General features: G+C 62.4%; 53 protein-coding genes and 1 pseudogene (2 of these 54 only partly in view). 19 read left to right on the top strand and 35 right to left on the bottom strand.

Annotated features, from left to right (window positions below; translation table 11 throughout):
• Positions 1-486, bottom strand: the 5' portion of a protein-coding gene (locus AYK65_RS26555; protein WP_081162114.1) for a DUF4142 domain-containing protein. 24 nt of this gene lie to the left of the window's left edge; only the first 486 of its 510 coding nucleotides appear in the window; the start codon lies at positions 484-486; its stop codon lies off the left edge, out of view.
• Positions 487-800: 314 nt separating this feature from the next.
• On the opposite strand from AYK65_RS26555, the gene AYK65_RS26550 reads away from it, so the two are divergent.
• The gene (locus AYK65_RS26550) at positions 801-1,586 is read left to right on the top strand and encodes a DUF1614 domain-containing protein (RefSeq protein WP_046119206.1); all 786 of its coding nucleotides are present in this window, start codon (positions 801-803) and stop codon (positions 1,584-1,586) included.
• Between the two features lie 48 nt (positions 1,587-1,634).
• Here AYK65_RS26550 and AYK65_RS26545 read toward each other — a convergent pair whose 3' ends face one another.
• Positions 1,635-3,158 carry an FAD-dependent oxidoreductase gene (locus AYK65_RS26545; protein WP_081162111.1) on the bottom strand — a complete coding sequence of 508 codons (1,524 nt, stop codon included), beginning with the start codon at positions 3,156-3,158 and terminating at the stop codon, positions 1,635-1,637.
• A 238-nt stretch (positions 3,159-3,396) separates the two neighbouring features.
• Between AYK65_RS26545 and AYK65_RS26540 the strand changes: the two genes are divergently transcribed.
• Entirely contained in the window at positions 3,397-5,298 is a 1,902-nt protein-coding gene (locus AYK65_RS26540) for a potassium transporter Kup (RefSeq protein ID WP_081162107.1), read from the top strand.
• A gap of 37 nt (positions 5,299-5,335) precedes the next feature.
• Here AYK65_RS26540 and AYK65_RS26535 read toward each other — a convergent pair whose 3' ends face one another.
• Entirely contained in the window at positions 5,336-5,947 is a 612-nt protein-coding gene (locus AYK65_RS26535; RefSeq protein WP_081162104.1) for a TetR/AcrR family transcriptional regulator, read from the bottom strand.
• A gap of 138 nt (positions 5,948-6,085) precedes the next feature.
• Between AYK65_RS26535 and AYK65_RS26530 the strand changes: the two genes are divergently transcribed.
• Complete coding sequence (locus AYK65_RS26530; RefSeq protein WP_081162101.1) at positions 6,086-7,312, top strand: MFS transporter; 1,227 nt, start codon at positions 6,086-6,088, stop codon at positions 7,310-7,312.
• A gap of 165 nt (positions 7,313-7,477) precedes the next feature.
• On the opposite strand, the pseudogene AYK65_RS26525 reads toward AYK65_RS26530, so the two are convergent.
• Positions 7,478-7,871 (bottom strand): annotated as a pseudogene (locus AYK65_RS26525) (DUF427 domain-containing protein); the annotation flags it as partial.
• 163 nt (positions 7,872-8,034) lie between these two features.
• Here AYK65_RS26525 and AYK65_RS26520 point away from each other — a divergent pair.
• Positions 8,035-8,427 (top strand): GFA family protein, encoded by a 393-nt coding sequence (locus tag AYK65_RS26520; protein WP_026614859.1) that lies wholly within the window; start codon positions 8,035-8,037, stop codon positions 8,425-8,427.
• Here the strand turns inward: AYK65_RS26520 and AYK65_RS26515 are convergent.
• The gene (locus AYK65_RS26515; protein ID WP_081162098.1) at positions 8,424-9,722 is read right to left on the bottom strand and encodes a cation:proton antiporter; all 1,299 of its coding nucleotides are present in this window, start codon (positions 9,720-9,722) and stop codon (positions 8,424-8,426) included. The two genes, AYK65_RS26520 and AYK65_RS26515, sit on opposite strands and share 4 nt — an antisense overlap.
• A 139-nt stretch (positions 9,723-9,861) precedes the next feature.
• Positions 9,862-10,761, bottom strand: coding sequence for a LysR family transcriptional regulator ArgP (locus AYK65_RS26510; protein WP_081162094.1), 900 nt, complete (start codon positions 10,759-10,761; stop codon positions 9,862-9,864).
• A 102-nt stretch (positions 10,762-10,863) separates the two neighbouring features.
• Here AYK65_RS26510 and AYK65_RS26505 point away from each other — a divergent pair, with 102 nt between their 5' ends.
• The 4 genes from AYK65_RS26505 (at position 10,864) to AYK65_RS26490 (ending at position 13,781) form a co-directional block, all read left to right on the top strand.
• Positions 10,864-11,472 (top strand): LysE/ArgO family amino acid transporter, encoded by a 609-nt coding sequence (locus AYK65_RS26505; RefSeq protein ID WP_026614857.1) that lies wholly within the window; start codon positions 10,864-10,866, stop codon positions 11,470-11,472.
• A 68-nt stretch (positions 11,473-11,540) separates the two neighbouring features.
• Complete coding sequence (locus AYK65_RS26500; RefSeq protein ID WP_081162091.1) at positions 11,541-12,179, top strand: LysE family translocator; 639 nt, start codon at positions 11,541-11,543, stop codon at positions 12,177-12,179.
• Between the two features lie 17 nt (positions 12,180-12,196).
• Entirely contained in the window at positions 12,197-13,096 is a 900-nt protein-coding gene (locus tag AYK65_RS26495) for a dihydrodipicolinate synthase family protein (RefSeq protein ID WP_081162088.1), read from the top strand.
• Positions 13,097-13,193: 97 nt separating this feature from the next.
• A complete protein-coding gene (locus AYK65_RS26490) occupies positions 13,194-13,781 on the top strand; it encodes a hypothetical protein (RefSeq protein WP_081162085.1) in 588 nt (195 codons plus the stop codon).
• A 49-nt stretch (positions 13,782-13,830) separates the two neighbouring features.
• Here the strand turns inward: AYK65_RS26490 and AYK65_RS26485 are convergent, their stop codons facing one another.
• A complete protein-coding gene (locus AYK65_RS26485; protein WP_081162082.1) occupies positions 13,831-14,223 on the bottom strand; it encodes a VOC family protein in 393 nt (130 codons plus the stop codon).
• Positions 14,224-14,561: 338 nt separating this feature from the next.
• On the opposite strand from AYK65_RS26485, the gene AYK65_RS26480 reads away from it, so the two are divergent.
• Genes AYK65_RS26480 through AYK65_RS26465 form a run of 4 tightly spaced genes read left to right on the top strand, consistent with a single transcriptional unit; the run spans position 14,562 to position 20,052 of the window.
• The gene (locus AYK65_RS26480) at positions 14,562-15,320 is read left to right on the top strand and encodes a Tll0287-like domain-containing protein (protein ID WP_081162079.1); all 759 of its coding nucleotides are present in this window, start codon (positions 14,562-14,564) and stop codon (positions 15,318-15,320) included.
• The gene (locus AYK65_RS26475) at positions 15,317-18,073 is read left to right on the top strand and encodes a response regulator (protein WP_081162076.1); all 2,757 of its coding nucleotides are present in this window, start codon (positions 15,317-15,319) and stop codon (positions 18,071-18,073) included. Before AYK65_RS26480 ends, AYK65_RS26475 begins: the two co-directional genes overlap by 4 nt.
• 31 nt (positions 18,074-18,104) lie before the next feature.
• The gene (locus AYK65_RS26470; protein ID WP_046119197.1) at positions 18,105-18,476 is read left to right on the top strand and encodes a response regulator; all 372 of its coding nucleotides are present in this window, start codon (positions 18,105-18,107) and stop codon (positions 18,474-18,476) included.
• A gap of 16 nt (positions 18,477-18,492) precedes the next feature.
• The gene (locus tag AYK65_RS26465) at positions 18,493-20,052 is read left to right on the top strand and encodes an adenylate/guanylate cyclase domain-containing protein (protein WP_081162072.1); all 1,560 of its coding nucleotides are present in this window, start codon (positions 18,493-18,495) and stop codon (positions 20,050-20,052) included.
• A 31-nt stretch (positions 20,053-20,083) separates the two neighbouring features.
• Here AYK65_RS26465 and AYK65_RS26460 read toward each other — a convergent pair whose 3' ends face one another.
• The 16 genes from AYK65_RS26460 to ehuR all read right to left on the bottom strand — a co-directional run bounded on the left by AYK65_RS26460 (position 20,084) and on the right by ehuR (position 36,580).
• Positions 20,084-21,037 carry a C45 family autoproteolytic acyltransferase/hydrolase gene (locus AYK65_RS26460; protein WP_081162069.1) on the bottom strand — a complete coding sequence of 318 codons (954 nt, stop codon included), beginning with the start codon at positions 21,035-21,037 and terminating at the stop codon, positions 20,084-20,086.
• 138 nt (positions 21,038-21,175) lie between these two features.
• The gene (locus tag AYK65_RS26455; RefSeq protein WP_081162067.1) at positions 21,176-22,609 is read right to left on the bottom strand and encodes an ABC transporter ATP-binding protein; all 1,434 of its coding nucleotides are present in this window, start codon (positions 22,607-22,609) and stop codon (positions 21,176-21,178) included.
• Positions 22,606-23,430 (bottom strand): ABC transporter permease, encoded by an 825-nt coding sequence (locus AYK65_RS26450; RefSeq protein WP_026614846.1) that lies wholly within the window; start codon positions 23,428-23,430, stop codon positions 22,606-22,608. Before AYK65_RS26450 ends, AYK65_RS26455 begins: the two co-directional genes overlap by 4 nt.
• The gene (locus AYK65_RS26445; protein ID WP_026614845.1) at positions 23,427-24,365 is read right to left on the bottom strand and encodes an ABC transporter permease; all 939 of its coding nucleotides are present in this window, start codon (positions 24,363-24,365) and stop codon (positions 23,427-23,429) included. Before AYK65_RS26445 ends, AYK65_RS26450 begins: the two co-directional genes overlap by 4 nt.
• Before the next feature lie 13 nt (positions 24,366-24,378).
• On the bottom strand, positions 24,379-25,893 hold the full coding sequence (locus AYK65_RS26440) for an ABC transporter substrate-binding protein (RefSeq protein ID WP_244560123.1): 1,515 nt from the start codon (positions 25,891-25,893) through the stop codon (positions 24,379-24,381).
• Positions 25,894-26,333: 440 nt separating this feature from the next.
• Positions 26,334-26,828 (bottom strand): BON domain-containing protein, encoded by a 495-nt coding sequence (locus AYK65_RS26435; protein WP_026614843.1) that lies wholly within the window; start codon positions 26,826-26,828, stop codon positions 26,334-26,336.
• A 116-nt stretch (positions 26,829-26,944) separates the two neighbouring features.
• Positions 26,945-27,949: a N(2)-acetyl-L-2,4-diaminobutanoate deacetylase DoeB gene (doeB, locus tag AYK65_RS26430; protein ID WP_046119193.1), complete on the bottom strand. Its 1,005-nt coding sequence runs from the start codon at positions 27,947-27,949 to the stop codon at positions 26,945-26,947.
• 3 nt (positions 27,950-27,952) lie between these two features.
• Positions 27,953-29,134 (bottom strand): ectoine hydrolase DoeA, encoded by a 1,182-nt coding sequence (gene doeA, locus AYK65_RS26425; RefSeq protein ID WP_081162064.1) that lies wholly within the window; start codon positions 29,132-29,134, stop codon positions 27,953-27,955.
• Between the two features lie 34 nt (positions 29,135-29,168).
• Positions 29,169-30,158 carry an ectoine utilization protein EutC gene (gene eutC / locus AYK65_RS26420; RefSeq protein ID WP_081162061.1) on the bottom strand — a complete coding sequence of 330 codons (990 nt, stop codon included), beginning with the start codon at positions 30,156-30,158 and terminating at the stop codon, positions 29,169-29,171.
• Positions 30,155-31,159, bottom strand: coding sequence for a hydroxyectoine utilization dehydratase EutB (gene eutB / locus AYK65_RS26415; RefSeq protein WP_081162058.1), 1,005 nt, complete (start codon positions 31,157-31,159; stop codon positions 30,155-30,157). Before eutB ends, eutC begins: the two co-directional genes overlap by 4 nt.
• Positions 31,156-31,941 carry an ectoine utilization protein EutA gene (gene eutA, locus AYK65_RS26410; RefSeq protein WP_081162055.1) on the bottom strand — a complete coding sequence of 262 codons (786 nt, stop codon included), beginning with the start codon at positions 31,939-31,941 and terminating at the stop codon, positions 31,156-31,158. The genes eutB and eutA overlap by 4 nt, the downstream gene beginning before the upstream one ends.
• Entirely contained in the window at positions 31,941-32,603 is a 663-nt protein-coding gene (gene ehuD / locus AYK65_RS26405) for an ectoine/hydroxyectoine ABC transporter permease subunit EhuD (RefSeq protein WP_026614837.1), read from the bottom strand. The genes eutA and ehuD overlap by 1 nt, the downstream gene beginning before the upstream one ends.
• 2 nt (positions 32,604-32,605) lie before the next feature.
• Entirely contained in the window at positions 32,606-33,265 is a 660-nt protein-coding gene (ehuC, locus tag AYK65_RS26400) for an ectoine/hydroxyectoine ABC transporter permease subunit EhuC (protein ID WP_026614836.1), read from the bottom strand.
• A gap of 108 nt (positions 33,266-33,373) precedes the next feature.
• Entirely contained in the window at positions 33,374-34,225 is an 852-nt protein-coding gene (gene ehuB / locus AYK65_RS26395) for an ectoine/hydroxyectoine ABC transporter substrate-binding protein EhuB (RefSeq protein ID WP_026614835.1), read from the bottom strand.
• 62 nt (positions 34,226-34,287) lie between these two features.
• Positions 34,288-35,073 (bottom strand): ectoine/hydroxyectoine ABC transporter ATP-binding protein EhuA, encoded by a 786-nt coding sequence (gene ehuA / locus AYK65_RS26390; RefSeq protein ID WP_026614834.1) that lies wholly within the window; start codon positions 35,071-35,073, stop codon positions 34,288-34,290.
• A 121-nt stretch (positions 35,074-35,194) separates the two neighbouring features.
• Positions 35,195-36,580 carry a MocR-like ectoine utilization transcription factor EhuR gene (gene ehuR, locus AYK65_RS26385; RefSeq protein WP_081162343.1) on the bottom strand — a complete coding sequence of 462 codons (1,386 nt, stop codon included), beginning with the start codon at positions 36,578-36,580 and terminating at the stop codon, positions 35,195-35,197.
• 102 nt (positions 36,581-36,682) lie between these two features.
• Here ehuR and AYK65_RS26380 point away from each other — a divergent pair, with 102 nt between their 5' ends.
• Positions 36,683-37,165 (top strand): Lrp/AsnC family transcriptional regulator, encoded by a 483-nt coding sequence (locus AYK65_RS26380; protein WP_026614832.1) that lies wholly within the window; start codon positions 36,683-36,685, stop codon positions 37,163-37,165.
• A gap of 114 nt (positions 37,166-37,279) precedes the next feature.
• Here AYK65_RS26380 and AYK65_RS26375 read toward each other — a convergent pair whose 3' ends face one another.
• Entirely contained in the window at positions 37,280-37,501 is a 222-nt protein-coding gene (locus AYK65_RS26375) for a hypothetical protein (RefSeq protein WP_081162051.1), read from the bottom strand.
• Between the two features lie 266 nt (positions 37,502-37,767).
• Here AYK65_RS26375 and AYK65_RS26370 point away from each other — a divergent pair, with 266 nt between their 5' ends.
• The 3 genes from AYK65_RS26370 to AYK65_RS26360 are packed head-to-tail and all read left to right on the top strand — an operon-like array spanning position 37,768 to position 41,752.
• Positions 37,768-39,264 carry an NAD-dependent succinate-semialdehyde dehydrogenase gene (locus AYK65_RS26370; RefSeq protein WP_081162048.1) on the top strand — a complete coding sequence of 499 codons (1,497 nt, stop codon included), beginning with the start codon at positions 37,768-37,770 and terminating at the stop codon, positions 39,262-39,264.
• Positions 39,265-39,289: 25 nt separating this feature from the next.
• Positions 39,290-40,666, top strand: coding sequence for an aspartate aminotransferase family protein (locus tag AYK65_RS26365; RefSeq protein WP_081162044.1), 1,377 nt, complete (start codon positions 39,290-39,292; stop codon positions 40,664-40,666).
• Positions 40,667-40,678: 12 nt separating this feature from the next.
• Entirely contained in the window at positions 40,679-41,752 is a 1,074-nt protein-coding gene (locus AYK65_RS26360; RefSeq protein ID WP_081162041.1) for an alcohol dehydrogenase family protein, read from the top strand.
• 19 nt (positions 41,753-41,771) lie between these two features.
• Here the strand turns inward: AYK65_RS26360 and AYK65_RS26355 are convergent, their stop codons facing one another.
• Positions 41,772-43,685, bottom strand: coding sequence for an adenylate/guanylate cyclase domain-containing protein (locus AYK65_RS26355; RefSeq protein WP_026614827.1), 1,914 nt, complete (start codon positions 43,683-43,685; stop codon positions 41,772-41,774).
• Between the two features lie 285 nt (positions 43,686-43,970).
• Here AYK65_RS26355 and AYK65_RS26350 point away from each other — a divergent pair, with 285 nt between their 5' ends.
• Positions 43,971-44,438 (top strand): carboxymuconolactone decarboxylase family protein, encoded by a 468-nt coding sequence (locus AYK65_RS26350; RefSeq protein ID WP_081162039.1) that lies wholly within the window; start codon positions 43,971-43,973, stop codon positions 44,436-44,438.
• Entirely contained in the window at positions 44,438-45,295 is an 858-nt protein-coding gene (locus AYK65_RS26345; protein WP_026614825.1) for a sigma-70 family RNA polymerase sigma factor, read from the top strand. Before AYK65_RS26350 ends, AYK65_RS26345 begins: the two co-directional genes overlap by 1 nt.
• Positions 45,296-45,323: 28 nt before the next feature.
• Here the strand turns inward: AYK65_RS26345 and AYK65_RS26340 are convergent, their stop codons facing one another.
• The 4 genes from AYK65_RS26340 to AYK65_RS26325 all read right to left on the bottom strand — a co-directional run bounded on the left by AYK65_RS26340 (position 45,324) and on the right by AYK65_RS26325 (position 47,545).
• Positions 45,324-46,115: a phosphotransferase gene (locus AYK65_RS26340; RefSeq protein ID WP_081162036.1), complete on the bottom strand. Its 792-nt coding sequence runs from the start codon at positions 46,113-46,115 to the stop codon at positions 45,324-45,326.
• 44 nt (positions 46,116-46,159) lie between these two features.
• Positions 46,160-46,489: a hypothetical protein gene (locus tag AYK65_RS26335; RefSeq protein WP_081162034.1), complete on the bottom strand. Its 330-nt coding sequence runs from the start codon at positions 46,487-46,489 to the stop codon at positions 46,160-46,162.
• A 123-nt stretch (positions 46,490-46,612) separates the two neighbouring features.
• On the bottom strand, positions 46,613-46,819 hold the full coding sequence (locus AYK65_RS26330) for a FliH/SctL family protein (protein WP_026614822.1): 207 nt from the start codon (positions 46,817-46,819) through the stop codon (positions 46,613-46,615).
• Positions 46,820-46,927: 108 nt separating this feature from the next.
• Positions 46,928-47,545, bottom strand: coding sequence for a hypothetical protein (locus tag AYK65_RS26325; RefSeq protein WP_046119187.1), 618 nt, complete (start codon positions 47,543-47,545; stop codon positions 46,928-46,930).
• A gap of 392 nt (positions 47,546-47,937) precedes the next feature.
• On the opposite strand from AYK65_RS26325, the gene AYK65_RS26320 reads away from it, so the two are divergent.
• Complete coding sequence (locus AYK65_RS26320; RefSeq protein WP_081162030.1) at positions 47,938-48,399, top strand: hypothetical protein; 462 nt, start codon at positions 47,938-47,940, stop codon at positions 48,397-48,399.
• Between the two features lie 43 nt (positions 48,400-48,442).
• Here the strand turns inward: AYK65_RS26320 and AYK65_RS26315 are convergent, their stop codons facing one another.
• The 6 genes from AYK65_RS26315 to AYK65_RS26290 all read right to left on the bottom strand — a co-directional run.
• Positions 48,443-51,502: a cation-translocating P-type ATPase gene (locus tag AYK65_RS26315; RefSeq protein ID WP_081162027.1), complete on the bottom strand. Its 3,060-nt coding sequence runs from the start codon at positions 51,500-51,502 to the stop codon at positions 48,443-48,445.
• Between the two features lie 135 nt (positions 51,503-51,637).
• Positions 51,638-51,928 (bottom strand): DUF5132 domain-containing protein, encoded by a 291-nt coding sequence (locus AYK65_RS26310; RefSeq protein ID WP_046119185.1) that lies wholly within the window; start codon positions 51,926-51,928, stop codon positions 51,638-51,640.
• Positions 51,929-52,006: 78 nt separating this feature from the next.
• Entirely contained in the window at positions 52,007-52,258 is a 252-nt protein-coding gene (locus tag AYK65_RS26305) for a DUF5132 domain-containing protein (protein ID WP_026614820.1), read from the bottom strand.
• 256 nt (positions 52,259-52,514) lie between these two features.
• On the bottom strand, positions 52,515-53,816 hold the full coding sequence (locus AYK65_RS26300) for a DUF445 domain-containing protein (protein ID WP_081162024.1): 1,302 nt from the start codon (positions 53,814-53,816) through the stop codon (positions 52,515-52,517).
• A 377-nt stretch (positions 53,817-54,193) separates the two neighbouring features.
• Positions 54,194-55,405, bottom strand: a complete 1,212-nt coding sequence (uxuA, locus tag AYK65_RS26295; RefSeq protein ID WP_081162021.1) for a mannonate dehydratase — start codon at positions 55,403-55,405, stop codon at positions 54,194-54,196.
• A gap of 15 nt (positions 55,406-55,420) precedes the next feature.
• Positions 55,421-55,774 carry the 3' portion of an L-idonate 5-dehydrogenase gene (locus tag AYK65_RS26290; protein WP_139793353.1) on the bottom strand. The gene runs 705 nt beyond the window's last position, so only the last 354 of its 1,059 coding nucleotides appear in the window; its start codon lies off the right edge, out of view; its stop codon occupies positions 55,421-55,423.

The raw sequence follows: 55,774 nt of genomic DNA, 5'->3' as shown, positions 1-55,774 counted from the left end.
CTGGATCAGATGCGTCCTGAGCGTCGGGTAAGTGGCCTCGGCAAAGGCTTTCAAGGCACCGGCCTGTCCGTGTTCCGCGTAATTCCTGAAGAGTTCAACGGCTGATTCATGGGCCGTGACCTGGGAAGAGAGGTATGCCGGATCGAAGTCGCCGCCTTGAAGCGCACTCAATGCCGCCAGTTTCTCCTCGCTCTCCTTGTCGAGCGTATCCGCCGGTTGGACGCCGTCCTTGCGGGCAGCCTCGGCCAGTTCCTTGCCGGCTCTGGCATGATCCGCCCGCATCCGCTCGGCGAAATCGAGGACCTGCTTTCCTCTGCCCCGCTGCCGCGCCAGTTCCGCGGCTTTCAACTCGAAGAGATTGGAGATCGCTACCTGCCGCGCGAATCCCTGGGCATCGACAGGCAGCTTTTCCTGCTGTGCGAAGCCTGTCCCCAGCGAGGACAGCAACAGCAATGTCGCGGCAAGGTTGAGATTGAGCGATTTCATGACGCACCTCCGAGCGCAACCCAACCAGCGGCTCGACTTATCGTTCCGGCACTTCAGGATGGTGTTGGAGCGACCGCAACGGTCTGAAGAGACGACTCTATTCGGGCGCGTCGAAGTCGGGACGAACCGGAACGCCCGCCGCAGGAGAGATTAAATCTTCGTAAGCTGTTGAAATAGCACTAGACCTCGCGACCGCTTGCCCCGATGCTTCCCGCTATATCGGCGGCTGCAATCCACGCCGCTGCTCAAGATGGTTCTGGAACGCGCGTCCGTTCCCCGAGCCCTCGGCCGCAAGGAAATTCGCGGAGGGATCAATGCGATTCAGCCAGTTCCATTACCTGCCGCTTCCTGCTCCTCTCTTCTCCGCCTTGGCGCTGCTGTTTGTCTTGCTGGTCGCGCTGATTCAGATCGGGGTTTTGCAATACGCTTATACCCGCCTTGGCATCAGCGCCCGCGCCGCCCTTCTCATTCTCCTCGCATCGCTGCTCGGCAGCTATCTCAATCTCCCTCTGGCGGAATTGCCGGGGCAGCCCGTCCTTTCGGGACAGGTGGTCGATTATTTCGGCATGCAATATGTCGTGCCGGTGGTCGTCGATTGGCCCGGAACCGTGATCGCCGTGAACGTCGGCGGCGCACTGATCCCCAGCCTGATGTCCATCTATCTGCTCGCCAGAAACGGCCTATGGGGCCGCGGCCTGCTCGCTACGGTGGCCGTGGCTGCGGTGTGCCACGCGCTCGCCCGGCCGGTACCCGGCCTCGGCATTGCCCTGCCCATTCTCGCTCCCGCCATTACTACAGGGATCGTCGCCCTGTTGCTGTCGCGGCAACATGCCGCTCCGCTCGCCTATATCGGCGGCAGCCTCGGCACACTCATCGGAGCCGATTTGCTCAACCTCGACAGTCTGCAAGAGCTGGGGGCGCCGGTCGCCTCGATCGGCGGCGCCGGGACATTCGACGGGATCTTCGTCACCGCCGTCCTCGCCGTGCTGATCGCCAGCATCCCGGGCACATTCCGTCGCGCGCGCGGAGACCGCCCGCCTGCCGGCGTGCCGGAGGATTCGGAGAACAGGCCGCGCGACGCAGGCGGTCATCATCAATGACGTGGTGTCATCGCCCCGGATCGGACGTATGCGGCCGAGGGCCGGGGGTCAGCGCTCGACCTTCGAAAGCGGCTTGAAGGCAGGACCCTGCAATGGTTCGCCGTCCGGGGAAAAGTGGGATCCATGGCAGGGGCAATCCCAACACTGTTCGAAGCGGTTCCAGCGCACGACGCAGCCCATATGGGTGCAGCTCGCGCTGCATAGTTTGAGATCGCCCTCTTCGGTTCGGAAGGCGGCAGTCATTTTGCCGTCGAGCTTCACAAGGGCCCCTTCGCCGGGACGGATGTCATTGAGCGAAGCAACCTCGCCGCCGCCAAGACGCGCCGCCCAGTGCTTCGCAGCGTCCACATTCTCCCTTGCGAACTCGATGGCGCCGCGCAGCATCAAGCGACCGGGGTCGTAGACGTCGGCCCAAGGGCTGACACCGTCGTCGATCAGGTCCCGGATCAGCAGTGCTCCGGCCACTCCCGTGGTGAGGCCTTCTCCACTGTCCCCGGTAATGACGTAGACCTGGTCGTATCCCGGGCTTCTCCCAATGAACGGCACGTAATCCGAGGGCTCGAACACCTGTCCGGACCACCTGTGGCTGATCGGGCCGAGCTCCGCAAAGCGCTCCCGCGCCCAGGCCTCAAGCCGGGCCAGGCGCTCATCCATGTCGTCCGCCTCGCCGGTCTTGTGATCCTCACCGCCGATGATGAGCGTGTCCTCGTCACTTCCCGGCTGAACACGAACATAGTGATAGCCCGGCTCCAGGGTGTCCCAGATGAGCGCGTCCGGGGCCGCGCCCTTCGCAATGGGGCCGGCGATCACATAGGTGCGGTAGGGGGCCTGTTTCGTGTGGATGGGAATACGAAGGTGAAACGGCGAATTGGTCGCCACCACAACCCTGGCGGCCGTGATGGTCCCGCCGGTGCCGGTCCTGGCGTGCACCTGATGATCCTTTTCATCCAAGCCGACGATCGGAGTTTCAGGATAGAGTGCGGCACCGCGGCGATGCAGACTTCCGACGAGCCCGTCGAGATACTTCAGCGGATGGAATCGACCCTGGCGCGGAAAGCGGAGAGCCGGGCCGGAGCGCCAGGCGCCCGGGCCGTTGTCGACCCATTCCGCGTCTGCGAAGCCTGCGGCGCGGGCTGCGTTCAGCTCCTTGCGCAGATATTCGGCATCCTTCTCTTCCGCCGGAACGAAATAACCATCGATCCGTGCAAAATCGCAGTCGATCGCTTCCTGGCGACAAATCTCCTCGATGCGATCCACAGCCGCGCACTGGCTTTCATAATATTGCCTGCATGCATCCGCTCCGCGCAGCGAACGCAGCTCTTCGAAATAGTCGTCGAGTTCGAAGGCCAGGTGAGCGCTGGTACGCGCGGTCATGCCGCGGCCGACAGGTCCGCGGTCTACGACTGCTACCTGATGGCCCGAACGGACCAATTCGTAAGCACATGAAACACCGGCGATTCCAGAACCGATGACCAGTATTTCCGTTGTCAGATCGCCCGCCAGTGGTGGACCGTCGAAGTCCATCGGGTGCTCCATCCAAAGCGAGCGGCTACGTTCCTTCCCGGCATTCATGGCGAACCTCGACGGATGCGGTTCTCCCATAACGCGCCTTTGCGGGGCGAGTTCCGGTGACCAGCCGAAGATGCGCCGGCAATCGGCTATCCCCATGTCAGCGGCCTGCCGACTTCACGAGACTCGGAAACTTCCTCGGGTTGCAGGCGTTCTTTGCAGAGATCTTTTACATGCCCCTATTTGACACTTGAAAAGCACAGTCGTATGCCCATCGGGGTCCACCATTCGGGGAGAACCCATGACCACCTCCCTCGACCATGCGCCGGCACAGGCGAATAATCTGCGCCAGTTCCTGGTACTCACCCTCGGATCGGTGGGCGTCGTCTACGGCGATATCGGGACAAGTCCGCTCTACGCCTTCCGTGAGGCGCTTCGCCCGTTTTCGGAAGGCGGCGTCGCGCGCGAAGAAGTCGTCGGGCTCATCTCGCTGATGATCTGGACGCTGACGATGATCGTCACCTGCAAATACGTCCTCTTCCTGCTTCGAGCCGACAATGATGGCGAGGGCGGCACGCTGTCGCTGCTTGCCCTGCTCATGAAAAGGGCTCCGCGCTATACGACGGCCATGTTCGTAGCAGGTATCCTGGGCGCCGCCCTTTTCATCGGCGATGCGATGATCACGCCGGCGCTTTCCGTGCTCTCGGCTGTCGAGGGACTGAAGCTCGTCACGCCGGCCTTTCACGATTACGTCCTGCCGATCTCGGCCGCCATCATGGTGCTGCTGTTTGCAGTGCAGTCCCGCGGCACGGGAGCCGTGTCGAGCTTCTTCGGCCCGATCACTCTCATCTGGTTTTTGGTGATGGGAGCCGCCGGCGTCGCCCATATTGGTGACGATCTGGCAATCCTCGCGGCATTCAACCCCGTTCACGCAGTTACCTTTTTGTGGAATGCCGGTCTCATCGGCTTCATCGTGCTCGGCGCCGTCTTCCTCACGGTGACGGGAGCCGAGGCGCTTTATGCCGATCTTGGCCACTTCGGCCGTCAACCGATCCAGGCGGCCTGGTTTGCAATCGTGTTTCCGGCTCTGGCCCTGAACTATCTCGGACAAGGTGCGATGGTGCTGTCGCATCCCGAGGCCATCTCCGACCCATTCTTCCTAATGTTCCCGAGCTGGGCCCTGTTGCCGGTGGTGATCCTTGCCACTGCCGCAACGATCATCGCCAGCCAGTCAGTGATCACCGGAGCGTTTTCGCTCGTGCGGCAAGCGATCCACCTCGGCTTCCTGCCAAGATTCGAGATCTGCTACACCTCGGAAACGCAAACGGGACAGATCTATCTGCCATTGATCAACACTGCGCTGTTGATCGGCGTTCTTGTTCTCATGTTCGTATTCGGCAGTTCCGAATCCCTTGCCCCGGCCTACGGCATATCGATCACCGGCGCCATGCTGATCGACACAATTCTCGCCTTCGCCTTCGTGCGCTATCTCTGGAGCTGGTCTGCCTGGGCGGCGACCGCATTCCTGCTTCCTCTGTTCCTGCTCGAACTGATTTTTCTCGGCGCCAACCTCTTCAAGATCCACCACGGTGGCTACGTGCCCATCCTCTTCGCTGGCACCGTGATGACGCTGATGTGGACCTGGCGCAAAGGCGTCAGGCTCCTGCGCGAGAAGACGGCCCGCCACGAAATCCCGCTCGATCAGTTCATAGCCGCGGTGGAGCGAAAGTCCGAGCATGCTCCCGTTGTCGTACCGGGAACCGCAATCTTCCTGACCGCAACTCCCGACACCACTCCAGCGGTTCTCCTGCACAACATCAAACACAATCATGTGCTGCATGAGCACAATGTCATTCTGACCATCAAGACCGCCAGAGTGCCTTATGTCCCGGAAAAAGACCGTTATACGCTGACAAAGCTCTCCAACCGCTTCAGCAGACTGGAGCTGCGGTTCGGCTTCATGGACGACCAAAATGTCTCGCAGGCGCTCGCACATTGCCGGAAGGAGGGGTTCAAATTCGAGATCATGACCACCTCCTTCTATCTCGGTCGGCGCAAGCTGGTTGCAGACCCTCAGTCGGGCTTGCCGAGGTGGCAGGATAAGCTGTTCATCGCAATGGCGGACTCGGCGATCGATCCGACCGACTACTTCCACCTGCCCGCAAATCGTGTGGTCGAGCTCGGAGAACAGGTCATCATTTAGATGTGCCGACTCGCTGCCGCCCTTCGCCAGCCTGACCTCAGACGGCGCGGCGGATTTCGTCTTCATGGGCGCGTAGACCTTCGAGCAGGGTACGGAAGCCGTCCACGGCTCTCCTGGACGTTTCCTTCGGATCCTCGGAATTGGCGATCCATTGCGCAGCGCCGCTGCTCGCCGCAACAATGAGCCGAGCGCCCGCCTCGGGATCGATGTCTGCAATAGCCCCCTCGGACTTGAGCGCGCTGATGGTTCGCGCAACAGCGGCAATGCAGCCATTGGCGTTGGGCCATGTCGACGGATCGCCGAGAACGGAAGGGCCGTCTCGAAACATGATGCGCTGGATCTCCGGCTCGAGAGCCATCTCGACATAGGCGACGTTCTCCTCGACGAAGCCTTGCCATCGGGTCGGCGCGTCGGCTGACACCCTGTTCAACCGCTCCGTCATTTCGGCGTCTATCTCCTGGATCACCGCCTGCAGCAGGCCCCTCTTGTCGCCGAAGTGGTGATAGAGCGCACCGCGCGTGAGGCCGGCCTCGGCGGTGAAATCATCCATCGAGGCCTCCGCATAACCGATGGTTCCGAATGCCCGGCGCGCGGCTGCAATCAGCTTGGCCCGAGTCTCGGCGATCATTTCCTTGCGTGGCTTGGCCATCGACTTCCTTTCCGCATACGTCGCGTATGCTTTTTCGCATACGCGACGTATTTTATTTGACATACGCGACGTATGCAATTACCCATTCACATACGCCACGTATGTGGGAAGCACGTCCAAGTCTTAAAGGAGCGTCGCATGTCAAATCCATACAGGGAAATCTTCGCCGCGCCCGGCGCCAAACGCTTTTCGTCCGCAGGCTTTTTCGCAAGACTGCCGCTCGCCATGGCGCCGATCGGGATAGTCGCGATGCTATCTCAGACCCATGGCGAGTATTGGCTCGCAGGCGCCGTCTCGGCCACTTTCGCTCTCGCCAACGCGCTTGTCTCGCCGCAGATATCCAGACTGGTCGATCGTTTTGGCCAGTCGGCTGTCGTCACGCCGACCACGATCGTTTCGGTCCTGTCATTCCTCGCACTCATCGTGGCGGCAAACCAGAGGTGGCCCGAATGGACGATGTTCGCCGCCGCATTCCTCGCCGCGAGCATGCCGAGCATTCCGGCCATGGTCCGTGCTCGCTGGACGGAGCTTTTCCGTAATAGGCCGGAGCTGAACACCGCCTTCGCATTCGAGTCCGCTGCCGATGAGCTCGTCTATATCGCCGGCGCATCTCTTTCGGTGGGGTTGGCGGTCGCGCTTTTTCCTGAAGCCGGCATGCTGATCAGCACGCTGTTCCTTGCCTTGGGAACTGCGGCTTTCATACTGCAACGTTCGACGGAACCCAAAGTGCGGCTTGCGGAGGGTCACGCTATTCAGGGCTCGGCGATCCGTCAGCGCCCCGTACAGATCATCACGCTGGCGCTCGTATTCGTCGGCTCGATCTTTGCAACGGCGGAGGTAAGCGCCGTGGCGATCACCAAGGAGCTCGGGCAGCCGGGTGCAGCAAGTCTGGTGATCGGCGTCTACGCGGTGGGTTCTTTCATGCTCGGGCTCATCCTCGGCGCTCTTAATCCAAAAATGCCGTTGCACCGCCAATTGCTCATCGCCGTCAGCGTGCTTGCCTTCACGTCCTTGCCGCTCCTGGTGGCGGGCACATCCGTACCGCTGCTCGCGCTCGCCGTTTTCCTCAGCGGCATCGCGATCTCGCCGACCTTCATCACGGCCTTTGGATTGATCGAGCGCCGCGTGCCGGAGACAATGCTGACCGAAGGCGTCACCTGGGTGATGACCGGAATAGGCATCGGGATGGCGCTTGGTGCATTCGTATCGGGCTGGGTCGTGGACAATTTTGGCGCGCAGAACGGCTTCTGGGTGTCGATCGTAGCCGGCGCAGCGACAGTGGTGACGATCGCTTTGGGCCAGCCCACCCTTGCTGGTGAACGAGCTGAGCATTTAAGCGGTGAACTCCCTCAGCCGGCGGAGTAGGTCGAAAGCCGGCAAGCACTCGTTACCGGGCTGACTTCTATGCATGGGCACGCCGCACTTCATCTGTGCGGCGTGCCCTTTAAATGCCCGACAAGAACCAGGCTCCACGCGTGGCCTGGACAGGATGCAACCTGGCATCTTCAGCCGTGGTTCGTCGCACGATTGGAACTCGCCTGCGTCGGCGCTACAATTCCTCGACCGAATCCACCCGATCCGGATAGAACGCCATGTGGTCCTTGATTTCACGGACCGCTGCATGCGGGTTTTCATAGGTCCAGATGGCGTTCTTCGAGCGCTCGCCACCGGGGATGATGCTGTAATAGGAAGCGTCGCCCTTGTAAGGGCAATGCGTCGAATGGTCGGTGCGATCAAGCAGCGACATGTCGACGTCCTTGCGGGGGACGTACTGCACCGGCGGGTAGGAGGCCTCTCGCAATGTCAGCGCCTCGCGCGTATCGGCAACGACGTGGCCGTTGAGTTTGACGACGACGCGCGCCGGATTGCGATTGATGGTGATCGGGTGATCGGGCCCGGGAATTTTGATCGGCTTGTCTGACATGAGCGATCGCCTTCGGAAGATTGCACCGGTTTCTTACATAAGGCTCATGTGTTTCTTTCCCAAGGGGCGACAGCCGCTTCACGCGCGCCGTCTTCAAGGACTCCTCGGATCGCCCATCTGCCCTAAATCGAGGGACAGGGCTGGTCACGGCAGGAGATTGGACATGGTTACGAGAACCGGCGGATGCCTGTGCGGCGCCCTGCGCTACGAAGTAAGCGGCGAGCCCTTGCGTGTGGGACTTTGCCATTGCGCGGACTGCCGAAAGGAAAGTGGCTCGTCCTTTACGACCTTCGCCGTCTGGCCCACACGGGCTTTCAAGAGCAGTGGCGAGGTGAAGGTATTCGCCGGCCGCGGCTTTTGCCCCGCTTGCGGATCGCGGCTGTTCAACCCGGGGGAGGAGGAAACCGAAATCCGCGTTGGCTCGCTGGATGACGCCCCGACCTCTCTGGTCCCGGAGTACGAAATTTGGGTCATCAGACGCGAGACCTGGCTCCAACCTCTCGCGGTGCCGCAATATCCCAGAGATCGAGACCAGTCTGCCGAGGGGGCTGGCTAACCATTCTTCGACCTCCGGGTATTCGTCGAGTCACTCTGCCAAACGTCGCCTTCATCTCCAGGCCTGTTACTTCCACGCCTCCTATCGAGCGAGCGCATTGCCGGCGTGACGGTCAGCCCATGCATGACGATGGAAATCAGTACGATCAGGGCAACCGCAGACCAGAGCACGCCGAGTTCTTCGAAATTGGCCATCCCTGTTGCAAATGCGAGGTAGTAGATGGAGCCGATGCCGCGGATCCCGAACACCGAGATTGCCGCTCTTTCTCCTTTCGGCAGGCTCGAGGGAAGACTTACCCAGGCGGAAGCCGGCCGAACGATCAGGATGACGAACAGCGCAAATACGACCAAGGGCCAATCAAGTTCGTCAATAAGCTGGCCGACACTGACGGCCGCCCCGAAGCAGACGAGAAATACCATCATCAGCAGCCTTTCGATCTGCTCGGAGAAGTCGTGAAGCTCCTTGTGAAATTCGTGATGGCGCTCGACCGTGCGGAAGGAAAGCGCTGCCACGAAGACGGCCACGAATCCATAGCCGTGCGCGAGTTCAGTCAAGCTGTAGGCAAGGCAAGTGATGCCCATTGCGACGAAGCCGTCGCCGGTGCGCACGAGTGCGGCACTTTTCGGAAGGCGGAACGTCGCGAAACCAAGCACCTTCCCGACGAGCCACCCCGTGACGATGCCGGCGAGAAGCCGCCACAGCACATCGATGAGGAGCCAGTTCGTGAACCAGTCCGGCTCGTCGGGCGCGAGCGCGATTGCAATCGCCAGATAGACGAAAGGAAAGCTCAGGCCGTCGTTCAAGCCAGCCTCGGATGTGAGGGTGAAGCGGACCTCGTCCTCCGTCCCGGTCTGCGGCGGCCCCACCTGTACGTCGCTCGCGAGCACCGGATCCGTCGGTGCGAGTGAAGCGGCAAGAAGGATCGCCGAAGCAGCTCCAAGCCCCAGCATCCAGTGGGCGCCGACCGCCATCAGGGCAATTCCCACCGGCATTGCGATGCCGAGAAGGCGCCACGTGAGAGCCCAGCTAAGGAGGCCCAATCGGCGGTCAATCTTCAGGCCGGCGCCCATCAGCGCTACGATAAGGGTAAACTCCGTCATACGCTCTATGACAAGCCGACTGTCGAAACCGGCCAGTTGGGAGATCGGGTTGAAGATCGACTGTCCGGCCAATATGCCAATAGCGATGCAAAAGATGGGAAGGGAAAGCGGCAGCCGACGAAAGGCCATGGGAATCCAGGCCGTCAGCAGCACCACGATGCCGAATAATCCAAGAGCTATATGGTAACGCTCCATCTCCAGTCCATCAGGGCTTTCCACGGTCCTCGTAAGGTTCGGACCACCGATGCTGGGAAGAAGGAGTTGCGAGCAGTATGGTTCCGGAACGAGCGGTCAGGAGGGGTCAATCATGCCCACCCGGCACCTTGGTGTCGTTTCAGCCCAGCAGATGATGCTTGGCTACAGCCGCGACCTCGCGTGTCAGGTCAACCAGCCGATCGGCGGCAAGGCGGTTCATCTGCCAATACAAGGGAACGTCCAACGGCGTTTCCGGGATCAGCTCGACCAGCCGCCCGGAGTCCAAGTGCTCGCGCACAAGGGGGGCCGGGTTCATGCCCCATCCCATGCCGGAAAGGCTGGCTTCGACGAAACCTTGCGTCGAAGGCAGCCAATGGGTCGGAGGGCTTAGGTCTTCTGCGAATACCTGACGTATCCACCGGCTCTGGAGCCTGTCCTTCTGATTGAAGGTCAAGGCCGGCGCATTGCCAATGGCCTCCGACGTGACGCCCTGCGGGAAATGCCGGGCGATGAATCCGGGGCTCGCCGTTGCATGATAGCGGAGCGCGCCGAGGAACATGCGCCGGCAGCCCTGAACCGGCTTCTCCACGCTGGTGACGGCGGCGACCACCTGCCCTCGCCGCAGCCATTCGGCGGTATGGTCCTCGTCATCGACCGCAATGTTCAAGAGATGCGAAGATCCTCTGGCGAAGCTCGACATGGCCGCCAGGAACCATGTTCCGAGGCTGTCGGCATTGGTCGCAATGTGCAGCGTCACCCTCTGTTCGGGCTCCGCAGGATCGACGAGGGCAGGCAGATGCTCGAACAGCTCGGCTTCGAGCATGCCGACATTCTCCATGTGCCGGCAGAGCCAGTCTCCCTTCTCCGTTGCGGTGCAGGGATTGCCCCGCGCGACCAGAACGATGCCAAGACGTTCCTCGAGCTGCTTCACCCGCTGCGAGACGGCCGAGGGTGTCACGTTGAGAAGAGCTGCGGCCTTTTCGAAGCTGCCTGTTTGAACCACCGCCGAAACGGCGCGGAGAGCGGAATAATCGAGCATGCCTTAGTTTTGCTTAATCTCGGTTAGCAACATTAACTATCCTGAATTTGCGAAACGCGATAGCGGAAAAGCTCACGGTATTTCGGGAGCGCGCTTCAGGGCATGAATTTTTCGGTTTTCGGCACGGGCCTGATGATGGGGCTCAGCCTGATTGTCGCGATCGGCGCGCAGAACGCGTTCGTGCTGCGCCAGGGCCTGCGCAACGAACATGTGTTCGCCGTCTGCCTCGCCTGCGGATTGTCCGACGCCGTGCTGATCACGCTAGGCGTGACCAGTTTCCGGCAGATTGCCGCATTGCTCCCGTGGCTCGATCCGGTCATGCGCTATGGAGGAGCGGCGTTCCTGATCTGGTACGGTGCGAAAAGCCTCTATTCCGCCTTCCACTCGTCGGGAGCTTTGGCGGTGCAGGAGACGGCCTCCTCGACCTTCCGGGCGACGCTTGTCACCTGTCTGGCTCTCACTTGGCTCAACCCGCACGTCTATCTCGATACGGTCGTGCTGCTCGGTACCATCTCGACCCGGTTTCCGGGACACGAGGTGTCGTTCGCGGCGGGAGCCGCAACGGGCTCGTTTCTTTTCTTCTTCTCGCTCGGCTACGGCGCGACCTGGCTGCGGCCGATCTTCTCGAAGTCGGCGTCCTGGCGGATTCTGGAAACGCTCATCGCTCTTACAATGTGGATGATTTCCTTCAATCTCTTGAGAGCGTTATAGTCGCCACTCTGCCGGCGTTCCGCTTCGACCGACCCTCGTAACAACCGACAGCATGATTGGGCCTCAGATTGTCCACCGAACTCCACCATCTCCTCATCGTCTATACCGCCTATGTGATCGCAGCCGGCAGCCCCGGTCCCAGCAATATGCGGATCATGGGGGTGGCAATGCATAACGGAAGACGCGCAGCCCTCATACTCGCTGCCGGCGTCGTCAGCGGTTCAATCTTCTGGGGCGCGATGGCTGCAATGGGTGTCTCCGCAGCCCTGACCCGCTATGCGGAAGCGCTGATCCTTCTCAAAATCTTCGGCGGCCTTTATCTCCTCTATCTCGCCTTCAAGGCTGGCAGGGCCGCGCTTGCTTCCGACGCGAAGGCTGCTGCACACGCGGGTCCAAACGGTGCCGCATTGTCGGGAGCAGACCTCTACCGGCGCGGATTGCTCATGCATCTTAGCAATCCAAAATCGATCCTCGCCTGGATCGCCCTTGTAACGCTTGGACTGGGGCCGGGCTCGTCATGGCATACGCTTGCGGCGATCCTCGTCGGTTGCGCGGTTTTAAGCGTCGTCATCTTCTGCGGTTATGCGATCATCTTCTCTACCACACCCATGATACGCCTGTACCGTCGCGCGAGGCGCTGGATCGAAGGGCTCCTGGCCGTGTGTTTTGGCTTTGCCGGTCTCCGGTTGCTGCTGTCGCGCGCATGAAGATCAGGGAGAGCACCATGAAACTGTTCGCTGGCCTTTCGGCTTTTTCCATCACGCCCGCGGATGCAGCGGGGCATGTCGACACGGGAGCGCTCGCGCGTCTCCTCGAACGAATATCTACGGCCGGCGCCGACTCGATCGGACTGCTCGGGAGCACAGGTGGTTACGCCTTTCTTTCGAGGCACGAGCGACAGCGTGCCGTGGAAGCAGCCATGGAGTGCGTCGGCGGCAAGATACCCGTCATCGTCGGTGTCGGCGCGCTCAGAACCGACGAGGCTCAGGCGCTCGCCCGCGATGCAAGGAAGGCGGGGGCGGATGGCCTCCTATTGGCCCCGATGTCCTATACCCCGCTGACGGAAGAGGAGGTCTTCCAGCATATTTCCGCCGTTGCGGAAGCGGGTGAACTGCCCCTGTGCATCTACAACAACCCGAGCACCACCCGCTTCACCTTCACCGACGATCTGATCGTCCGCCTGGCGAGCGTGCCGAACATTGCCGCCGTAAAAATGCCGCTCCCCGCTCAGGGGGATTTCAAGGGTGAACTTCAGCGCCTGCGCTCGCGCACACCGGCCGGTTTTGCGGTCGGTTACAGCGGCGATTGGGGCGCTGCGGATGCGCTGCTGGCAGGCTGCGACGCCTGGTACAGCGTGATCGCCGGCCTGTTGCCTTCCGAAGCCATTGTGCTCACGCAGGCAGCCCAAGCTGGCAACACGTCCGAAACCGAACGCCTCGACCGGGCCTTTCAGGCCATGTGGGGCCTGTTCAAGGAGTTTGGCAGCTTCCGCGTCATGTACGCGATAGCCGACGTGCTTGGCCTTTGCCACGCCGCGCCACCACGGCCAATCCTGCCCTTGCCGTCCGCCGACATGCCGAGAGTGAAAGACGCGCTCGATCGCATTGCCGCCGCCGCAGCTTAGTTGAGGAGCCGGACGCGCGCCGCCCCATTGCGAACGCCGGCGACAAGCGCGATCATCGGCCGGATGCTTTGCTTCACCCAAGCGCGGAGGCAGTGCGATGGCGGGAAGGAGCGAAATCGGCGGCGGACAACGAAGCGTTTGGCGGATATCGGCCTGGATCATCGCCGCGCTCGTGCTCTTGTTGCCCTCGGTCGCGATGCAGTTCACCGATGAAGTGAACTGGGATGAGACCGACTTCGCTTTCGCCGGTGGTCTGATCGTCGCCACCGCCGTCACCTTTGAACTGGCGGCAAGGATGACAAACAATAAAGCGTATCGGGCAGCCGTCGGCGTTGCGCTCGCGGCAGCATTCAGCCTCATCTGGATCAACGCTGCCGTTGGCATCATCGGGTCCGAGAACAACCCCGCCAACTTGATGTATGGCGGGGTGCTCGCCGTCGGAATCGTCGGCGCCGTTATCGCTCGTTTCAAGCCGAGCGGTATGGCGCGCGCGTTCTTCTTGACCGCGCTCACTCAGGGGATGGTCGGCGTCATCGCGCTCGCCGCGGGGTTCGGTTCCGCGGCGCCGAGCTTTCCGGAAGCCGTCGTGTTCCTGACCGGCTTCTTCGTCGCCCTGTGGCTCTTATCGGCCTACCTGTTCCGGAAGGCCGCGCAGGAGCAGACGTCCGCGGTTGCAGCGCCGTAGGTCGACCCGCCATGTCCGCTTTCGAATCCAAGAGTACGTCCCCGGGAGATTATGGGTTCCACCCACCGCTGCCGTATTGACGGGTAATCACCTCGAGAAGATGACCGTTTGGGTCCTCGAAATACACTCCGCGGCCGCCGTCGTGGTGATTGATCTCCCCCCGCTTCGTTCGGCCGGGGTCAGCCCAATAAGGGAGTTTCCGCTCGCGAATCCTACCGAAGATCTCGTCGAACTCGGTTTCGCCGACCAGGAACGCATAATGCTGCGGCGTGATTTCGCCGTCGGTATTCATGTAGTCGAGATTGGCGCCGTTTTCCGTCGTGACCATCTGAAAAGGCCCCCAGCGCCTCGGGGCTGGAAGGCCAAGCATTTCCGCCAGGAATTTTGCCGACGCCTCGCTGTCACGGGTCGACAGTATTGTGTGGTTGAAATCTACAGCCATGCCATCGCTCCTTGTGACCTCGTCTTGCCATCGCTGCGAATTGCTCCGTGAATGTACCGATGCTGCAGCACGTGACGGGACGAGGCCTGAGAATAGCGATGGAAGTTACTCAAATTCGGGCCGAGCGAACCGAAACCGAGCATTTTTACTTCCGCCGCTTCCCGCCCGCGGGCATGCTCCCCTGTCGAGTGGCTCACGCTAGAGGCACATTTCGGTTACCGTGAATCGTGACCCGCCTTACGGCGATGGGCCGCCGGTAAACTGCCAGAGACGACTCCTTCCATCGGCCTTCCTGTGATATGTTTCCGGTTTGGTGCTTCCTCCGGGAGGGATGGGAAATGGAAGCCACATCAGCCTTGGCGAGAAGCTGCATTTTCGCAATTTTCTCCGGTTTTATTCTCGTTTCGTTTCCAACGGCGGCTGACGAGCGCGCTGACCTGGTGACCGGAACGCGGCTCGCCGAACTGCTCAGGGCGGCCCGAAGCGTCCTTTCGAACTACCAGACGCTCATCAATGATCCGGCGGTCGGAGATAAAAATCTCGACGGCGAGCGCTTCACGAAAGAGGCGATTGCCCTCTATGCCAAGCGCACCGGCGGCCAATCGATCTCCGATGATCTGGCTGAGCGCGACCGCAAGCTGCTCCAGGCTCAGGTCGAGGCCATGCGTGAGGTCGTCGACGAAGAGCAGGACGACATAAACCGTCCCGGCATCGGCTTTAAGGGTTTCGTTCCAGCTGTTTTCGCGCGCTTGATGAACGAGAAATTCGCCGCCAAAGTCGGACACGAGGCGCTGGTTCGAGTGACTGCGCCGGAAGCCCTGGTGCGCAACCGAAAGTCGCTCCCCGACGCCTGGGAAACACGGGTCATCAATGAAGTCTTCTCGGATCCGAAGCGGCCGAGGGGCGAAATCTATACGGAAGTGACCGAGGTGAACGGCCGTCCTGCTTTCCGGATGCTGCTGCCCGAATATTACACGGAGTCCTGTCTTACCTGTCACGGCGTGCCGAAGGGCGAAATCGACGTCACCGGCTATCCGAAAGAGGGAGGTAAAGCGGGTGATCTGGGCGGTGCGATCAGCATCGTCTTGTTCAAATGAGCGCGCTGGGACAGCAGCTGGAGGCAGCCGGAGCGGCCTCTGCGCCGACGAAGGGGCTCGCCAGCCGGCTCGCCAATCTGCCGATTTCCGCGCGAGTGGCGGCGCTGACCGCCGCAGGTCTGATCAGCCTTGTTCTGTCATCCGTCTTTCTCACTCAGGCGCTTTATCGCAGCGCCGAACGCATGGCCGAAACCAGGGAGCTGTTCGACAGAGCAGCATCGGCTGCAGCGGCGCATGTCGCCTTCGGAGATCTCAGATACTGGCTCACCGACCTCTCCGTCAGTTTGCTCATGAATTCACAGCGCAACGCCGATGACGCTCGCGAACGGCTGCAGGTCCAACTGGATCGCCTCGCACAGCACGCGCCCGAGGCGGTCGAGGAGATCCGCACCGAGGTCGACGCCTATGTCGAAACCGCGTTGCAGGCGACGGACAGCTATACCCAGGACAACCGCATTGTCGGCAACGCCTTGCTGGCGAAGGCCCGTATTCACAGCGGCAAGGTCGATGCCGATCTCAACAAGCTTGTCGACCAGGTAAAGGCCGAAGCGGAAGCCGCCCGCAACGAGGTCGTAGCGCAAACCGAGAAGACCGCCACAGGCGCCGCAATCCTCGTGGGCCTCCTGGTCCTCGTCGGCTCGCTTCTCACGCTTCTCGTCCTGCGCTCGATCGTCGGTCCGCTCCGGCGTCTTAATCGCGTAATCGAGGACCTCACGGAAGGCCGCTACGACGTCGAGATACCCCAGGAGGGCGGCGACGAACTCGGAGCGATGGCGCGGACGCTCACGCTTTTCCGTGAAAGCGCTATCGAAAAGAAAAGGCTCGAAGACGAAGCAGAGCGGCAGAGGCGGACGATCGCCGCGGCGCTCGAGGCGATTTCCGACGGATTCGTCCTCTATGATCCGGATGACAGAATCCTGGTCGCCAACAGCAAGTATTGCGAGATCTTTCCGAGCCATAGGCCCAACGAACTTCGCGGCAAGAGCTTCCACGAAATCCTGGAGCAGAACCTGGCAAACGGGCAAATAGACCTCGAAGGCAAGTCACCGCAGGAGTGGATCGAGGACCGCCTGCGCCGTCACAGGGATCCGGCCGGCCTCGTCGACGAGAGGCGGTTCGGCGACAAATGGGTTCGCATCAGCAAGCGCAAGATCCCCGATGGCGGGACCGTTGCCGTCTACACTGACATAACGGAACTCAAGCAGCGCCAGGTCGAACTCGAGCGGGCCAAGAGCAAGGCCGAATCCGCAAGCGAGGCCAAGAGCCGCTTTCTCGCTTCGATGAGCCACGAATTGCGCACGCCGCTCAACGCCATCATCGGTTACAGCGAGATGCTGATGGAGGAGGCGCGCGACCACGACGACGAAGAGCTCGTGCCCGACCTCGAAAAAATAGCCGCAGCCGGACGGCATCTCCTGTCGCTCATCAACGACATCCTCGACCTCTCGAAGATCGAGGCGAACAAGATGGAGCTCTTCCTCGAAACCTTCGACGTCGCCGAATTGCTGCGCGACGTGAGTGCTACCGTCGCGCCGCTGATGGCAAAGAACCGCAACGAGTTCATCAAGGACATCGATGGCGATCTCGGGGAGATGCACTCCGACCAGACCAAGCTGCGCCAGAATCTCTTCAACCTGCTCAGCAACGCCGCCAAATTCACCAATGGCGGCAAGGTGACGCTTTCGGTTCGGCGTCAAAGAAGAGCGGGCGGCGATTGGCTCGTGTTCAAGGTGTCCGATACCGGCATCGGCATGACGCCGGAGCAGCAAGAACGGCTCTTCAATCCCTTTACGCAGGCCGATGCGTCCACCACACGGAACTACGGCGGTACGGGGTTGGGGTTGAGCATTACCCGCAGCTTTTGCCGCATGATAGGCGGTGTCGTTAAAGTCGAAAGCGAAGTCGGAAAGGGCTCGACCTTCACCATGGAGGTACCGGCGCAATGCAGGCGGGAGAGCGAAGAACCTCAGGCAGCCGAAATGCCGCTGATCACAGAGGGTCGAACCGCGCTGATCATCGACGATGATCCGGCCGCCCGCAACCTGATCGCAAGGGCGCTCGCGGAAGCAGGCCTTGCCTCGATCGAAGCCGCAAGCGGACCGGAAGGCATCGCCGCTGCTCGGGAGCATCGGCCCGCCGCCATCATTCTCGACATCATCATGCCTCATCAGGACGGCTGGTCGGTGCTGCGCACACTGAAGAGCGATCCCGAACTCTGCACGATCCCCGTTATCCTCGCGACGATCCTCGCGGATCGCGAGCTCGGCCTCTCGCTCGGAGCAGTCGAATATCTGACCAAGCCCATCGACACCGACAAGCTGATCAGGACCATAGAGACTTACGGCGGCGGCAATCGCGACGTGCTGGTCATCGACGACGATCAGGCTTCCCGCGAGTTCCTCCGGCGTATTCTGGTGAAGAGGAAATGGACGGTCCACGAGGCGGCCGACGGCATCCGCGGTCTCGAGCTCATGAAGCGGCTTAAGCCGCGTCTCGTCCTGCTCGATCTCCTGATGCCCGAGATGGACGGATTCCAGACGTTGAGCGAGATGCAGAGCGTGCCGGAACTCCAGAATATTCCGGTCGTCGTCGTCACTTCGAAGGACCTTTCTGCAAACGAGCTGAGCTGGCTCCGCGACCGAGCGGTAGCCGTCGTAAACAAGGGCGCAAACAGCAGGTCGCAACTGGTCGCGGCCCTCGAGCGCCAGATAGGATCACGCGAAACGGCCGGTACGGCCGTCGCCGACGGCTGAAGGCACTGCAATAGACCGGAGGAGAAGCGCAATGACGAGAATCCTTCTGGTGGAAGACAATGAAATGAATCGCGACATGCTTTCGCGGCGGTTGTCTCGTCGCGGTTTCGACGTGCTGATTGCCGAGAACGGAAAGGCCGGCGTCGAGCTTGCCGCTTCGGAAAAGCCTGATTTGATCCTGATGGACATGAGCCTGCCGGTGATGGACGGGTGGGAAGCGACCAGGCGGATCAAGGCCAACCCGGTCACGTCGAGGATACCGGTCATCGCGCTGACTGCCCACGCCATGGCGAGCGATCGGGACATGGCGCTCGAGGCCGGCTGCGACGACTATGACAGCAAACCGGTCGACCTTTCGCAGCTCGTCCGGAAGATCGAGCAACTGCTGACGGCACCCCATTGAGCGGCCATTTACGAAAATGAGTATCGGGAACGAATTTCAGCGCCAGGCCATCGCCGCCCATGTGGTGCAGCGGCTGGCCGGTCCGGCGCGGGCGATCCTGGGATTTCAGGAGTTGTTGGGAGAGCAAGCGCGAGAGCTCGGTTTAACCCACATTCAGACGGACCTGGAGCGGATCGGAGCCGCCGCAAGGCAATTGAACGGCCTCATAGATAGCCTGATCGAAGGGAAGGACTGCCCTTCGCAGGAAGGGGGAGCAGAGGCGGAGGCAAGGCTCCGCCACGATCTGCGCACGCCGCTCAATGCCATCATCGGCTATGCGGAAATGATCCTCGACGAGGTCGGGGATCAGCATCAGCACACGCTGAGGGAGGATCTCGGTGAGATACTTGCCGCTGCGGCCGAGCTCCTGAAACAGGTTGATGCCATTGCCGGCCTTTCGCGCGGAGGAGCCCTCATGCTGCAGCCGGGCGATCAAACCGAAATCGACGCGGCGGAGCTCGAACGCCTCCTCTTCAGGACCGAGCATGAGCCGTGGCCCGATCAGGGCGGCAGGATCCTCGTCGTTGACGACGTCGCCAGCAATCGCGATCTTCTCTCCCGCCGGTTGCGCCGTGAAGGCCATCGCGTCGTCACTGCCGATTCCGGCCTGTCGGCGCTTAAGAGACTGAACGAAGACGAGTTCGACGTCATTCTGCTCGACATATTGATGCCAGACATGAACGGCATCGAGATTCTCTCGCGGCTTAAGGCGGAGAACCGTTGGCGCCACGTTCCTGTAATCATGATATCGGGCTTGAGCGAAGTCGCGGCCGTCGCCCGGTGCATCGAGGCGGGAGCCGATGACTATCTGACGAAGCCCTTCAATCCGGTCCTGCTGCGCGCCCGCATCAATTCCGCGCTAGAGAAGAAGCGCTGGCTCGACCGCGAGCACCGATATCTGCAGCGGATCGAAACGGAAAAGCGACGCGCCGATGCGCTTATTCACGCGATCCTGCCCGATCAAATCGTCGCCCGGCTGCAAGGCGGCGAAGAGATCATCGCCGACCGCTTCGAAGCGGTTTCCATTCTATTCGCGGATATCGTCGGCTTCTCGCCTATTGCCGCACGGCTGCCGCCGTCCGATCTGGTCAGGCGGCTGGACGGGATGTTCAGCACGTTCGATCTCCTGACCGAGCGACATGGCGTGGAGAAGATAAAGACGATCGGCGACGCCTATATGGCCGCCTGCGGCATCCCGGAGCCTTGCGCCGATCACGCCGACAGGATCGTAGCTCTCGGAAAGTCCATGCTGGAATCGTTGCGCGACACGTTTCCCGACAGCGATCGCTTTCGGGTTCGCATCGGAATCCATTCGGGGCCCGTCGTCGCCGGCCTGATCGGACGGCATCGCTTCGTCTACGACGTGTGGGGAGAAACTGTGAATATCGCAAGCCGCCTCGAAGCACAGGGGGCTGCCGATCGCATTCAGATCTCGGAGGCAACCAGGCGCGCCCTGCGGGGCCAGTGGACCATCGAGCCACGATGCGCGCTGGACCTGCGAGGCATCGGCGCGATCGAGGCCTATTTTGTTCGATAGAGAACCGTTGCGGTCATCAAATCACGCGGCCTCACAAGTAGCAGTGTGTGTACTCGCCGATCCGGAAGTCCTTGAAGCCTTGGGACCAGCGTTTCCCCGGCCAGATATAGTCCACTCTTCCTTCTGCGGGTCGGTAGACGGCCGTGTAGAGAGTCCGGTAAGGATCCCGCCCGGAATAAAGTGGTGGCAGAAGAAACAGGTCCGTCAGCCTCGAAAGCGACATAGAAGGCTCCTCCAGCGCTTGCAAGAGCCGGAGCTGTCGCGCCATCGAAGACGATGAGGGTCTTCCCGTCCGCTGATGGTTCGTACATGCCCTCAAGCGCGAGATGATCGGTCGCTGGCGGGGGCCGAGGAACAGGGTAGCGTAGCGGCCCGAGCGATCGAGCACTGTCACGTTCTGCGGAAGCGCAACCGGTATCCGGCACAAGGCCGCCACCGCCTGGTTCACTCGATGACAGGTCTCGAGCACGTAGCGGAGCATGAGAATGATCGAGAAGCCGACGCCCTGAACACGGCTTCCGCCGAAAGTCACACTGGCGACCAGTCCCTCTTCGTTCATCCCGTCGAGGCAGCCTCCCCAAGGCCGCTGTGCCTTCGAAATCACCTTCAGGCCCGACCACTCGGTCAACTCGAAACGGTCGGACACGATGTCGGGTGGATAGTCGAAGTTGCGGATGAGTGCCGGGCCTTCTTCTCCGAGCCAGACGGCCTGACTGCAGCCATAGTTTTCCGGCGCGGGACGGTAATGGCTCAGCATCCGGTGAGCGACCTCGTCATCTCCGACGAGGGCGCAGGCGCGCTCATAATGAGGAAGCAGCTCGGGCATGTGCCGCTCTAGAGCGGCGCGACAGTCCTCGGCGCTTGGGGTCGGCACCACGGCTTGCCCGAAATACCAGCTCTCGGCCTCCGCCCGGCCGGCGACAAAACGCGCTAGCCAAGCCTCCCCAGGCCAGTCCTCCCGCGTTGCAACGAACGTCTTGTACATAGCGAACAGGATTATAGGGTGGGAGGCGTTCGAGTGGCAACGCAGCCCCGATGTCGGCGCTCCCACTCCATTGCTGGCATCCTGAATTGCCTCGATGTACGGCGAATCCCGGGCCAAAGCGCAGATCAGCCGGCAGCGTCATTCCCCGTAGCCGAGTGGCGCGGCTCCGCCGAGATCGACGATCCGGCTCGAAATGCGCTCGGCTAGATGGCGATCGTGGGTGACGAGAAGGACGGCTAGTCCGGTCTCGCGGACGATCTCGAGCAGGAAGTCGATGACTTCCTTCTGGCTGAGCGGGTCGAGTCGCGAGGTGGCTTCGTCGGCGAACAGGAAAACGGGGTCGAGCAACAGGGCACGAAGGATTGCGAAGCGCTGCAGTTCACCCCCGGAGATCTGATTGGGCAAGCGGTCCAACAGGTTGCCCTGCAACCGGAGCCGGGCAAGCAGCCTCTCCACCTCGATCCACGTACGCCCGTGCAATCTCACCAGATCGACAAGCCCCTTTCGGATGGGTTGATGTGGAGCGAACGCCGCCGGAGGGTCCTGATAGAGCTTCTGGTAGCGCAGCGGCGATAGATCCTTCCGTCGCTCTACCGTGCCGGAGTCGGGTCTGGCGAGCCCGAGAAGAATGTTGCCGACGGTGGTCTTGCCGCAACCGCTGGGGCCGACAATGGCGACGATCGCGCCGGCACGGATCTCGACGTCCAGATCGGCGAACAGCAGCCTTTCTCCGTAGGCCTTCGCAAGCCCGCGTCCGGCCAGCACGATCTCGCCCGAGGTCGTCGGCGCCCGTCCCTCCCAGCCTTGTGGATCGGCGGCAATTAACGCCCGGCTATAGTCGTGTTCCGGCGCCGCCAGCAGCCTTTCCGCAGGTCCGCACTCAACCAGCCGCCCGTCCAGCATCACGCCCACCGTGCCGCCGAGCGCCCGAGCAACGGCGACATCATGGGTGATCGTCAACAGCAAGCGCCCGCGGTCGACCTCTTGCCGCAGCCGCGCAACAACGGAATCGCGCAGGGCCGCGTCGAGGCCTTTCGTCGGTTCGTCGGCGATCATCAGATCGACGTCGGCCGCATGAGTAATGGCGATTGCCGCACGCTGCGCCATGCCGCCCGACATTTGGAACGGGTAGAGCTCGCCGGCGCGCTCCAGCCCCACTTCGGCAAGATTGTCACCGGCCAGCTGCCGGCTCCGCCGCGCATCTCTGTCTTTGAGGAAGCGATGCACCTCCGACACCTGCGAGGCGATTCGCATCGTCGGATCGAGCGCGAGCCAGGGCTCCTGCGGGAGAAGCGAGATGCTGCGTCCCCAGCGCGCACGCCGTTCAGCAGGCGAACCCGCCAGAAGATCGGTGCCGTCGAGAAGGACCTTTCCCGTGGCAAGCAGTTCGGCTGGCAGATTTCCCATGATCGCTTGGGCCACAAGCGACTTGCCCGATCCGCTCTCGCCAAGCAGTGTCAGCGGCCGACCCCTGCTGATCGTGAAGGAGATGTCGGAAACGATTCGTCCCGCTGCGGACTCGACGGCGAGTGCGCTGATCGAAAGTTCCTGTATTCCCGCTCGCATGTTCATGCGCGGTCTCCCTCTGCGACGAGTTGAAGGCCGAGCACGAGAAGGAAGATCAGCATGGCGGGTAGAAGCACATGCACCGGCGCCTCGGCATAGTATGGCAAGAGCTCGACAATCATGCTGCCGAGTTCGGGCGTCGGTGGTTGCAATCCGACGCTGATGGCGCTGAGCGTCGAGACGGCGATGATGGCCGTTGCCATGGCGAAGGCGGCAAGTGTCGCAATCGTCGGAGCGATCACGGGCAACACACAATTGCGCAGAATGTACCCCGACCCGAAGCCGAGCATTCTTGCGGCTTCAATGTGCGGCTGAGCAAGCACGGTCTTCGTCGCAGCTCGGGTCACCCGATAGAATTCCACCCAAAGGGTCAGCGAAAGCCCCAGGAAGAGCGGACCATAGTTGCCTGGCGAGAATGCGAGCAGCAGCAGCACGAGCATCAAGCCGGGAAGCGCCAGAACGACTGTCGCCAGCAATTCGAGGAGCCGCTCCGTCCATCCGCCTCTCCAGGCGGCGGCAAGACCAAGCAGAACGCCTGGAACGGCGGCTGCAAGCATGGTGAGGAAGGCGAGCCCGAAGGAAAGCCGCGCGCCATGGGCAAGTCGGGCAAGAAGGCTGCGGCCATAGTGGTCGGCTCCCAACGCATAGTCACCCCCGATGGGCGCGAGGCTCGCGCTGAAATCCTGCGCCGCCGGATCGGCCGGAATGAGCACCGGTCCCAAGAGCGCAAAGGCAGCGAGCAAAAACAGAAGAGCTGCCCCGGAGGCGCAGCTGCCAGAAAGCCGGGCGCGCCCTCGAGCGGGAGAGACATTGTCGATCGTGCTCATGCAGCCCTCCCGAAGCGGGGGTCGAGCCAGAGGGAAATCGCATCGACGAGGGCTGCTATGGCAACGAACATGAGGCCCATGACGAGCGCCGTTCCCTGCACCATGGGGATATCCCGCTCGACGATCGCATGCACTAAAGCGTGGCCGATACCCGGATAGGCAAAGAGGGACTCCACGACCACGACGCCTTCGACCAGATAGACGGCCTGAAGCCCGAGATAGGATACGACCGGGATAGCGGCGTTGCGGATCCCGTGTCGGCGCACGACAATCGCTTCAGGCAGGCCCTTGTGCCGGGCGAAGGCAAAGTAGGGCGTCCTCGCGACCGCAGCGACCGAATTGCGGGTAACCCGGCTCGACATCGCCGCAAGCCCCAAGGCCAACGTCAAAGCCGGCAGCACGATCTCCCGCGGCGAGCCGAACCCCGCCGGCGGCAGCCATCCTAGCTGCTTTGAAAGGATAAACATGAGAATGAGCCCGAGCACGAAGGGAGGAATGGCGCGGAAGACCACGGCCCCAGCAAGACCGGTTCGGTCGGTGATGCCACCCGGCTTCATGCCGGAGAAGACGCCGATCACAGGGCCGATCAGCAGAGAGATGAGAAGTGCCGACGCCGCGAGCCACACGGAAGCCCCGAGCTGCACCTGCAACTCATCGACAACAGGTGCTCCCGTGACCAGCGAATGACCGAGATCGAGGCGCAACAAACCGCCGAGCCACTCGAGGAACTGCAATAACACCGGTCGATCGAGCCCGAGCTCCAGCCTGACCTTATCCGCCGCTTCGGCGATGCGCGCATCCGGCCCGTATCGACCAGCGGCAATTCGCATGGCGGCATCCCCCGGCAGAACCCGCATGAGCAGGAAGCAGAGGGCGCCGACGACCATGGCGACTATCCCCGCCTGCATCAGGCGGGCGACGAGAAAGTTCCTCATTGCGCTCTTCCTGTCACTTCGCCCAGCGGATCGCTGCGAGGCCGTAGTTCACCTCAAGCGGGTCGACCTGAACGCCCGTGATCCGCTTGCTCGAGACAATCGCCAGTTCGGACCAGGTGACGGGAATGCTCGGCAGTTCCTGCTGCAGGATCTCCACGGCCCGGCGCTGCAGCGGTGCGCGCTCGGCGGGGTTGGTGGTCACGGCAAGCTTGGCAACCAGGCCTTGGATTTCCTGATTGTCCCAGCCCATCGCGCCCCAATCGCTGCCGCCGGGACCGTAGTCTTGCAGCAGCGTACCAACGGGGTCCGGCACGATCGAATAGAGGCGTGAGACCAGCCCGATCTCCAATGTGCCGTCACCATGGCGGGCGGGGATTTCAGAGCTGTTGCCGACCGAGACCTTGATCTCGATGCCGACCTCTCGCAATTGAGCCTGGAGGGCGGTTGCAATCGGCGGAAGCTCCGGCCAGCTGGAATAAGTGAGCAGAGTAACGCTGAAGCGCTTGCCGTCCTGTTCCAAGACGCCGTCACTACCAGGCGTCCATCCCGCCTCCGCCAACAATTCCTTGGCGCGTGCGACGTCACGGCTGAGCGGCGGGAGATCCGACGCGTACCAGCCCTTGAGGGCCGGCGGGAAAATTTGCGTTGCCGCAAGTTCGGGATTGCGCAGGATGACTTTCGTGATGCCTACCCGGTCAATTGCATAGCTCAACGCCTGCCGCTCTTCGATATCGTCGAAAAACACGGACGCAGCATTCACTTTCAAAATGCGCGTACGGGGAATAGTCGCGATTTTGACGTCTAGCCCCGGATTCTCCTTCAGCCGGTCCACCGACACCGGCAGCATTGAAAAGACCAGATCGGTCTCGCCGCTTTCTGCCATCAAGGCGCGCGTCTCCCCCTGCCCCACGGCGAGATAGCTGACTTCAGCGATGCCTGGCTTGCCACCCCACCAGGTTCCGGAATCCTTCAGTTCCAGCTTTGCGGGCGGCGTCAGGCTCGTCACCTTGTAGGGGCCGGAACCGACAATCTGCCTCACCTTGCCCGAAGCGTCGAACGAGGACGGAGCCAGAATGATGGTGCTGAAGTGGACGAGATAGGCCGGCAGGGCCGAGAAGGGCTTTTCCAACCTGATGACCACATCACGACCTTCGCTGACGATTTCGGCAACGGGTGCCTGCGACAGCACGCCGACGCCGGAAAGCGCCCGTTTAAGGCTGGCTGCTGCGGTTTGGGCAGTGACGGGCGTGCCGTCATGGAAGCGGGCTTTATCGCGCAGCGTAAAGCGCCATGTCAAAGCGTCCTCGCTGACGCTCCATCGTTCTGCAAGCGCCGGAATGAGCTTGCCTTCCGGATCGGCCGTCACCAGCGTTTCGGCCACCTGCAATCGGCTGAAGACATAGCCGGTCTGGGCCGGATCGATGCCGGTTACCTCCCATGGGCCTGCAACCTTCAGAACCTGAGCATGCGCCGAATTATTCGTAACGGCGAGACCTAGTGCGAACGTGATGAACAGCGCGCGTAGCATGCGAATTCTGAGCTCCAATCGATGGTTGTTGCGGTGGTGAGCGAAAGGCAGGAGAGCCCCTGGCGTGGGATGATCAACCCTCCATATGTTACGTTATTACATTCGTCAAACGGAAAGTTACGTAATAACATCTCGCCGCGATGCCGACGAACTCCGCTCCGCGGGTCGACAGCAGGGGTCAAGGGATGGTTCCGAAGCTTTATCCGGCGCCCCGACGGACTGAATGCATCGCGCAGTCGAAGTGATCGGAGCTATCTTTGAAGAGCGAAGCGAAACAGACTGGCTCAATGACGGGCGCGGTGGACCCGCTCGCGATTATTGCTCCGGGAACCCGTGAGGCGTAAAGCACGGCGGAGTCCGCGGTGCGCCGAGCCGTAGAGGCTCGAGCTCGAGTTCGACGGCTGCCATCGAGGAGACGGCTATTCCGATGCGACCGAGGCCTAGACGTCTTCGTCCGGAATGCGCGCATCCACGCCAACGGCCCGCAATCTGTTGCGCACGTGCCGAACTCCCTTGAAAGACAAGACGGCCAGCTCGATTTTGCGAGCGATGTCGACCCTTTCGACGGCGCCTTCGAGAACGACCGTGCCCCCGTGTGCGCGGACATCGATGTTGTCCGTATCGACGCCTTCCATTGTCTCAAGAAACTCAGTGACACGAACCTCAAGATCGTCGTCGTCGCTCTGCCGGGCCGACTCCTGCTGCGATGAAAGCTGGCTCTCGTTCGTTGCCTCTTCCATCCCGTCGACGTCGAAGCCGGGGTTTCGCTCCCGGTCGAAGTTGGCAGCGGGTTCACCATAGGCCCGGTTCCTCGGGCTGTTCGAGGTGGCACCGGGCTTGTCCGAATACGGCCAGCCCTCTCTGATGTTGCGCTCTTCAAAATCTCGGTAGTCTTCCTCACGCGGCAGGGAGGTGTTTTGTTTCTTCGAAGGCATCTCGATCCTCCTTGTTTATATCCCCAACTCGCAGGCAGGAGTTTTGTTCGCAGAACATCTCTGCGCGTCGGCACTATGACTTGGCATTTGGCCGTGCACCGATGTCGACGCGCGGTTTAGACGGGGACCGCCACAACCGCACAGCAGTCGCCCGGCTTGATCAGCCCGGGATAGTGGCGGGCCGTCAGAAGACCCTTCATTTTGGAGCGCACCTCGAAAGGTTTTACGCCGGTCCGTCCGACGGGATAAATTCGTGCCAGCACCGTATCCCGCTCCACCGCCTCGCCGAGATCCACCAGGAACTCGATGAGCCCTCCATCCTCGGCGAAGGCGAAGCAATCGCCGCTCGGCATATCCAACCATGTGGTGGGTTCCGCCTCGATTTCGCCCTGGATGATCCCTGCATGCCTCAACACGTTCGCCACCCCGCGTTTTGCGATCGCCGCAGTCCGGGCCGTCGCCGAGCCACCGCCTCCGAGCTCCGTCGTGACGAAGACCTTGCCCATCTCCTCGGCCGCGGTGTCGTACATTCCGACCGCATCGATCTCCAGCATCTTCATCGAATAGGGGGCGCCAAAGGCTTTGACGAATTCGAAGGCTTTCGCCTCCTGCGCCTTGTCGGGAAGGATGTGCGCAGCGCAGAAGGGCAGAAAGTCGAGCGTCTTGCCGCCTGAATGGAAGTCGAGCACGATGTCTGCCAGCGGCAGCAGGACGCGCTGGAAATAGTCGGCGATCTTCTGGGTCACCGTGCCGTCCGGGAGGCCCGGAAAGCTGCGGTTCAGATTGCCCTTGTCGATCGGAGAGGTCCGCGTCTCAGCCTGGAACGCCGGATAATTCATCGCCGGCACGATGATCACCCTGCCCCGGACCTCGGCAAGGTCGAGCGTCCGCGCCAGGTCGAAGAGCGCGATCGGCCCCTCATATTCGTCGCCGTGGTTACCGCCGGTGAGGAGGGCCGTCGGGCCCTCCCCATTCTTGACGACGGTGATCGGTATCATCACGGAGCCCCAGGCGGAATCGTCCCGGCTATAAGGCAGGCGCAGGAAACCGTGCTGGACACCGTCGGCCTCGAAGTCCACCGTGGCGCTGATCGGCGAGGCCCGCAAATGCTGCTCGCTCATGGCTCAATCCTTGACCATCAGCTTGCGCGGCACGGAGGCGAGGCATTCGACACCAGTCTCGGTAATCAGAATGCTCTCGGTTGTCTCGAAGCCCATGTCTTCGAGCCAGAGCCCCGTCATGAAATGGAAGGTCATGCCCGGCTTCAGTTCCGTCCTGTCGCCCGGGCGCAGGCTCATGGTGCGCTCGCCCCAATCCGGCGGATAGGAAAGACCGATGGGATAGCCGGTGCGGTTGTCCTTGACGATGCCGTATTTCTTGAGGACGGCGAAGAAGGCGTTGGCGATGTCCTCACAGCTATTGCCTGGCCTCGCGACCGCGAGCCCCGCCTCCATGCCCTCGAGCGTCGCCTTCTCGGCGTCGAGAAAGGCCTGGGTCGGCTTGCCGAGGAAAACGGTACGCGAAAGCGGCACGTGATAGCGATTGTAGCAGCCGGCGATCTCGAAGAAGGTGCCCTCGCCCCGCTTCATCGGCCGGTCGTCCCAGGTGAGGTGTGGCGCAGACGCTTCCACGCCCGACGGCAGCAGCGGCACGATCGCCGGATAGTCGCCACCGATGCCGTCCACACCACGCGTGCCGGCGTCATAGATTTCGGCGACCAGATCGCATTTGCGCATGCCGACCTCGATCTTGTCGAAGATGCGCTGATGCATCGCTTCGACGATGCGGGCGGCCTTGCGCATGTACTTGATTTCCGTCTCGCTCTTGACGGCGCGCTGCCAGTTGACGAGCGCGGTCGCGTCGATGAAGCGGGCATTCGGAAGGTGTTTCTGCAGCGAGGCGAAGGCTGCCGCCGAGAACCAGTAATTGTCCATCTCGACGCCGATCCGGAGCGAACCCCAGCCGCGATCGGCAAGGATGCCCGAGAGATAGTCCATCGGGTGGCGCTCGGTCGACTGCACATAGTGATCGGGATAGCCGATGATGTTCTCGTGCTTAAGATAGGCGGTGAGCTTGGCGCCATTGGCGTCCTGGCCGCGACCGAACCAGATCGGCGCACCCGAAGGCGGCACGATCACCGCTTGATGCACATAGAACGACCAGCCGTCATAGCCGGTAAGCCAAGCCATGTTGGAGGGGTCGCTCACGATCAGGAGATCGACGCCTTTGGCTTCCATCGCCTGTCGCGTCTTCCTGAGGCGCGCTTCATATTCCCCAAGGGAGAATTTGAGGTTGGGTTGGGTCATGTTTCTTCCCTCGTTTTTTCCGGCCGCGCCGGCTTCAGCTCTCGAAAGTGGTTCCGGCCTTTGCGGCGGCTGCCCGCGCGAAGGCGAGCGTGGCAATGGCGGTGTCTTGGATGCCGGTGCCCGTCAGGTCGGCAATGGTGATCTCGTCCGCGCGCGTCCGCCCAACCTTCAGCGCGGCGATCACCTGGCCGAGCTCCGCGAACTCGGCATCCGGCGCGACGAGGCCGGCGGCAATCGCGTGATGCAACTCGCCGAGACGGCGCGTCTGCTTGAGGCTGTCGGCGACGTAAGTGCCCCGGGCAATCACCTGAGGGTCGACTTCGTTCTTGTGTTCGGCATCCGACCCCATGGCGGTGACGTGCTGCCCCGGCTGCAGCCAATCGGCCTCGAGGATCGGCTTCTCGGACGGCGTGGTGGTGACGATGATATCGGCGCCCGCCACGGCCGCTTTCGGATCAGATGCCGCTTTGACCGGAAAACCGAGCGTCTCGGCAAGCGTACCTGCTGTCGCTTCGGCCTTTGCCGCATCGCGCGCCCAGAGCCGTGCCTCGCGGATCGGACGGACGAGCGCGAGCGCTTCGAGCTGGAGCTTTGCCTGCATGCCGGCGCCGAAGATGGCGGCGACAGAAGCGTCTTCCCGCGACAGATGCTTGGCCGCGACCGCGCCGGCTGCCGCCGTGCGCACGTCGGTAAGATAGCCATTGTCGAGCAGCAGCGCCTGGACCAGGCCGGTCCGGCTCGACAACAGCACCATCATGCCGTTGGTGCTCGGCAGGCCGATCTTCGGATTGTCGAAGAAACCCGGGCTGATCTTGATCGCGAAGCCGTCGAGGCCGGGCACATAGGCCGTCTTCACGTCCACCTCGCCGCGATGCTCGGGGATATCAAGCCTCAGGATCGGCGGCATCGCCACCGTCTTGGTGGCGAGCGCACGGAAGGCATCCTCGACGCAGGCGACCGCCTCACGATCGAGCGGCACGATCCGGCGTAGCTCCGCCTCGGTCAGAATCGTCATCCGTGTCATGGCGCCTCCTCGGGAAACGGGTCCATTTCGCCATTCATCACACGCAGGTGCAGGTCCATGTCGATATTGCGGCCGGAGAGAATGACCGCGATCGGGCCCTCGATGTCCTTGATCTTGCCGGCGAGAAGTGCCGCAATGCCGACCGCGCCGGCTCCCTCCACGACCTCACGCTCTTCAGCGTAGGCGTGGCGCATGCCGGCGGCGATTTCCGCTTCCGTCAGGAGAATGATGTCGTCGAGGAGCTCCCGGCACATGCGGAATGTCACGCGATTGTCGAGCCCGATGCCGCCGCCGAGCGAATCCGCAAGGCTCGGTTTTTCCTGGACGAGCACCGGCTGTCCGGCGGCGAGGCTCGCCTTCATCGCCGCGCCGCGCTCCATCGTCAGACCAATCACCCGCGTTGCCGGCCTTCTCGCCTTGACGGCTGCCGCCACTCCGGCCGCGAGCCCGCCGCCCGAAACCGGCACAAGCACCATGGCGACATCCGGCATCTGCGCGACGATCTCAACTCCGAGCGTCCCCTGCCCCGCGACGATCGCCGGATGGTCGAAGGGCGGCACCATCACGAGACCTCTTGACGCAACAAGCCGTTCGACCTCGTCCTGCGCTTCGTTCTGGGACCTGCCGATAATCCGCACATGGGCGCCAAGGCGCCTGATCTCGGAGACCTTGTTCACCGGCACGAGCTGCGACATGCAGATCGTCGCGACCGAGCCTTCCGCCTTTGCCGCATGGGCAAGTGCCCGTCCATGATTGCCGGTCGAGGCGGCGATCACACCGAGCGCCCGCTCGCCGGCCGAGAGCGAAAGCACCGTATTGGTCGCACCACGCAACTTGAAGCTGCCGGTCGTCTGATGGTGCTCGAGTTTGAGGCCGACCGGCACGCCGCAAAGCTCGGTGAGCGACGCCGACACAACGAGCGGTGTCGTCAGCACGCGACCGGAGATGCGCCGTGCCGCCACCTCGATGTCGTCTATAGTCACCGGAAGAGAAGCACTCATGGCCAATCCCTCTCGAGCGGCAGCGTCATCAGTCGTCCAAGCTCCGGCCGCGCCGACTGGTCGCCGCAGAGGCGCAGGCAAGCCCAGGCTGTAGCGTAATTGCTGCTGACCACGGGCTTGCCGATCGCCGCTTCGATTTCCGCGATCACGCCGGCCGCCCGCACGGCCGTGCAGGAGATGAAGAGCGCGTCCGAATCCGGCGCCGCCGCTTCCTTTGCGAAAGTCACGATTTCCTCAGGCGCAATCCGGGCCATCTTCCGATCGTCGGTGAGCCCAAGACAGGTAAACCTGTCGATTGTGAAGCCGAGCTCGGCGAAATAGTCCGCCATGGGCCGGCTGGTCTCGATCGTATAGGGGGTGAGCACCGAAATGCGCCTCACATCCAGCCTTCTCAAGCCTTCGGCCGCGGCCGCCGTCGGGGTCACCACGGCGGCCTCTGGCTTCGCAGCCTTGATCGCTGCCACTACCTCCTTGTCGCCGATGACGACGGAGGCCGAGGTGCAGGAATACATCACGACGTCGAGAGCCTCGTCCGGCAGGATCAAGCCCGCCGCCGCCGTCAGCGAAGGCTGCATCGCCCGGAGATTCTCCGGCGTCACCGGATTGGCATAAGGAATGCGCGCGACATAGACCCCGATCGAGTCCGACGCCACCAAGCGCTGGAAGTCCACCTCGGTCGTATGGTCGGTGGCAAGGATGACGAGGCCGATGCGCTTTTTCATCGGCCGGTCGTCGAGGCGCGGTGTGCGCTGTGCGAGGGAAAGGGCGATAGGTTGTTCCATCAGCGCTCGTCCACCCGTGCGTAGCGCTCTTCCAGCCAGCGCAGGAAGAAGACCGAGATCAGGCTCATGATCAGGAAGAACACGCCGACTAGCGTCATCGGCTCGATGTAGCGATAGTTGCTGTTGGCGATGCTCTTTGCCTGGTTCATGAGTTCGAGCACCGTGATTGCCGAAAGCAGCGGCGTCTCCTTAAACATCGCGATCAGGTAATTGGCGAGCGCCGGGATCATCGGCGGGATCGCCTGCGGCAGGATCACATGCATCCAGGTCTGGCGCGCCGTGAGGTTCGTAGCCTTGGCCGCCTCCCACTGGCCGCGCGGAACGTTCTCGATGCCGGCGCGGTAGACCTCGGCGGCATAGGTGCCGTAGTGGATGCCGAGGCCGATGACGCCGGCGAGCAGCGCCGGCAGACGGATGCCGATGTCCGGCAGCACGTAGAAGATGAAATAGAGCTGCACCAGCAACGGCGTGCCGCGGATGAACTCCACCGCAAAGCTCGTGGCGCGCGCGATCGGCGCCGGCGCTGTCATGCGCAGGATGGCGAAGACGAGGCCAATTACGGCGGCAACGGCGGCGCCGAGGATGGTGGCTAGGATGGTGATCTGCAGCCCCTCGATGAGGGTCGGCATGATCTGGCGGACGAATTCCCAATCCCATTCCATGGTCAAACCCTCAGGCCGTCGAGGCCACGGCTGACGCGCCGCTCGAGCCAGCGCATGCCGAGCGAGATGAGCCAGGCCATGACGAAATAGAGTACCAGGATGGTGGCGAACGGGATCAGCGTGTTGCCCGTCTGCGCCCTGACCACCTGGGCCTGGAACGTCATGTCGGTGAGCGAGATCAGGGAGACGACGGCGGTTCCTTTGAGGAGCTCGATCGCATTGTTGCCGAAGGTAGGCAGCATCAGCGGCAGCGCCTGCGGCAGGATGATGTGACGCATCGCCTGATAGCGCGAAAGATTGAGCGCGATACAAGCTTCGCGCTGCTCGCGGCCGATCGCCTTCACGGCACCACGCACCACTTCAGCGCCATAGGCGCCGACATTGAGCCCCAGCGCGAGCACGCCGGCCTGTAGCGGCGTCAGCGTGATCCCGGCAAAGGGCAGGACGAAATAGGCCCAGAAGAGCTGGACGAAGATCGAGGTGCCACGGAAGAACTCGATATAGGTCGTGGCAAGCGCTCGCACCGCCATGAAGCGGCTGAGGCGCCCGAGCCCCGCCGCAAAAGCGACGACGACAGCGAGCGCCGAGCCCATCAGGGTGAGCTGGACCGTTACCCACGCGCCCTCAAGGATCAATCCGATATAGCCGGACCAGTCGATCATCGTTTCGTTGTTCCGTTCAGAATTTTCGGCATAGTGCGCCGCCCGCCCCATGCCGCCCTCCCTTCGCATTGATGGCGAATGGAAGGCGGCGGGAGCCCCAGCCCGGGCTTACTTGGCGGCGCAGAGCTTCTCACGGGTCGTCGACATGGCGGCCTTGGCCGAGAAGCCATAGGGTTCGATGATCTTGGCGAACTCGCCGGATTCCTTCATCTTGGCGAGCTCGACGTCGAATGCGTCGCGCAAAGCCTCGTCCCCCTTCCGGAAGGCGGCACCATCGCAATAGACCGGCGCCCCTTCGACGGGAGCCACCACTTCGATATTCGGATCATTCGCCTTCGAGACGAGATCATGGATTGAGAGAACCGGCAGCGAATAGACGTCGATGCGGCCGTCCTGCAGCATCTTCAATCCGCTCTGCCCATCCGGCACGACGATGACGCGGTCGCGCGGCACGCCGGCTTCAAGCGCCAGCTTTTCCTCGGTACCACCGCCGGGCGCGCCGATCTTCGCATCCGGATTGTCGGCAATGTCCTTGTAGCTCTTCAACTTGAGCGGATTGCCCTTCTTCAGCGCGAAAGCCTCGGCATCGCAGAGGATCGGCTGGGAATAGGCGACCGCGGCGCAGCGCTCCGGCTTCATGAAGAGACCGGCGGTGATCGCATCATGGCGCCCGGCCTGCAGGCCCGGGATCATTGCGCCATATTCGGAGATGGAGGCGACGATTTCCGGAACGCCGAGCCGCTTGAAGATTTCCCGGGCGACATCCGGCGCTGCACCGGAGACCTTGCCGTCGGCGCCGACCGCGGTAAACGGCGGCTCGTTGGCGATCGCGACGCGCGCGAAGCCCTGTTCGCGGAGTTCCTCGAGCTTGTTTTCATCCGCAGCGGCGGGGCCCGCCGCAGCAATTGCCATCAGTGCCGTGGCACCGGCCGCCATTGCCATTAAAGCTTTCAGTTTCATCGTTCCCAACTCCTCTGTTGTTCTCTTCGTGTTGTTGTCTGAGGCAATGTCGGCCGTAAGGCTCAGACGCGGTGCCCTGCCGCTATGATCTTTCGCAGGAAGGTCTGCGTGCGTTCCTGTTTCGGATGCCGAAAGATGTCCTCGGGCTTGCCCTCTTCGACGATCTTGCCGCGGTCGAAGAAGAGCACCCGATCGGCGAAATCATGGGCAAAACCCATCTCGTGGGTGACGAGCAGCATCGTCATGTCGGTCTCGGCCGCAAGCTTGCGCATGACGTTGAGGACTTCCTCGACGAGCTCGGGATCGAGCGCGGAGGTCACCTCGTCGAAAAGCATGATCTTGGGCGAGAGCGCCAGCGCCCGGGCGATGGCGACGCGCTGCTTCTGGCCGCCGGAAAGCTGTGCCGGCATGCTTTTCGCCTTGTCGGCCAGGCCGACCATGTCGAGGAGCTCCATCGCCCGCTTTTCGGCCGCGGCCCGCGGCATGCCCTTGGTCAGGATCGGCGCCAGCGTTACGTTGTCCAGCACGCATTTGTGCGGAAACAGGTTGAAGTGCTGGAAGACCATGCCGATCTTCTCGCGCATCTTATGGAGATGGCGCTCGTCGGCCGGGACGAGCTGGCCGTTCTTCTTCACGTGATAGAGCTGCTCGCCGTCGACCTGGATAAAGCCGTCGCTGATCGTCTCCAGCGTCATCAGAATGCGCAGGATCGTCGTCTTGCCGGAACCGGACGGTCCGATGAGAGCGAGCTTCTCGCCCGGCATCACCTCCATCGACAATCCGTCGAGCACGGTCAGCGGACCGTATCTCTTGACGATGTTGTCGATGCGGATGATCGGCTCGGGCATTCGCGTCTCTCCTCATGAGACCCCTAATGTCCTAACGATGATCCGGTTCCAAAATCATGTCAATGTGAATAATAATCTCATGACAATTATTCGGGCGCTGCCGAAAAGCTGAGCATTTGAATTAGATCACGAGCAGCAATGCCTCCGGATCGCCGAGCGCCAGCGACGCGACGATGCCGAGCCCGGTCTTGAGCTCCTGTTCCGTAGTCGAGCCGAGCGATATCCGGACGGCCGGACGCCAGCCGCTGTCGGCGGTGCGGAAGGAAGCGCCCGGCGCGATCGCGACACCACGCAGCCGCGCCTGGGAAACGAAGGCGTCTTCCGAGTGCCCCTCGGGCAGTGGCAGCCAGACGTGCAGGCTCTGCGGATGGGTGCGGTGGGGAAGTCTGCCGAACGTCTCCGTGGCGATCGCATGGCGCGCGGCGAGAGCCCGGCGCTGCCAATCGACGAGTTCCATCGCGGTGCCGTCGCTTACCCAGTGAGTCGCGATCTCCGCGATCGACGGCGTCGCCATCCAGTTCGAGACGAGGTGTCGATTGGCGACCGCCGCGACATAGCGGTCTGGAGCCGCGAGATATCCGATCCTCAGGCCCGGCACAGTGATCTTGGTGAAGCTCGTCACATAAAGGGTGCGCTCCGGCGCGAGCGCTGCAACCGGCGGCAGGTGCTCCTCGACCAGAGGCCCCAGAATGTCATTCTCGATGATGGCGATGTCGTGCCGACGCGCCACTTCAGCGAGCGCGGTCCGCCGCTCGGCGCTCATCAAGGTGGCGGTTGGGTTGATGACAGAGGGCTGCAGGAATATTGCGCGTATGACGCCCTTGCGGCAGGCGTCGTCCAACGCCTCCGGAACCATCCCGTCGTCATCGATCGCGATGCCCTGGAGATGAATGCCGAGATATGTCGACAGCGGCACCAGCGTATGATGGCTGATCGCCTCCGTGGCAACCGTCGAACCGGGCGGCGCGACGCTCATCAGCGCCACGGTCATAGCCGAGGTTGCGCCGTTGGTGAGGCTGATATTGAGCGGCGAAACGGTAAGCCCGCAGCGCGAAAGCCATTCGGCCGCGACATTGCGATGGCGCGGGAAGACCATGTTCGGGCGGAAGGAGAGCGCCGAACTCGCCGGCAGGTTCTCGGCAAGCCAGGCGAAGGCCTGCCGCATTTTTTCGAGATGGATCTGCTCGCATACCGGCTTGAGGATGGAGAGGTCGATCAGCTCGCCAAGCCGCTCCGGCAGATAGGGCGGCTCCGGCTCGCGCGGCTGCGTCTGGACGAAGCTGCCACGCCCGACCTCGCCCGAGATCAGGCCGCGCCGGATCAGTTCGTCATAGGCGCGGCTCACCGTCTGCACCGAGAGCTTCAAATCGTCGGCAAGTTTGCGATGCGTCGGCAATCGCGCGCCATTCTGAAGCTTGCCCTCCTGAATGGCGCGGGCGAACTGATCGGCCAGCGAGAGATAGGCCGGGCGGCGCAGGAGTGTTGTGTCGGGCATCCAATTTGTCATGATTTGAACAGTGATCAAAATCATCTCAATTGACAATGCAAAAGTGAACACCCAATGTCTTTTCCCGGACTTGACGCAAGGAGGATGACGAAAGGACCCCGCATGAAGCTCGACGCGATCGATCTGCGCATCCTGGAGGCGATCCAGGCCGACGGGCGCATCACCAAGCTGGCGCTCGCGGAAAAGGCGGGTCTGTCGCCGACGCCTTGCTGGATGCGGCTCCGGAAGCTGGAAAAGGCCGGCATCGTCACCGGCTATCACGCGCGCGTGGCGCTGCGCCGGGTGGCACCGGTCGCGAGCGTTATGATGGAGGTGACGCTCGGCAATCACCGCCAGGCGGATTTCGACCGCTTCGAGCGCGCCATCGCCGCAATGCCCGAAATCGTCGCTTGCTGGTCCGTCGGCGGCGGCGTCGACTATATCCTCAAGGTCGTGACCGCCGACATCGATGCCTATCAGCGGCTGGTTGACGAGCTACTCGGGCGGGAGCTCGGCATCGACCGGTACTTCACTTACATCGTCACCAAGACGGTCAAGGAGGAAACCGTGCTGCCGCTCGGCTCGCTGTTGCCGCCGATGAATTAGATACGGCAGCGCGAAGCGGAGCGGCCCGCCGAGAGGGAGGGAATTGGCAAGCGCAATGATGGCCGTGTTACACCGCCGCTGCGGGGGCGCTCTCCCTGACAGAAGGGAGGTCTGTTAGTCTTCCTCGCCGACCATCGACAGAACTTCATGCCGCTTCAATTCGTCGATGGCCTCGAGCGCTTCGTCAGCGGACCAGCCGGCGGATACCGCTGCCTGCACCAGCCTGGTTTCTACCTCCTGCTCAAGTTCCATATACAAAGGCTCTAAAGCCTCCTGCGCAGTCAGGACGTGTTCACCAGCTGTCACGACACGGCGATGTGGCAATGACCCGGTCATAGCCCAAACCTTCCTCGTTCACGCGGACGTGTTTCAATCAACGTGCGAGTCGAGCTTCTGTTCCGCACGCGCCCATGGATATTTAGGCAGGGCACGGAGTGGGTGGAAAACTGCACGCGCTTCCCTCCCCGTTGCAGCACCGGCTCCAGACAATCTCTCTCGCGGACGACCCTCCTTTGGTCAAAGTCTCTCCTGCCGAGCGGCTGAATGGACAATCTCTCGCGGTGACGGTGTCACTCTCTTCGCATCGGACGAGGATTACGACCATGACCGCTGTCTTTGCACGCACCACCTTTCACGACGCCTTGAAACACCTCAACGATCGGCAACTGCTGCGGGAGCTCGCCTATGTCGACGGCCGTTGGCTTGCCGGGCGCGACGGTAAGTGCTTGGAAGTGAGCGATCCCGCAAGCGGTGCCGCCCTCGCTTTCGTCGCTTCGCTTGATGCGCCCCAGACTTCCGAAGCGATCGATGCGGCGGAAAAGGCATTCAAATCCTGGCGCAATATGCTGCCGCAGGCGCGCGCAGCTATCTTGCGCAAGTGGCAGGAGCTGATGCTCGCTGCCCGCGAGGACCTGGCTCTGCTGATGACGCTGGAACAGGGCAAGCCGCTTGCCGAGTCGCGCGGCGAGATCGACTACGCCGCTTCCTTCATCGAGTGGTATGCCGAGGAAGGCAAGCGCCTCAATGCCGAAAACGTGACCAGCCACCTTGCCGACGCCGAGATGATCGTGCGGCGGGAGGCGCTCGGCGTGGTCGGCATCGTCACGCCGTGGAACTTTCCCTCGGCCATGATCACCCGCAAGGCGGCCGCCGCACTTGCGGCTGGCTGCGCCGTGGTTGCACACCCCTCCTCCGAGACGCCGCTTTCCGCTCTGGCCCTTGCCGAGCTCGGCGAGCGCGCGGGTCTGCCCGCCGGCGTCTTCAACGTCGTGACCGGCAATGCCGCAACGGTCGTCGGGCGCATGTGCGAAGACGCGCGAGTCCGTGCCATGAGCTTCACCGGCTCGACTGAGATCGGCCGGCTGATCGCAGCCCAATGCGCGCCAACGATGAAGCGGCTGGTGATGGAGCTCGGCGGTCACGCGCCGCTGATCGTCTTTGCCGACGCCAATGTCGAGAAGGCGGCCGATATTGCGATTGCCGCGAAGTTCGCGACCTCCGGCCAGGACTGCCTCGCCGCCAACCGCATCTACGTCGAGCGGCCGATCCTGAAGGCCTTTGAGGAGGCTTTTGCCGCTCGGATTGCTCGCCTGAAGGTCGGAGCCGGCCTCGAGCCGGGCACGGATATCGGTCCGCTGATGCACGAACGCGCCGTCGCCAAGGTCGAGGAACAGGTTACGGACGCGCTGAAGCTGGGCGCCAAGCTTGCCGTCGGCGGCAAGCGCCACCCGGCCGGGCCGCTCTTCTTCGAGCCCACCCTTCTGACCGATGTGCCCGACGAGGCGCTCATCATGCGAGAAGAAACTTTCGGCCCGGTGGCGGCCGTCACCGCCTTCGACAGCGAGGACGAAGTGATCACGCGTGCTAACGACACGGAATATGGCCTCGTCGCCTATGCCATCACGGAAAACGGCGCCCGCCAGATGCGGCTCGCCCGCGCGCTCGAATACGGAATGGTGGCCATCAACCGCGTGAAGATCACCGGCGGACCGGTTCCCTTCGGCGGCTGGAAGCAGTCCGGCGTTGGCCGCGAAGGTTCGCGGCACGGCATGGAGGCCTTCACCGAGCTCAAATATCTCTGCATCGACACCGCCGCCTGAGAAGAATTTCACGAAAGGAAAGATCATGCTCGAAAGAAGCAACGAACTCGCCGCCTGGGATCGCGATCACTTCTTCCATCCCTCGACCCATATGGGGATGCATGCGCGCGGCGAGAGCCCGACGCGCGTCATCGGTGGCGGTGAAGGCGTCTACATCACAGATATCAGCGGCAAACGAAGCCTCGATGCCTTCGCCGGTCTCTACTGCGTCAATGTTGGCTATGGGCGGCAGAAGATCGCCGACGCGATCGCCGAGCAGGCAAAGAATCTCGCCTACTACCACGCCTATGTCGCTCACGGCACGGAAGCCTCGATCCGCCTCGCGAAGATGATCATCGAGCGGGCGCCGGAGGGCATGAGCCGCGTCTATTTCGGCCTTTCCGGTTCGGACGCCAACGAGACCAACATCAAGCTGATCTGGTACTACAACAATATTCTCGGCCGGTCTGAGAAGAAGAAGATCATCTCCCGCTGGCGCGGCTATCACGGCTCAGGCGTGATGACCGGCTCGCTGACGGGCCTCCATCTCTTCCACAATGCCTTCGACCTGCCGCGTGCGCCGATCTTGCACACCGAAGCGCCCTATTACTTCCGCCGTCCCGACCGCTCGATGAGCGAGGAGCAGTTCTCAGAGTATTGCGCCGACAAGCTCGAAGAGATGATCCTCGCCGAAGGTCCCGACACCGTGGCCGCTTTCATCGGCGAGCCGATCCTCGGCACCGGCGGCATCGTGCCGCCGCCGAAGGGCTATTGGCAGAAGATCCAGGCGGTGCTTCAGAAATACGATATCCTGCTCATTGCCGATGAAGTCGTGACCGGTTTCGGCCGTCTCGGCACGATGTTCGGCTCCGACCATTACGGCATCAAGCCGGACCTGGTCACCATCGCCAAGGGGCTGACCTCCGCATACGCGCCGCTTTCCGGAACGATCGTCTCCGACAAGGTCTGGCAGGTGCTGGTGAAGGGCTCCGACGAGCTTGGCGCCATCGGCCATGGCTGGACCTATTCGGCGCACCCGATCTGTGCCGCTGCCGGTGTTGCCAATCTCGAACTGATCGACGAACTCGGCATCGTCGAGAATGCGGGTTCGACAGGTGCCTATTTCCGGGCGGAGCTGCAGAAGGCCCTCGGCGATCACCGTCATGTCGGCGAAGTCCGAGGCGACGGGCTGATGGCCGCGGTCGAATTCGTCGAGGACCGGGACGACCGCAAGTTCTTCGATCCGGCATGCAAGATCGGGCCGCAGGTGGCGGCAGCGCTCCTCGAACGCGGCGTCATCGGCCGCGCCATGCCGCAGGGCGACATTCTCGGCTTCGCGCCGCCGCTCTGCCTGACGCGCGAGGAAGCCGACATCGTCGTCACGGCGGCAGCCGACGCGATCCAATCCGTGCTCGGGCGCTAAGGGGGAAGCCGGATGATGCATTCCGTTCCAAAGACCATGGCAGCCGTCCTGCTCTCCGGCCACGGTGGCTTGGACAAGCTCGTCTACAGCAGGGAAGTCCCAGTGCCGGTTCCGGCCGCCGGCGAGGTGCTGATCAAGGTCACCGCCTGCGGCATGAACAACACCGACGTCTGGGTGCGCGAAGGGGCCTATGGCACTGAGGACGATCCCTCTGCCGTCTCGACCTGGCGGCGTCACGGCAACACGCTGACCTTCCCGCGCATTCAGGGTACGGACACGGTCGGCCACATCGTCGCGGTCGGCGACGGTGTCGACAAGGGGCGCATCGGCGAGCGTGTCATGGTCGATTTCTCGATCTACAACCGCGACGACGACAGCTTGGCCGATATCGACTACATGGGCCACGGCCGTGATGGCGGTTATGCCGAATATATGGCGCTCCCGGCGGAGAATGCCCATGTGGTCGCAACGGACCTCACCGACGTCGAGCTCGCCACCTTCTGCTGCGCTTACCTGACCGGCGAGCGCATGCTCGAAAGAGCGAGGCTTGCGGCCGGCGAGCGCGTCCTGGTGACCGGGGCTTCGGGCGGCGTCGGCTCGGCGATCATCCAGCTCGCGCGCGCTCGGGGCGCCATTCCGATCGCTATTGCGGGTCCGGGCAAGGAAGCCGCCATGCTCGATATCGGCGCCGAAGCCGTCGTGACCCGCGGCCGGGGTGATCTCTTCGAAGCCGTCGATGAGGCCGTGCGAGGCGCGCCGATCGACGTCGTTGCCGATCTCGTAGGCGGTCCCCTCTTCAACGATCTTCTCAAGATCCTGCGCCCCGAAGGGCGCTACACGACCGCCGGCGCCATCGCCGGCCCGGTCGTACAGCTCGATCTCCGGACGATGTATCTGAAGCAACTGGAGCTGCACGGGTCGAGCCAGGGCAGCCGTGCCGATTTCCGGCGGCTGGTGCGCTATATCGAAGAGAAGAAGATCCGCCCACTCGTCGGCGGCGTCTATCCGCTCTCGGAATTCCACCGGGCGCAGACGGACTTCATGGCGAAAAACTTCGTCGGAAAGCTCGTGGTGGTGCCAGACTGACAGACCGCGGTTTTGCCACCTACAGCAATGGTCTGGCGCGTGGGTCCAGGAAGCCGCTTGTTACGTCCGGCGCTCTGGCTTGTGCAAGCTGCGAGAGGAACTGGTCCATCAGCGGAGAATTGCCGAAGCGCCGATTGGCGCGCTCACCGGCAAGCGAAAATTCAGGATCCACGTCCGTCAGGCGCGCCATCGTGCGCTGCGCTCCCTCCACGTCGCCGCGCTGGCTCTGGACTGCCGTGTGTATCAGCAGGCAGTCCGCCTCGCGCGGCGCCCGCATCAGGCATTCCCGCAGGACCTGGTCGGCCTCTTCGAGGCGGCCGGCAGCATAGAGTGCCTGGCCGTAGACATAGGTATAGTACTCCGGTGCCATGGGATGCAGGCGGCGCGCCCGTTCGGCATTGTCCACCGCCTCGTCATAGCTGCCGAATCTGACCTGCGCCTTTGCCAGCGCCATCAGGCTGTCCGGATCGTTCGGATTGAGTTCGACCGCCCGCTGCGCGGCCTGCATTGCGCCCGGATAGTCGCCGCTCATCGAAAGGCCGAAGCTCAGGACCTGGTAGCCGACAGCGAGATTTGGATCGAGGCGAACGGCCTGGCGCGCCTCACTGAGGCCCGTTTCCACATCGGTCCTGGTCGCCCTGCCGCTGAGGTTCTGCGCGAAGTCGACGATATAGGTCATTCCGAGATTGGCACGCGCCGTCGCATAACCGGGATCGAGCTCGAGGGCCCGATGAAGCAGCGCGCGCGCGGCAAGGAGCGCCTCGGCATCCTTCGAGCCATGTTTGTAGCGGTCGCGCGCCTGCAGGACAAGGTCGTAAGCCTGAAGGTTTTCAGTCGGGCGCTCGGCCGCGTTCGATACCTCCGACTCGCGCACATAGGACACGAGATGCGAGACGATCTCGGCCGTCAGCTCGGTCTGGACCGCAAAAATGTCCTCGACGCGGCGGTCGTAACTGCGTGACCAGAGATGCGCTCCGCTGCGCGCGTCGATCAACTGCGCCACCACACGAAGCTGGTCGCCGGCGCGCCGGGCACTGCCTTCCACCACATAGCCGGCACCCAGTCTTTCCCCGATCCTGCGTATGTCCTCCGCTTGACCGCGCAGCGCAAAGGTCGAGTTGCGTGCGATCACCTGAAGCTCGGGATTTCGCGCAAGGTTGGCGATGATGTCCTCGGTCAGCCCGTCGGCAAAATAGCCCTGGTCGGCTTCGCCGCTCATGTTGTCGAAGGGCAGCACCGCGACGGTCGGCCGGGCATCGGCAGGCTCGACGCCCGACAGACGCACGATGCTGTTGGTCACATCGCCGGCGACGACTCTCAGTGCGGGCATCTGGGTGAAGGCGGCGACTAGGACTAGCCCCGTGGCCCCCACCGCGTAAGGCAAGATGGCGCGCCGGCGGCGCGCGATCCGGCGCAGCCAGTCACGGCCGCTCACTCGGCCGGGCTCGACACGAACGGCATAGACGGCGAGCGGCTCGGGTATGTTCTTGGCCTGCCTTCGTCCGACACTGTAAAAAAGGTTGCTGCGGCTCTGGCCGGCGCTGCGGACCACCGCCTCGCTGACGAAGATGCTGGCGGGCTCCGCCATGGCTTCCAGTCGGGACGCGACGTTAACGCCATCGCCGAACATGTCGCCATTGTCTTCTATGACGTCGCCGAGGTTGATTCCGAGACGCATGTCGAACGGCCGCTCGACGAATCCGTTCTGGATCTCGATCGCCGCATCGAGAGCCTCGTTGACGCTCGGGAATGTCGCGAGAAAGCCATCGCCGGTGGTCTTGAAGGTTCGACCGCCGTGCTTCTCGACGGTGGGTATTATCAGTTCGCTGAAGGCGGCGCGCAGTGCCGCATAGGTCGAGGCTTCGTCCTCGGACATCAGCCGGCTATAGCCGACGATGTCGCCTGCCACGATTGCTGCGAGTTTGCGTTCCATCACGAGCCTCTGCAATCCCCATGAGCATCTATATGGCGCAATCCTTGTCCGTCCACTCAAAACTCCGTGTGCTGGCGTGCGATTTGCTCTGGGCCTGCGACCGACGCTTGCACTCGCAACTGACGCTGACGCAAACTGAGATGCTGGTGGGATGAATGCCGAACAGGCGGGCAGCGTGACGGGGCTCCCTCCCCTGCTCATCGGACAAGAAAATTTTCGGCGCGAATGTCACACCGCCGGATCCTGCCTCGTCATGGTAGTGCAACCAACAAGAGGAAAGCAACCATGACTGCAAAACTTGATCCTTTCGCCGCTGCTCCTTCGCTGATGAAGAACTGGATGGGCACTTCGGTCGCCGTCGCTTCCAGCCTCGAGCCGACGCTCATTGAACTGGTGAAAATCCGTGCATCGCAGATCAACGGCTGCGCCAACTGCATCAATATGCATACAGTGGAAGCGCGCGCGAAGGGCGAGACGGAGCAGCGGATCTATCTTCTGTCGGCTTGGCGCGAGGCCCCTTGCTATTCCGAACGTGAGCACGCCGCGCTCGGCTGGACGGAGGTTCTGACGCGGCTATCAGAAGGACACGCGCTCGAAAGTGCCTATCAGGCCTTGAAGGCTCAGTTTACGGAGGAGGAACAGGTGAAGCTCACGCTAATGATCAATGTCATTAACGGGTGGAACCGCCTCGCGGTCGGCTTCGGCTTGTGGGTCGATCCGGCGGCCGCAAAGGCCGCCCAGGCGGCCGCCTAATGTCGGACCCCATGCACGAGGATGCAGCGGCGAGGTTCGATCCGCTGCGTCCCAAGCTCATGCGCGTCGCCTATCGAATGCTCGGCTCCGTCGCCGACGCAGAGGATATGGTACAGGAGGCCTTCATCCGCTGGATGAGGGCCGACCGCGCCGCGGTGCGCGAGCCCGAGGCCTTCCTTCGCCGAACCGTCACGCGGCTCTGCCTGGATCAGCTCAAATCAGCGCGACGCCAGCGGGAGACCTATGTCGGTCCTTGGCTTCCCGACCCTGTGGTGGAAGAGGAGGACGAGGAAGACGTCACCTTGCCGCTGATGCTGGCACTGGAACGGCTTTCTCCACTCGAGCGAGCGGCTTTCCTGCTGCACGATGTATTCGGACTGGGATTCGAGGAAGTCGCAGCGACGATCAAGCGCGATCCGGCTGCCTGCCGCCAGCTCGCCACCCGCGCGCGTGCCCATGTCCGCGAGGCGAGGCCTCGTTTCCGGATTGAAAAGGAGCGTGGTCTCGAGTTTGCGGAGGCCTTCTTCACCGCGTCCCGCAGCGGCGACATGAAAACGCTTGGTGCGATGCTGGCGGCAGACGTCAGTGTCCATGCCGACGGCGGCGGCAAGCGGGCGGCAGCAATCGAGCCGATCATCGGATTCGATGCCGTCATCAAGGTCCATGAAAAGTTGGCGGCTCTGTTCCAGGCGCATGGCTCGAAACTTCTTCGCGTCGGCTTGGTCAACGGACTGCCCGGTTTCATCACGCTGGAAGCCGACGGCGAACTCCAGACGACCGCGCTCGAAATCGAGGATGGCAAGATCGCCGCTATCTATGTAGTCAGAAACCCCGACAAGCTGAGGCACCTCCACTAACGGGCCAGCTTGATCAGGCGCAAGGAGTTTACGCCAAAGCGGCTTCCAGGACATGGCGGTTGCGCAGCAACCAGGCGACGCTGCGCGTCTGCCACGCGATCCCCCAGACACGCGGCACATGTTGCGATTCGGGCGTGATCTGCTGTTCGATCACTTCGTTGGCCGCGCTCTGTGAGGCAAACTCGATCACTCGGCACACGAGATGGCGCCGCTCATGCACCGGCAGCCCATAAGCATCGGCGAATATGCGGACCTGCCGAGCGCGCTGTCTGGTTTCGGGCAGCCCGTTCATTTCCGCGACATCGTCGTCGTAGAGTTGGGCATTGTTCCAGACAGCCATGGCAATCTCGGTCAACCGGTCGACAGGACCTGCTACCTCCCAGTCGATCAGTGCGACAGGCTTGCCATTCCGCGACACCACATTCCAAGGAGCCGCATCGCAGTGACCGACAATGTCGGGCACGCCAACGTCCCTGCCGAACCACGGGCGCCACATCGCGTCCGCCGGCGGCCGGAAGCTGGCGGTCGCGGCATGTAAGCGACGCATCAGGCGTCCCAAAGCGTCCATAGCTTCGTCGGACCATGGCGAAGGATTGATGACTTCGCCATCGACATAGGTCAGAAGCTCGCGGCCATGCTCGTCGAACCCGTCTCCGACGACGCGCGGCGCGCCTTCGAAACCCATTTCCTGCAGGTGGCGCAGCAGGGCATGGACGGTAGGCGTCCACGGACCAGTCTCGCGAACGACGATGCCACCACGCCGGACAACAGCCGTCCTACCTCCACGTTCAAGCGGTATTTCGTCGGATTGCTCGACCATGGACCAAAGATATCGGCAACCGCGGGTTCAACACAACCGAGGTTTCATGCGGGCAAATCTCCCGCTGAAGACCCATCCGGCCTACGGGAAACCGAGGGCGCAAGCTCCTTGGGGTCATCGTCGTCCTCATCATCGATTTCATCGACCCGCACCTCGTCCAGGCGATGCTTGATCGCCAGGGCATAGATCGTGCTGAGAATATTGCGGTCCTTCAGGTCGGGATCAGTCAGAGCGAGCAGCGAGGCGCGGACAAGCTTCTTGCTGGAGGTCTTGGGGCAGCGACTCCGGACGAAATCATAGAGGCTCCTATCGGAAATGCCCTGCGTCGCGCCTTCCACCAGTGCTTCGTACACCTTCTTTCGCTTCTCACCCATATTGACCCCCTTCTATGGCGCGGCGACTATCCGTCGCAAAACCGTCATAAACAAGTCACTGCCAGCTTTTCGAAAGCCGCACGCGCACAATGTCGTCGGGAAATTGACCTAAGTGTGGAGCAGTCAGAACTTGCGGATCATCGCCAGAAGGTCGTCGGCATCGGTCATGCCCGTGCGATGCAGATCGACAATCCGAGCAGCCAGCGCATTTGCCGACTGGCAATTGCGACTCCACCGACGCTCCACCAGCACTGCATCGAAAATTTCGCGCAGCATGAGCAATTCGTCCGGGTGAAGAGAGAGCTCATATCTCGCGCCGTCCATATACATCGCGCGACCCTTCCCTGTGACAAAGAACCAATTCGCCGGGGGCACCAATTAAATTCTCGCATGCGCTGATGACACGCTTGTGTCGGCAGCGCCATTCCCTACCGGCCGTTAGACCTGGGGGTCCGGATTTCCGCCCGACCGTTCCGCAGGCGCTGGCTTGCCGGCGGCGGAGCTGGAGAGCTGACCGACGACGAACGCATAGAAAAGGAGCGAAGTCGCCGATCCCGCCCATCGGCCCCTCGTCAATTGCAGCATTCCGAGACCGCAAAAGAGGAGCGCAATCCATGGATTCTTGAGAATTCTCAACCCGCCATACGCGTTCCAGAAATTCTCGGTGGCGGGACCCAATGCATTGCCCCGTATCGCCTGATAAAGAGCCAAACTCGTCAGGCCAATTGTCGTTGCGCCACCGCCAGCCAACACAGCGGTGCCGTCCGCCGCCTGCGCTTTCGCAGGGGGCGATGCACGGCGGGGCCGCGGTGGGGGCGCCTCCCGCAGATCGAATATCTCGCTCTTGGCTGCGATCTCGCGGATCTTCGGCAAATCCGTCTCATGCTGGATGAGGATACTGCCGGTCATAGGATTCGCCCGTAAACCGGCAATCTCCGGATGTTCGGAAAGTTTCTCGACTGCCGAGCGGAAGTAGGAGACGTCGCCACGGCGATGGGGAACTTTCACCCGCAGTCGCCCCGACATGAAGTGTTCAACATTCGCTGTGGGAAGCATGTCCGCCTCCTGTTACAGACACTCTCCACGCCGCTGCCGCTGACGCATCCGCCCTCCTCGCGTTGGTGCACAACGGCGGAAAGATAGGCCTGAATTTTCGCGCAAATCAGATGCGTCGCGAAGAGAGCGCGGTTCCGGTTCAGTGTCTCACAATGACAGGTCATCCACCAGTGCAATTGCACTTGATGAGGTCCGGAAGACCCGCGATTCCGAATATCCCATCGCCCATTTAGCGGTTTCGCGCGCTGCGTGAACGGCGGCTCGCGCGACACTGACAATCACACGGCTGCCCGTGTCTGTGACTGTCATCAGGCCTTCACGTGTAGGCTCTATTGAGGCCGCGAACGGCCGCCTCGAGCTGGCCTGGTGCATGAAGCAAGAGGTATCGACAATTGAACGCCGAGATCGTTCACTACACACCGGGCCGTCTGCGGATCAAGATCGCCGGCGCGCGCCATCAGACAGCCTTTTTCGCTGATCTGCGGCGAAAGCTCCTTGCTGTCGAGGGCGTGTTGGACGTCACTGTCAATCCAACGGCGGCAAGCCTGGTGATCGTGCACGACATTGGCATCGATCCGTGCTCCATCTGCCGCGAGGTTCCGGGATTGGCGGTTCCGTTCGCTGCTGCTCGACCCGCGGCCGACCAGGGCAGAGGGAACGAAGCAGAGGTCATATTCCTGCTGGCGAAGCTTCTGCCTATTTTTTTCGCCCACCATCCTGTTGCGCAACTGGCTGAGGTCTTCGGCGAACCGATACTTCGCGCGGTCGTAGACTCCATGACGCGGCCAACATCCTACCCGTTGCCGGTAGCCGCCAGCAGGGAAGAGAAAGAACTCATCCCGCTCGCCGCTTAGTCGCTGGCGCTCGCAAGGGCTAACGATATGAACAAAAAATGACCTAAGGCGCGTCGCGTGAAGTCGATTGAAGGCGACGCGCCTTCGCAAGCATCGCCTTATCGCGCGGAACATCTGGCGCCGCTCGGCGAGCCCATACCAGATCGCTCTCGTGGCCATCGCCCCGTGACTTCATCCATTCCATCGCAAGGAATGGGAGGGTCCCACCGGCAAGCGTAACGACCGCATCCATTCCGCTAATTGGCGCGATTCCGAGCAGCCTTCTCACAAACGGCAGGAACAGGCCCGCGGTCTGGACGGCCATTGATCCGCCGATGATCCATGAAAGCGCATGGTTGGGCGGCCTCGACCCTGGCTCAAAAATACTCTCGGTGTCGGATCGCGACGTGAAGGCGTGAAGCAACTGGGCCACGACCAGGCTTCCGAAAGTCATGGTTCTCGTGCGCGGGGAGTCCAGTCCGTAGCGCGATGCCCCGAAAAGACCCGCTGTCATCGCGGCGCCGCCCATGATTGCGGCTTGGGCGGTCAAGCTGCCGAGTTCCCGTCCCTTCAGGATCTCAGAGCCGCCTTCCTTCGGCGCCTGCCGAAGAATGTCGGGTTCAGGCGGTTCCATCGCCAGTCCGATGCCGGGCAACACGTCGGAGATCAGATTGATCCACAAAAGCTGCATCGGCGTGAAAGGTGCGCGCATACCGATTGAAGTGCCCGCCAGAACCAGCAGGATCTCGCTCAGATTGGTGCTGATCAGATAGCGAAGAGCCTTGCGGATATTTCGCCGGGTCGTGCGCCCTGTCTCGATGGCCGGCGCGAGGCCGCCAAGGCCGTCAGCGTCGATGATGACGTCCGCGATTTCCCTGGCTGCACTCATGCTGTCCTGCCCGATGGCTATGCCGACGTCCGCAGCCTTCAATGCAGGTCCGTCATTCACTCCGTCGCCGATCATCGCGACCCTCGCCCCTGCTTCTTGAAGGGAGCGAACGATTTGCAGCTTCTGGGAAGGGCTGACCCTGCTGAACGCCTGCGCGTGGCGCGCGCTCAGCACAAGCTCCTCCGAGCTCATGCCCTCGATCTCCGTCGAATCGACAATCGCCAGTCTGCCTCCGCCGTTCAGTCCGACACGCTCGCCGACGGCGGCAGCTGTCGCCTTCTGATCGCCGGTCAGCATGATCGTGTGAACACCGGCCTCGTGCAGTCGGCCCATCAGCCTGCTGACGCCTGGCCGCAACCGGTCGGCCATCCCCACCAGCCCCAGCCAGACCAGATTCCGAGTGTCCTCTGCACTCGGCTTGGAGCTTTTCGTCTGTTTGCGCGCTACGCCGAGGACGCGCAGAGCCCGAGATGCCATTGCGAGATTTGCTTTTTCTATGGCGGCGCGTCGATCCGGCGTGAGCTCTCGCTGGATGCCGTCCGGCAGGATTTCCGCGCCGCAGCGCCGGAGGACCTCGTCCGGACTTCCTTTTATGGCGATCAGCATCCCGTCTTCCGTCACATGTCGCGTTGCCATGAGGCGAGATGCTTCGCTTCGTTGCTGGACCGATATTCGGGCAAAACGCCCTCGCAAGGAGGCAACGTCCACGCCGCTATCGAGAGCAGCCTCAATGAGGCAGCTCTCTGTAGGCGAGCCGTTCAAGCGCAGTCCTTTGTCAGTGCCGACAATCTCCGTATCGTTGCAAAGGCAGCAAGTTTCCAACAGGCTGCGCAATGGGCCCTCTGGGTCCGTGCCGCTTCGCCTGACGTCATTGATGCGGTAAGCCTTGTCGCCGATCCTGATCGTCTCGACAGAGATGCGGCCGAAGGTGAGTGTGCCTGTCTTGTCGAAACACGCAACGCGTACCGCTGCGAGCGTCTCGATGGCTTCCAGCTTGCGAATGAGGACGCCTTCGCGTCTGAGCCTTTCAACTCCGAGAGCGAACGTCGTGGTCGCAACCATTGGCAGGCCCTCAGGAACTGCAGCGACGGCAACGGAAAGGGCCGAGCGCGCCATCTGGAGAAGACCCAGGCCACGCAGCCCTCCCACTAACACAATGAATGCGCATGCGCCCAAGGTCAGCCATCCCAGGCGCCGTCCGAGATTCGTAAGCTCCCTCTGGATGGGCGTCTCGGGGGTGAGTGTTGCTCCGACAAGGCGCTGGATTCGTCCCGCTTGCGTCACGGATCCCGTCGCGACCACGATCGCTCGTCCGCTGCCGCCCGTCACGATCGCTCCGCGGTAGATCATGTTCGAACGCGCACCGAGAGGTACCTTCGACTTCCTGATTGTGCGGATATTCTTAGCAATCGGTGCGCTTTCACCCGTCAGCATCGCCTCGCTGACGCTCAAGGCCTGTGCATTGATAAGGCGCGCATCAGCCGGGACTACGTCGCCCCGTTGCACCGAGATGATGTCTCCAGGAACGACCTGCTGAACCGGGGTCGTGGTCGCGACGCCTTCACGTATGACCTGTGCGGTTCGCGGCCCACCCGCTCCCAGCCCCTGGATCGTCCGTTCGGCGCGGCTTTCGGTTTGATAGCCGATGACGGCGTTCAGGCCCACGACCGCCAGGATGGCGGCAGCTTCGAGCACGCCGCCCGTCAAAAGAGAGACTGCCGCCGCGCCAAGAAGCATTGCCACCGGCAAGCTTTCAAACTGACCGGCAAGGATGGTCGCACTCGACCGTGGCTGGATGGAGTCGAGGAGATTGGGGCCGCTGCTCGCCAAGCGTTGGCGGGCATTAGCTCTCGATAGCCCTCCGTCCGCCGAAACCTCGAACATGGAAATCAAGCGCCCGGGTGACAGTGTGTGCCACTCGGGATGTGGCTCATCGCTCGGCGCGACGATTTCGCCACGCAAAAGAGCTGCCAGATGCTCGACGATGGCGTCGAGATCTGACGCTGCCTCGAACTCGACGAGGACGGTTCCGGTCAGATCGCTGCCGGTAATGCGCGACACGCCCGGAGCGGCGCGACCTCCCCGCTCCAGCAGGTCTTTGACCGCGCTCGAGCCTTGCAGGCCGCCGATCTTCAGCCGAGCGCGCCCCGGCACGGACGTGTGGATCGGGACGATGGAGAGCGAGATGCTGGTGCTGGGTGCTTTGGATTTCCCAGGCTCGGCAAAGGTATGCATCGCGGGCTTCCCCGCTGCCTTGCTTTACAGCGAAACGACGTCGGGCCCCGGCAAGAGCCAGAGGTCAACGCTCTACCCGCCGTGCTGGCTTGAGGCCATCACGGCGTGTTGAAATCGTACTTCCTGGCATTCAGGTTAGCTGGTGGAAGTCCGCGCAGGTTTGGTCGCAGGCGGAGGCGAAGGCGAACTGCCCGCAGTCTCGGCCATTTCAGACCTGGCCTCCGCGACCAGATCGGATGTTCTTTCGTTCATCTCGGCCCATGCAACGCGGCCTTGATCGTAGGCGACCAGACCCGCCTTCAGAATCGTTTTGGTGATAGGACGCAGCAAAGGAGCCGCGAGGGGCGCTAAAACGAGAGCGCCGACTCCGATCGCGAGTCCCGTTACCACGTTCCCGCCTTTCAGTGCGTCTTCGAGTATTGCCATCGAAGTTGCCTCCTTGTTTCTTGCCGTCCCGTCGTCAGCGCGACCGGACCCCTCATCGGGATCTTCGCCTTGCGCCGATCAGGAACCAACCTGGACCCGGCGTTGCCCGGCGGCCGCTTTGCGCTCTTCTTCTATCTCTGCTCTGACCTCGGAAAGGGTGTCTTCCGTGCTCTCGTTGAGTTCGGCCACTGCGACCCTTGCCTGATCGTAAGCTATGACACCGGCTTTGATCACCGATTTGGCGTACGGTCTCAAGATGGGAGCGACTTTTGGCGCAAGTAGACCCGCAGCGACGCCGAATACCAGGCCAGTGACGAAATGCAGCGCCATGTCGCGCTCCTTTCGGGGACGTCTGGGAGCATTCTGCTGAGAGCTGACAGGATGAATAAAAATCTTGTCGCAAGTTTGTCATCAGACCGTCACAATCGCTGCGGCGCCATGAATGCAGCCATTGCTTGCAGCGCCCGCGGCGACGTCTCGGCAAGAGAGAGGGGCCTTGAGATGATCGACCCCGCCGGCGACTGGGGAGAGATGTCGCTCGCAACCGGCGCGTTCGGCGGAACGGGGCGGCTCCACTTGACTGCAGTCAACCGAAAAGCTGCGAAACCAGGAAGATGAGACAGCCGGCAAATGCGCCGACCACCGTGCCGTTCATGCGGATATATTGAAGGTCACTGCCGACCACGAGTTCCAGGCGATCTACGAGCGTGTGACTGTCCCAGCTTCTGACTACCTCCGCCACGAACGCGCCGATCTCGTGACGCCAGGAGACCAGATAGACGGCGAGTTTCTCGATAAACGAGTCGATGTGCTTCAACATCGCTTCGTCCGTCGCCAATGCCCTGCCGACCAGAAGGCAAAGTCTCTCCACCGCAATACGCGCTTTCGAGGCCGGCTGCGACAGGTCTTCCAACATTGCCCGTGAGGTCTTGCGCCACACCACTGCCACCCATGCATGCACCTCCGGGTGCTCGAGGATACGGTTCTTGAAGGCGTTGATCTGCTCGCGCTGCTCCGGCGAGTCGATCAGATCATCGATCAGCCGGGCGAGAGCCTCACGGAATTTCAGCCGAACCTCGCTGTCGGGTTCGCGCAGCTTGCTCAAAAGATCGGCCACCCCGGTGACGATCGCCTCGGCGATCTTGCGGTCGATGGTCCGGGGAATCCACCAGCGGCTACGTTCCCGAACCAGCTGGAAGATCTGCTCGCGGTTTTCCTCCAGCCATTCGGAGGCAACGCCAAGGGCTCGCTCGAACAGGACATCCGTCTCGCCGCTCGCCGTCATGATACGGATGGCGCGGCCTATCACGGGCGCTATATCGGCCTGCCGCACCTGCTCGCCGAGGCTCCGGCGGGCAAATTCCTGCAGGTCCTTGTTGTCGAGTGTTCGGATGACATGCGGCAGTGCCGAAGCGACAGCCTCGGCGAGGACCGGCGCCGTCGCCGGAGCCGCGAGCCAGGTTGCGAACCGCCCAGCCACGTTGGCGCTTCGCAGCTTCCGCAGGAGCACCTCCTCGGTGAGAAAATGCCGCTCCAGGAAGCGCCCGAGCGTTTGACCGATGCGTTCCTGGCTGCTCGGTATGATCGCCGTGTGCGGTATGGGCAGGCCGAGGGGGTGGCGGAAGAGCGCGGTGACGGCGAACCAGTCGGCAAGCCCGCCGACAATTCCCGCCTCGGCAGTGGCACGCAGCAGCCTCACGCCGAAACCGGGATCGGCAACGAAGTGGGTACCGAGGAAGACCGCTCCCATGGCGACGAGGAGCGACGTCGCCAGAGTGCGATTGCGCCTGAGGCGACGGCGCAAACCGTCCTCGGCGACAGCCGGAAAGGCGCCCGGCTGTGGCGACGGGGCGAGAGTGTCCAACGAGCGAGAACGATCCGGTGACATGTCTCAACCTCCTCGCGTCAAACGCGCCCGGCCCTACAGCGCCGGACGTCTTATCAGACGCGCAAAGTCGCTGTAGCACTTTGAATTGCTGCATGTTTTTACCCTTAAATCGGCTACGGTTTAAGGAAACATGCGATTCGGGGTTCCGAGGAGCAGAACCTTCCACACCGTTGCACGGAAATCTGGCCGATCATGGGTCATCGAAGCTGCGAGGAACAGACCTGTCCCTGCTTCCTGAAGCTATGCAACCGGGACTGCTCGTGACACCGAGGGCTGGGGGATCCGTTTATCTCAACCCGTGGTACGGCACGGCTCATCGCCGAACATTCAGTGGTCGACAACGAATCGGTGGAAGGTCCGGCAATGGCCTCCTACACTCACGAACGTTTGCTCAAAACCCGCCCATAGATCGGGTGAGATAACGCTCGTTCGATGCCGCGCAGTTCCGCCAGGCCCTTCAGGCGGCCGATCGCGGGATAGCCTGGCTGTGCGCCGCGGGTCAGATCGTCGAGGATCTCCTGGCCGTGATCCGGGCGCATCGGAATCTGGTGGTCCTCGCGGCCCTCGGCGCGGCGCCGCTGCTCCTCTTTGAGCAGCTCGGCGATCACCGCCACCATATCGGTACCCCCCTCCAGATGCTCGTCCTCGTAGAAGGAGCAAGGCGTCCGCTCCTCCTCGCGGCGGACATTGCGGAGATGGACGAAGTGGATGCGCGGGGCGAATTGGCGGGCCATGGCCGGCAGATCATTTGCCGCCAGGGCGCCGAGCGAGCCGGTGCAGAAGGTGACGCCGTTCGCGGGGCTATCGACCTCGCTGAGCATGAAGGCATAGTCTTCCGCCGTCGAGAGAATGCGCGGCAGGCCGAGCAGCGCCCATGGCGGATCGTCCGGATGGGCGCAGATGTTGATGCCGACCCGTTCAGCGACCGGCGTCACCTCGGAAAGGAAATCGACGAGGTGACGCTGGAGCTTTTCGCGCCCGATCCCTGAATAGGTCTGAAGGTGCTCGCGGAGCTGCGGCAGGCTGTAGCCGTCGGCCGAGCCCGGAAGCCCGGCGCCGATGTTGCGGGAAAGCGCAAACCGCCGCTCCTCCGTCATCTCGCCAAAGCGTCGCGCCGCCTGTTCGCGCGTCGCTTCGTCATAGTCGTCAAGCGCGCCCGGCCGCTGCAGCAGATGGAGATCGAAAGCCGCGAAGTCGATGCGGTCGAAGCGCATGGCTTTCGCGCCGTGGCGGGCGGTCCAGCGCAGGTCGGTGCGTGTCCAGTCGAGGACCGGCATGAAATTGTAGCAGACGGTGCGGATGCCGGCGGCGGACAGGCGGCGCAGCGTCTCCTGCCAGTTGGCGAGGTGCTCGCGCCAGGGGCCTGTCTGGGTCTTGATGCTTTCGGATACGGGAACGCTTTCCACCACCTCCCATTCCAGGCCGCCCTCGCGGACCTCCCGCTGCCGCTTTTCGATTTCCGCGACTGGCCAGACAGCCCCGGTCGGGATGTGATGGAGGGCGCTGACGATGCCCTGCGCGCCGGCCTGAGCCGCATCCTGCACGCTCACCCGGTCCACCGGTCCGAACCATCGCCATGTATGTCGCATGTAACTCAAACTCCTCTAAGGCAGAAACGTCAGTTGCACCTTGCAGGCAACCGAGCGGTCGCCGGCCTGCTCGAAGGCGGTGACTGCCTGATCGACCGGAAACGCATGGGAAATGATCGGCCGGACGTCGATCCGGCGGTGGGCGATGAGCTCGACCGCAAGCGCGAACTCGCTGTCGAAGCGCTGCGAGCCGACGAGGCGCAATTCCTTGCCGACAAGCGCATTGAGCGGAAGGGTGATGTCGCCCGTTACCCCGATCTGCACGATCAGTCCGCGCGGCTTGACCGCCGCGATCGCGTTGCGCAATGCAGGCGCTGCCGCCGAGCACTCGAAGGCGACATCGAACCGGCCCTTTTCGGCCTCGTACTC

Origin of the sequence: Ensifer aridi, assembly GCF_002078505.1 — a bacterium.
Lineage (GTDB): Bacteria > Pseudomonadota > Alphaproteobacteria > Rhizobiales > Rhizobiaceae > Sinorhizobium > Sinorhizobium aridi.
The sequence above is the reverse complement of the archived record's forward strand: the minus strand, read 5'-3'. Positions and strand labels throughout refer to the sequence as shown.

What these genes read in the sequence shown, in the direction of transcription:
- AYK65_RS26315 (WP_081162027.1), bottom strand. Translation starts at nt 51,502, where the DNA reads ATGCATACCTTTGCCGAGCCTGGGAAATCCAAAGCACCCAGCACCAGC.
- AYK65_RS26345 (WP_026614825.1), top strand. Translation starts at nt 44,438, where the DNA reads ATGTCGGACCCCATGCACGAGGATGCAGCGGCGAGGTTCGATCCGCTG.
- doeB (WP_046119193.1), bottom strand. Translation starts at nt 27,949, where the DNA reads ATGAGCGAGCAGCATTTGCGGGCCTCGCCGATCAGCGCCACGGTGGAC.
- ehuR (WP_081162343.1), bottom strand. Translation starts at nt 36,580, where the DNA reads ATGACAAATTGGATGCCCGACACAACACTCCTGCGCCGCCCGGCCTAT.
- eutA (WP_081162055.1), bottom strand. Translation starts at nt 31,941, where the DNA reads ATGGAACAACCTATCGCCCTTTCCCTCGCACAGCGCACACCGCGCCTC.
- AYK65_RS26365 (WP_081162044.1), top strand. Translation starts at nt 39,290, where the DNA reads ATGCTCGAAAGAAGCAACGAACTCGCCGCCTGGGATCGCGATCACTTC.
- AYK65_RS26470 (WP_046119197.1), top strand. Translation starts at nt 18,105, where the DNA reads ATGACGAGAATCCTTCTGGTGGAAGACAATGAAATGAATCGCGACATG.
- ehuC (WP_026614836.1), bottom strand. Translation starts at nt 33,265, where the DNA reads ATGATCGACTGGTCCGGCTATATCGGATTGATCCTTGAGGGCGCGTGG.
- AYK65_RS26440 (WP_244560123.1), bottom strand. Translation starts at nt 25,893, where the DNA reads ATGCTACGCGCGCTGTTCATCACGTTCGCACTAGGTCTCGCCGTTACG.
- AYK65_RS26505 (WP_026614857.1), top strand. Translation starts at nt 10,864, where the DNA reads ATGAATTTTTCGGTTTTCGGCACGGGCCTGATGATGGGGCTCAGCCTG.
- eutB (WP_081162058.1), bottom strand. Translation starts at nt 31,159, where the DNA reads ATGAGTGCTTCTCTTCCGGTGACTATAGACGACATCGAGGTGGCGGCA.
- AYK65_RS26380 (WP_026614832.1), top strand. Translation starts at nt 36,683, where the DNA reads ATGAAGCTCGACGCGATCGATCTGCGCATCCTGGAGGCGATCCAGGCC.
- AYK65_RS26545 (WP_081162111.1), bottom strand. Translation starts at nt 3,158, where the DNA reads ATGAATGCCGGGAAGGAACGTAGCCGCTCGCTTTGGATGGAGCACCCG.
- AYK65_RS26335 (WP_081162034.1), bottom strand. Translation starts at nt 46,489, where the DNA reads ATGGGTGAGAAGCGAAAGAAGGTGTACGAAGCACTGGTGGAAGGCGCG.
- AYK65_RS26300 (WP_081162024.1), bottom strand. Translation starts at nt 53,816, where the DNA reads ATGTCACCGGATCGTTCTCGCTCGTTGGACACTCTCGCCCCGTCGCCA.
- AYK65_RS26530 (WP_081162101.1), top strand. Translation starts at nt 6,086, where the DNA reads ATGTCAAATCCATACAGGGAAATCTTCGCCGCGCCCGGCGCCAAACGC.
- eutC (WP_081162061.1), bottom strand. Translation starts at nt 30,158, where the DNA reads ATGACACGGATGACGATTCTGACCGAGGCGGAGCTACGCCGGATCGTG.
- AYK65_RS26485 (WP_081162082.1), bottom strand. Translation starts at nt 14,223, where the DNA reads ATGGCTGTAGATTTCAACCACACAATACTGTCGACCCGTGACAGCGAG.
- AYK65_RS26305 (WP_026614820.1), bottom strand. Translation starts at nt 52,258, where the DNA reads ATGGCGCTGCATTTCGTCACTGGCCTGGTATTCGGCGTCGCTGCGGGT.
- AYK65_RS26325 (WP_046119187.1), bottom strand. Translation starts at nt 47,545, where the DNA reads ATGCTTCCCACAGCGAATGTTGAACACTTCATGTCGGGGCGACTGCGG.
- AYK65_RS26550 (WP_046119206.1), top strand. Translation starts at nt 801, where the DNA reads ATGCGATTCAGCCAGTTCCATTACCTGCCGCTTCCTGCTCCTCTCTTC.
- AYK65_RS26360 (WP_081162041.1), top strand. Translation starts at nt 40,679, where the DNA reads ATGATGCATTCCGTTCCAAAGACCATGGCAGCCGTCCTGCTCTCCGGC.
- AYK65_RS26445 (WP_026614845.1), bottom strand. Translation starts at nt 24,365, where the DNA reads ATGAGGAACTTTCTCGTCGCCCGCCTGATGCAGGCGGGGATAGTCGCC.
- AYK65_RS26355 (WP_026614827.1), bottom strand. Translation starts at nt 43,685, where the DNA reads ATGGAACGCAAACTCGCAGCAATCGTGGCAGGCGACATCGTCGGCTAT.
- AYK65_RS26465 (WP_081162072.1), top strand. Translation starts at nt 18,493, where the DNA reads ATGAGTATCGGGAACGAATTTCAGCGCCAGGCCATCGCCGCCCATGTG.
- AYK65_RS26370 (WP_081162048.1), top strand. Translation starts at nt 37,768, where the DNA reads ATGACCGCTGTCTTTGCACGCACCACCTTTCACGACGCCTTGAAACAC.
- AYK65_RS26460 (WP_081162069.1), bottom strand. Translation starts at nt 21,037, where the DNA reads ATGTACAAGACGTTCGTTGCAACGCGGGAGGACTGGCCTGGGGAGGCT.
- ehuD (WP_026614837.1), bottom strand. Translation starts at nt 32,603, where the DNA reads ATGGAATGGGATTGGGAATTCGTCCGCCAGATCATGCCGACCCTCATC.
- doeA (WP_081162064.1), bottom strand. Translation starts at nt 29,134, where the DNA reads ATGACCCAACCCAACCTCAAATTCTCCCTTGGGGAATATGAAGCGCGC.
- AYK65_RS26455 (WP_081162067.1), bottom strand. Translation starts at nt 22,609, where the DNA reads ATGAACATGCGAGCGGGAATACAGGAACTTTCGATCAGCGCACTCGCC.
- AYK65_RS26450 (WP_026614846.1), bottom strand. Translation starts at nt 23,430, where the DNA reads ATGAGCACGATCGACAATGTCTCTCCCGCTCGAGGGCGCGCCCGGCTT.
- AYK65_RS26535 (WP_081162104.1), bottom strand. Translation starts at nt 5,947, where the DNA reads ATGGCCAAGCCACGCAAGGAAATGATCGCCGAGACTCGGGCCAAGCTG.
- AYK65_RS26510 (WP_081162094.1), bottom strand. Translation starts at nt 10,761, where the DNA reads ATGCTCGATTATTCCGCTCTCCGCGCCGTTTCGGCGGTGGTTCAAACA.
- ehuB (WP_026614835.1), bottom strand. Translation starts at nt 34,225, where the DNA reads ATGAAACTGAAAGCTTTAATGGCAATGGCGGCCGGTGCCACGGCACTG.
- AYK65_RS26310 (WP_046119185.1), bottom strand. Translation starts at nt 51,928, where the DNA reads ATGGCAATACTCGAAGACGCACTGAAAGGCGGGAACGTGGTAACGGGA.
- AYK65_RS26350 (WP_081162039.1), top strand. Translation starts at nt 43,971, where the DNA reads ATGACTGCAAAACTTGATCCTTTCGCCGCTGCTCCTTCGCTGATGAAG.
- AYK65_RS26330 (WP_026614822.1), bottom strand. Translation starts at nt 46,819, where the DNA reads ATGTATATGGACGGCGCGAGATATGAGCTCTCTCTTCACCCGGACGAA.
- AYK65_RS26475 (WP_081162076.1), top strand. Translation starts at nt 15,317, where the DNA reads ATGAGCGCGCTGGGACAGCAGCTGGAGGCAGCCGGAGCGGCCTCTGCG.
- AYK65_RS26495 (WP_081162088.1), top strand. Translation starts at nt 12,197, where the DNA reads ATGAAACTGTTCGCTGGCCTTTCGGCTTTTTCCATCACGCCCGCGGAT.
- ehuA (WP_026614834.1), bottom strand. Translation starts at nt 35,073, where the DNA reads ATGCCCGAGCCGATCATCCGCATCGACAACATCGTCAAGAGATACGGT.
- AYK65_RS26520 (WP_026614859.1), top strand. Translation starts at nt 8,035, where the DNA reads ATGGTTACGAGAACCGGCGGATGCCTGTGCGGCGCCCTGCGCTACGAA.
- AYK65_RS26540 (WP_081162107.1), top strand. Translation starts at nt 3,397, where the DNA reads ATGACCACCTCCCTCGACCATGCGCCGGCACAGGCGAATAATCTGCGC.
- AYK65_RS26375 (WP_081162051.1), bottom strand. Translation starts at nt 37,501, where the DNA reads ATGACCGGGTCATTGCCACATCGCCGTGTCGTGACAGCTGGTGAACAC.
- AYK65_RS26340 (WP_081162036.1), bottom strand. Translation starts at nt 46,115, where the DNA reads ATGGTCGAGCAATCCGACGAAATACCGCTTGAACGTGGAGGTAGGACG.
- uxuA (WP_081162021.1), bottom strand. Translation starts at nt 55,405, where the DNA reads ATGCGACATACATGGCGATGGTTCGGACCGGTGGACCGGGTGAGCGTG.
- AYK65_RS26435 (WP_026614843.1), bottom strand. Translation starts at nt 26,828, where the DNA reads ATGCCTTCGAAGAAACAAAACACCTCCCTGCCGCGTGAGGAAGACTAC.
- AYK65_RS26515 (WP_081162098.1), bottom strand. Translation starts at nt 9,722, where the DNA reads ATGGAGCGTTACCATATAGCTCTTGGATTATTCGGCATCGTGGTGCTG.
- AYK65_RS26480 (WP_081162079.1), top strand. Translation starts at nt 14,562, where the DNA reads ATGGAAGCCACATCAGCCTTGGCGAGAAGCTGCATTTTCGCAATTTTC.
- AYK65_RS26490 (WP_081162085.1), top strand. Translation starts at nt 13,194, where the DNA reads ATGGCGGGAAGGAGCGAAATCGGCGGCGGACAACGAAGCGTTTGGCGG.